General features: G+C 74.2%; 39 protein-coding genes, 3 tRNA genes and 1 pseudogene. 15 read left to right on the top strand and 28 right to left on the bottom strand.

Annotated elements, in window-relative coordinates; translation table 11 throughout:
- Positions 1-899 precede the first annotated feature (899 nt).
- From miaA to G446_RS16785, 10 genes are all read right to left on the bottom strand, one after another.
- Positions 900-2,033 (bottom strand): tRNA (adenosine(37)-N6)-dimethylallyltransferase MiaA, encoded by a 1,134-nt coding sequence (gene miaA / locus G446_RS0108270; protein WP_084779097.1) that lies wholly within the window; start codon positions 2,031-2,033, stop codon positions 900-902.
- 38 nt (positions 2,034-2,071) lie between these two features.
- The gene (locus G446_RS16800; protein WP_084779096.1) at positions 2,072-2,737 is read right to left on the bottom strand and encodes a YbjN domain-containing protein; all 666 of its coding nucleotides are present in this window, start codon (positions 2,735-2,737) and stop codon (positions 2,072-2,074) included.
- A gap of 4 nt (positions 2,738-2,741) precedes the next feature.
- Positions 2,742-3,212: a YbjN domain-containing protein gene (locus tag G446_RS0108260; RefSeq protein ID WP_026409804.1), complete on the bottom strand. Its 471-nt coding sequence runs from the start codon at positions 3,210-3,212 to the stop codon at positions 2,742-2,744.
- A 98-nt stretch (positions 3,213-3,310) separates the two neighbouring features.
- The gene (locus G446_RS16795; RefSeq protein WP_084779095.1) at positions 3,311-3,961 is read right to left on the bottom strand and encodes an FMN-binding protein; all 651 of its coding nucleotides are present in this window, start codon (positions 3,959-3,961) and stop codon (positions 3,311-3,313) included.
- The gene (locus G446_RS16790; RefSeq protein WP_051285784.1) at positions 3,958-4,710 is read right to left on the bottom strand and encodes an ABC transporter ATP-binding protein; all 753 of its coding nucleotides are present in this window, start codon (positions 4,708-4,710) and stop codon (positions 3,958-3,960) included. Before G446_RS16790 ends, G446_RS16795 begins: the two co-directional genes overlap by 4 nt.
- A 1-nt stretch (position 4,711) precedes the next feature.
- Positions 4,712-6,175 carry an ABC transporter permease gene (locus tag G446_RS21325; protein WP_034469772.1) on the bottom strand — a complete coding sequence of 488 codons (1,464 nt, stop codon included), beginning with the start codon at positions 6,173-6,175 and terminating at the stop codon, positions 4,712-4,714.
- 8 nt (positions 6,176-6,183) lie between these two features.
- Complete coding sequence (locus G446_RS0108240; protein ID WP_026409802.1) at positions 6,184-7,473, bottom strand: ABC transporter permease; 1,290 nt, start codon at positions 7,471-7,473, stop codon at positions 6,184-6,186.
- 1 nt (position 7,474) lies between these two features.
- A complete protein-coding gene (locus G446_RS0108235; protein WP_026409801.1) occupies positions 7,475-8,746 on the bottom strand; it encodes a DUF2318 domain-containing protein in 1,272 nt (423 codons plus the stop codon).
- 111 nt (positions 8,747-8,857) lie between these two features.
- A complete protein-coding gene (locus tag G446_RS0108230) occupies positions 8,858-9,529 on the bottom strand; it encodes an iron transporter (RefSeq protein ID WP_026409800.1) in 672 nt (223 codons plus the stop codon).
- 40 nt (positions 9,530-9,569) lie between these two features.
- The gene (locus G446_RS16785; protein WP_051285781.1) at positions 9,570-11,474 is read right to left on the bottom strand and encodes an FTR1 family iron permease; all 1,905 of its coding nucleotides are present in this window, start codon (positions 11,472-11,474) and stop codon (positions 9,570-9,572) included.
- Between the two features lie 149 nt (positions 11,475-11,623).
- Here G446_RS16785 and G446_RS16780 point away from each other — a divergent pair, with 149 nt between their 5' ends.
- From G446_RS16780 to G446_RS19935, 8 genes are all read left to right on the top strand, one after another.
- Complete coding sequence (locus G446_RS16780) at positions 11,624-12,643, top strand: FAD:protein FMN transferase (RefSeq protein WP_483756932.1); 1,020 nt, start codon at positions 11,624-11,626, stop codon at positions 12,641-12,643.
- 416 nt (positions 12,644-13,059) lie between these two features.
- The gene (locus tag G446_RS0108215) at positions 13,060-14,010 is read left to right on the top strand and encodes a hypothetical protein (protein WP_156916581.1); all 951 of its coding nucleotides are present in this window, start codon (positions 13,060-13,062) and stop codon (positions 14,008-14,010) included.
- Complete coding sequence (locus tag G446_RS0108210) at positions 14,007-14,396, top strand: GntR family transcriptional regulator (RefSeq protein ID WP_026409798.1); 390 nt, start codon at positions 14,007-14,009, stop codon at positions 14,394-14,396. Before G446_RS0108215 ends, G446_RS0108210 begins: the two co-directional genes overlap by 4 nt.
- Before the next feature lie 260 nt (positions 14,397-14,656).
- Positions 14,657-15,637: a DUF4129 domain-containing protein gene (locus tag G446_RS18750; RefSeq protein ID WP_026409797.1), complete on the top strand. Its 981-nt coding sequence runs from the start codon at positions 14,657-14,659 to the stop codon at positions 15,635-15,637.
- Positions 15,634-16,137, top strand: coding sequence for a hypothetical protein (locus G446_RS16770; protein ID WP_156916580.1), 504 nt, complete (start codon positions 15,634-15,636; stop codon positions 16,135-16,137). Before G446_RS18750 ends, G446_RS16770 begins: the two co-directional genes overlap by 4 nt.
- 2 nt (positions 16,138-16,139) lie before the next feature.
- A complete protein-coding gene (locus tag G446_RS0108195) occupies positions 16,140-17,120 on the top strand; it encodes an AAA family ATPase (RefSeq protein ID WP_026409796.1) in 981 nt (326 codons plus the stop codon).
- The gene (locus G446_RS0108190; protein WP_026409795.1) at positions 17,117-18,397 is read left to right on the top strand and encodes a DUF58 domain-containing protein; all 1,281 of its coding nucleotides are present in this window, start codon (positions 17,117-17,119) and stop codon (positions 18,395-18,397) included. The genes G446_RS0108195 and G446_RS0108190 overlap by 4 nt, the downstream gene beginning before the upstream one ends.
- Before the next feature lie 59 nt (positions 18,398-18,456).
- Positions 18,457-19,104 (top strand): hypothetical protein, encoded by a 648-nt coding sequence (locus tag G446_RS19935; RefSeq protein WP_026409794.1) that lies wholly within the window; start codon positions 18,457-18,459, stop codon positions 19,102-19,104.
- 752 nt (positions 19,105-19,856) lie between these two features.
- On the opposite strand, the gene miaB is transcribed toward G446_RS19935, so the two are convergent.
- Both miaB and G446_RS0108175 read right to left on the bottom strand, forming a co-directional pair.
- Positions 19,857-21,590, bottom strand: a complete 1,734-nt coding sequence (gene miaB / locus G446_RS0108180; protein WP_084779093.1) for a tRNA (N6-isopentenyl adenosine(37)-C2)-methylthiotransferase MiaB — start codon at positions 21,588-21,590, stop codon at positions 19,857-19,859.
- Between the two features lie 139 nt (positions 21,591-21,729).
- Complete coding sequence (locus tag G446_RS0108175; RefSeq protein ID WP_156916579.1) at positions 21,730-22,773, bottom strand: hypothetical protein; 1,044 nt, start codon at positions 22,771-22,773, stop codon at positions 21,730-21,732.
- Positions 22,774-23,183: 410 nt separating this feature from the next.
- On the opposite strand from G446_RS0108175, the gene gcvP reads away from it, so the two are divergent.
- The 3 genes from gcvP (at position 23,184) to gcvH (ending at position 27,968) form a co-directional block, all read left to right on the top strand.
- Positions 23,184-26,141 carry an aminomethyl-transferring glycine dehydrogenase gene (gene gcvP / locus G446_RS16765; protein ID WP_051285778.1) on the top strand — a complete coding sequence of 986 codons (2,958 nt, stop codon included), beginning with the start codon at positions 23,184-23,186 and terminating at the stop codon, positions 26,139-26,141.
- Position 26,142: 1 nt separating this feature from the next.
- Positions 26,143-27,459 carry a glycine cleavage system aminomethyltransferase GcvT gene (locus G446_RS0108165; protein WP_084779092.1) on the top strand — a complete coding sequence of 439 codons (1,317 nt, stop codon included), beginning with the start codon at positions 26,143-26,145 and terminating at the stop codon, positions 27,457-27,459.
- A 119-nt stretch (positions 27,460-27,578) separates the two neighbouring features.
- Positions 27,579-27,968, top strand: a complete 390-nt coding sequence (gcvH, locus tag G446_RS0108160; protein WP_026409790.1) for a glycine cleavage system protein GcvH — start codon at positions 27,579-27,581, stop codon at positions 27,966-27,968.
- A gap of 58 nt (positions 27,969-28,026) precedes the next feature.
- On the opposite strand, the gene G446_RS0108155 is transcribed toward gcvH, so the two are convergent.
- Both G446_RS0108155 and G446_RS0108150 read right to left on the bottom strand, forming a co-directional pair.
- Complete coding sequence (locus tag G446_RS0108155; protein ID WP_026409789.1) at positions 28,027-29,550, bottom strand: NAD(P)/FAD-dependent oxidoreductase; 1,524 nt, start codon at positions 29,548-29,550, stop codon at positions 28,027-28,029.
- A 76-nt stretch (positions 29,551-29,626) separates the two neighbouring features.
- Positions 29,627-30,766, bottom strand: coding sequence for an ROK family protein (locus tag G446_RS0108150; RefSeq protein ID WP_026409788.1), 1,140 nt, complete (start codon positions 30,764-30,766; stop codon positions 29,627-29,629).
- Between the two features lie 181 nt (positions 30,767-30,947).
- On the opposite strand from G446_RS0108150, the gene G446_RS0108145 reads away from it, so the two are divergent.
- Positions 30,948-33,137: an alpha-galactosidase gene (locus G446_RS0108145; protein ID WP_026409787.1), complete on the top strand. Its 2,190-nt coding sequence runs from the start codon at positions 30,948-30,950 to the stop codon at positions 33,135-33,137.
- A gap of 1,087 nt (positions 33,138-34,224) precedes the next feature.
- On the opposite strand, the gene G446_RS0108140 is transcribed toward G446_RS0108145, so the two are convergent.
- On the bottom strand, positions 34,225-34,485 hold the full coding sequence (locus tag G446_RS0108140) for a TMEM175 family protein (RefSeq protein WP_026409786.1): 261 nt from the start codon (positions 34,483-34,485) through the stop codon (positions 34,225-34,227).
- A 243-nt stretch (positions 34,486-34,728) separates the two neighbouring features.
- Between G446_RS0108140 and G446_RS0108135 the strand changes: the two genes are divergently transcribed.
- Positions 34,729-36,603 carry a phosphoenolpyruvate carboxykinase (GTP) gene (locus G446_RS0108135; protein WP_026409785.1) on the top strand — a complete coding sequence of 625 codons (1,875 nt, stop codon included), beginning with the start codon at positions 34,729-34,731 and terminating at the stop codon, positions 36,601-36,603.
- A gap of 79 nt (positions 36,604-36,682) precedes the next feature.
- Here the strand turns inward: G446_RS0108135 and G446_RS0108130 are convergent, their stop codons facing one another.
- From G446_RS0108130 to pgsA, 6 genes are all read right to left on the bottom strand, one after another.
- A complete protein-coding gene (locus tag G446_RS0108130) occupies positions 36,683-37,177 on the bottom strand; it encodes a regulatory protein RecX (RefSeq protein WP_026409784.1) in 495 nt (164 codons plus the stop codon).
- The gene (gene recA / locus G446_RS0108125) at positions 37,177-38,445 is read right to left on the bottom strand and encodes a recombinase RecA (RefSeq protein ID WP_026409783.1); all 1,269 of its coding nucleotides are present in this window, start codon (positions 38,443-38,445) and stop codon (positions 37,177-37,179) included. Before recA ends, G446_RS0108130 begins: the two co-directional genes overlap by 1 nt.
- A 317-nt stretch (positions 38,446-38,762) precedes the next feature.
- Positions 38,763-38,996 carry a DUF3046 domain-containing protein gene (locus tag G446_RS0108120; RefSeq protein WP_026409782.1) on the bottom strand — a complete coding sequence of 78 codons (234 nt, stop codon included), beginning with the start codon at positions 38,994-38,996 and terminating at the stop codon, positions 38,763-38,765.
- Between the two features lie 80 nt (positions 38,997-39,076).
- Positions 39,077-39,493 (bottom strand): helix-turn-helix domain-containing protein, encoded by a 417-nt coding sequence (locus G446_RS0108115; RefSeq protein ID WP_026409781.1) that lies wholly within the window; start codon positions 39,491-39,493, stop codon positions 39,077-39,079.
- Positions 39,494-39,656: 163 nt separating this feature from the next.
- Positions 39,657-40,169 carry a CinA family protein gene (locus tag G446_RS0108110; protein ID WP_026409780.1) on the bottom strand — a complete coding sequence of 171 codons (513 nt, stop codon included), beginning with the start codon at positions 40,167-40,169 and terminating at the stop codon, positions 39,657-39,659.
- Positions 40,166-40,798, bottom strand: a complete 633-nt coding sequence (pgsA, locus tag G446_RS16760) for a CDP-diacylglycerol--glycerol-3-phosphate 3-phosphatidyltransferase (RefSeq protein WP_034469763.1) — start codon at positions 40,796-40,798, stop codon at positions 40,166-40,168. The genes G446_RS0108110 and pgsA overlap by 4 nt, the downstream gene beginning before the upstream one ends.
- A gap of 120 nt (positions 40,799-40,918) precedes the next feature.
- On the opposite strand from pgsA, the gene G446_RS0108100 reads away from it, so the two are divergent.
- A complete protein-coding gene (locus G446_RS0108100; protein WP_026409779.1) occupies positions 40,919-42,232 on the top strand; it encodes a CapA family protein in 1,314 nt (437 codons plus the stop codon).
- A 128-nt stretch (positions 42,233-42,360) separates the two neighbouring features.
- Here G446_RS0108100 and G446_RS0108095 read toward each other — a convergent pair whose 3' ends face one another.
- The 6 genes from G446_RS0108095 to G446_RS0108070 form a co-directional block, all read right to left on the bottom strand.
- Positions 42,361-45,093: an FtsK/SpoIIIE family DNA translocase gene (locus G446_RS0108095; RefSeq protein ID WP_026409778.1), complete on the bottom strand. Its 2,733-nt coding sequence runs from the start codon at positions 45,091-45,093 to the stop codon at positions 42,361-42,363.
- A gap of 84 nt (positions 45,094-45,177) precedes the next feature.
- The gene (locus G446_RS0108090; RefSeq protein ID WP_245574638.1) at positions 45,178-46,125 is read right to left on the bottom strand and encodes a PfkB family carbohydrate kinase; all 948 of its coding nucleotides are present in this window, start codon (positions 46,123-46,125) and stop codon (positions 45,178-45,180) included.
- The gene (locus G446_RS0108085; RefSeq protein WP_034469759.1) at positions 46,122-47,756 is read right to left on the bottom strand and encodes a ribonuclease J; all 1,635 of its coding nucleotides are present in this window, start codon (positions 47,754-47,756) and stop codon (positions 46,122-46,124) included. The genes G446_RS0108090 and G446_RS0108085 overlap by 4 nt, the downstream gene beginning before the upstream one ends.
- 111 nt (positions 47,757-47,867) lie before the next feature.
- Positions 47,868-47,940, bottom strand: a tRNA-Glu gene (locus tag G446_RS0108080).
- Between the two features lie 43 nt (positions 47,941-47,983).
- A tRNA-Glu gene (locus tag G446_RS0108075) sits at positions 47,984-48,056 on the bottom strand.
- Between the two features lie 74 nt (positions 48,057-48,130).
- Positions 48,131-48,202 (bottom strand) — tRNA-Gln (locus G446_RS0108070).
- A gap of 190 nt (positions 48,203-48,392) precedes the next feature.
- Between G446_RS0108070 and G446_RS19930 the strand changes: the two genes are divergently transcribed.
- On the top strand, positions 48,393-49,184 hold the full coding sequence (locus G446_RS19930; RefSeq protein ID WP_026409775.1) for a hypothetical protein: 792 nt from the start codon (positions 48,393-48,395) through the stop codon (positions 49,182-49,184).
- A gap of 1,299 nt (positions 49,185-50,483) precedes the next feature.
- Here G446_RS19930 and G446_RS19275 read toward each other — a convergent pair.
- Positions 50,484-51,644: pseudogene (locus G446_RS19275) on the bottom strand (IS110 family RNA-guided transposase); the annotation flags it as partial.
- Positions 51,645-51,879 lie beyond the last annotated feature (235 nt).

Genomic DNA, 51,879 nt, shown 5'->3' with positions numbered 1-51,879 from the left:
TTAACTTTCGGGTGCGCGGCGGCTCCCGCGCGTCCGGGAAATGGCGTCATTGCGCCACTTCGGAACGGGAGGGGCGCAGGACGGGGAGTGAAAGATATGCGCCAGCCACCTTTTTGAGTCGCCGGACCGCCCGCCGCGGGTCCGTCCGCGCCCGCGGCGGGACGAATGGGGCGGGTGGGGTGAACGAGGCGGCACGCAGCAGCATTCGCGGCCGTGCCCGCGCCCGCGGCGGAGGAACCTCGCGGAAATCGGTCCACGCCAAGGGGCTCGCCCGCGGCGGGGCGGATGAAGACCATGACGGGTGCATTGATAACCAGGTTCGACGGCCAGGTGGACCCGTGGGAACGCCGCTCGGCCCGCGAAAACTCACCCCGACGCACGAGCACGTCACTTAACCCGCGAGAACGTCTGCCAGAGGTACGTTCTCGCGGGTTAAGTGACGTGCTCGACGGTTACCCGGCGATCTCGCGGACCGTGGCGCCGGCCCTGGGAGCCACGCGAGGTTGAGATGCGGCCAGCCCCCGCCGCTGGCGCGCCCGGCGCCGGGTGTGCCATGGTGGTTCCGCCTCCACGGCACCACCCCGGATCAACGCAGTCACAGTTCTGCCGGGAGTGCGTACCGAGAGGGGGTGAGACTGGGCATGTCGTCGAAGAACCGGAGGCGCCGCCGTCGCAGGGCGGGGACGCGCAAGGGGATGACGGGCGCGCAGAGGGCCCAGATCTGGCGGACGCTACTGCAGACGCTTCCGCCGTTGATCTGGGCCCTTGCAGCTCTGATCAACGTCCTGTTGGGGCGCTGACTCAACATCCCAGTTTCCTGGGGAGCCGTCCGGGTACGCCGGGCGGCTCCCCGTCATTATGGCACCCGCGGACCGTCAACGTCCACAGTGCGGCGGGACTCATCGGGGATGCCCGTCAACGGGGCCCGGCGCCAGGGCCCGCTCCCCCGCGCGCACCAGCTCCAGGGCCCGACGCGTCACGCGCTCGCGCTCGCCGGGCGCCCAGTCGCCCCCGGGCTCCAGCGCGACGTCGATCCAGTGGACGCGCGGATCGCGCCGGAACCACTTGATCTGGCGGGAGGCGAGTTTGCGGGTGGCCGCGGCGGTCGCCTCCACGGCCTCCTCGCGGCTCATGGTCCCGTCCAGGACGGCCAGGGCCTGGGCGTAGCCGATGGCCCGCGGCGCCGTCGTCCCCTCGGCCAGGCCCTCGTCCACCAGGGCCCGCACCTCCTCGATCAGACCCGCGTCGAAGATCGCCCGGGCGCGCGCATCGATGCGGGCGTTGAGGGCGGCGCGCTCGGGGCGCAGCGCCAGGTGCACGGTGGGCACCAGGTCCTCGTAGCGGGGCAGGGTCGCGGAGAACGGCCTGCCGGTCACGGCCAGGACCTCCAGGGCCCGCACGACCCGGCGGGTGTTGGCCGCCTCGATGCGCTCCGCGGCGGCTGGGTCGGCCCGGCGCAGCTCCTCCCACAGGGCCCGGCCCCCGACGGCGGCGGCCCGGGCCTCCAGGGCCGAGCGGATCTGCGGGTCCGTGCCCGGGAAGTCCAGGTCGTCGGTCAGGGCCCGCACGTACAGCCCGGAGCCGCCGACGATGAGGACGCGGGCCCCCCGGGCCTCGGCGGCGCGGGCGTCGGCGCGGGCGCGGACCTGGTAGGCGGCGACGCTGGCCTCCTCGCGCACGGTCAGGACGTCGATCTGGTGGTGGGGCACGCCGCGGCGCTGGGAGAGGGGCAGTTTGGCGGTGCCGATGTCCATGCCGCGGTAGAGCTGGGAGGCGTCGGCATTGACCACCTCGGCTCCCCGGTCCTCGCCCGCAGCCCGGGGCCCGTCAACGGCGGGGGCCCCGCCCGCGCCCCGGTCCCCGTCAATGGCAGGAGCCCCGTCGACGGCGAGGGCCTCGATAAGATCGAGGGCGAGCTCGGACTTGCCGCTGGCCGTCGGGCCGACGACGGCCACGCGCACCAGCGCGGACCGCGCGGCACCGGCATCGGGGCCCGAGCCGACACCGGGGCCGGCACCGGCGTCGCCGTCCATGCCGATGCCAACGGCGCGGGCGCTCACGGCGGCGCCCCTCACATCTCCGGCAGGAGGGGGCCGACCCGGCTCAGAGCCTGCGTGCACGAGGACAGCGCCGTGTCCAGGTGGAGCCTGAGCTGGGTGTCGGTCACCCCGGAGCTCAGGTCAGTCAGGTAGGTGGCGCGGACCACCGGGCCGAGGGGGCTCTCCACCAGGGCGACCGTGGGGAAGAACTTGTCCCGGTTCCAGTCGTTGACGGAGGCGGCGATCTCGTCGCGCTGGGAGGAGCGGATCGGCTCCTCCCAGTCGCCGGAGATCAGCAGCCAGCCCTTGTGGCCCTCCGGCTCCTCGATGACGAAGGGGAAGGTGTCCCAGGTGCCCAGCAGGCAGGGGTGGCCCTGCTCCTCGTGCCACCGCACGCCGTAGCCCATGGGGCCGGTCAGCATGGTCTCCACGCGCTTGAGGGTCAGCGCCGCGGTCAGCTCGTCCGACCCGTCCGGCTTGTCCAGCTTGTGCGAAGCGGCCGGGACGCGCACGGAGACGATGGCGACCACCTCCTCGCCGTCGTCCCGCGCCCCGGCGCCCGTCCCGTCCCGCGCCCCGGTGCGGCGGGGCGCGGCGGGGCGCGGCGGGTCCGGGTCGGGGCGCTCGCCCCGGTGCCTGCCGAACAGGCGCGCGATGAGGTCGGAGAGCAGGCGGCGCGGGAATGATGCGGGACTCATGGGTTCAGGGCTCCAGGTTGCCGCGCAGGGGGTCGGGGAAGAGCTCCTCGGCCTCGCGCATGAAGGCGACGATGAGGCGGCAGCCGGTGAAGACGAAGTCCTCGAGCTGGGCGTCGGTCATGCCCGCCTCCAGGGGGTAGGTGACCTCGCCGTGCAGGCGCACGATGCCGCCGTCGGCGACGGTGAGGTAGGTCTTGGGGCCGATCCGGGTGGCGTTCCACTCCTCGACCAGGCGCCGCAGGGGGGCCAGGTGGTCGGTGTCGGCGATGCGGTGCCACACGCCGCGCAGCTGGATGGCGCGGGTGTCCTGGAAGATGACGTGGACGGTGACGTAGCGCCAGGGGATGCCCAGGTCCCCCTCGTCGTCGAGGAAGAACCGCAGCCCGAGCCCGCGCACGCAGGCCACGACGCGCTCGACGTCGACCGGCGCGGGGGCGGCCGGGACGGGCGTGTCAGAGGTGACGGATGCGGGCATGACCCCACCATATCGAGCCTGCGCCCCGCAGGCCCGGCCGTCACGCGACGGGAGGAACCTCGGTGACGAATGGGACACCGGGGGCGCCGGACGGGTCCTCAAGACCCGGACGCGGCGGCCCGGGCCGCCTGGGAGGCGATGTCGTCGATGGCGTCGTTGAAGGCGTCGGAGGTCTTCGACGCCCCCGCCAGGGCGGTGACGTGGGCGTCCTCCACGCTGCGCCCGACGACGGCGCCGGAGATCTCGTTGACGAAGCCCTGCATGTAGTCGTGCGACTGGGTCAGCAGCGGGTGCCCGGTCACGGAGACATCGGTGATGACGCCGCCTTGCAGGGTCGCGGTGACGTCGATGGAGTCCTCCTCGATGACGCCGTCGACGACGCCGTAGCTCTCCGAGGCCGCGTACTGGCCGTCGGCGTAGGGGCCCCCCGTCACCGTCGGCGCGGGGGCGGGGGCCGTCGTGGCCGGGGCGGTGGTCCCCCCGGCGGGGGCGGGGTTGGCGGTCTGGGCGCGGCCCGCGTACTCGTCGTTGGAGGGGGTGACCTCCTTCCCGGCGGCGCAGCCGGTCAGGACGCCGGTCGAGCAGGCCGCCGCGAGGACGACGCCGCCCACCGCCAGGGCGCGGCGCGCCCGCGGGCCCGCCGTCGGCGCACCGCCCCTCGCCGGGGAGCCCTCCCCCGCCGCCGGGTCGGGGGCGCGACCCCCGACCGGGGCGCCCGCCGCGCCGCGCGCCCGGCTGCTCTCCGTCATGCGTCCTCCTCCTTCTGCCCGAAGTCGAGCATATCGGCGCTGCGGCGCCCCTCGGTGCCGTCGTTGAGCTTCTCCCCCACCAGGCGCCCGTGGTTGAGCAGGATCTGGCGCTGCCCGCAGGAGGCCACGTGCGCGTCGTGGGTGACGACGATGAGCGTGGTCCCGGCCTCGTGGAGGCGGGCGAAGATGTCCAGGACGAGCTGCTCGTTGGCCTCGTCGAGGTTGCCGGTGGGCTCGTCCGCCAGGACGATCTCGGGGTGGTTGATCAGGGCGCGGGCGATGCACACGCGCTGCTGCTCGCCGCCCGACAGCTGGGAGGGCAGGTGGTGGGCGCGCTCGCCCAGGCCGACGTCGCCCAGGGCCTCCAGGGCCTCCTTCTCATCGGTCATGGAGTGGTAGTACTGGGCGACCATGACGTTCTCGACGGCGGTCAGGTGCGGAATGAGGTGGAACTGCTGGAAGACCAGGCCGATGACGTTCTTGCGGATCTCGGTGAGCTGGGCGGCGTTGAGCCTGCCGAGCTCGCGCCCGTCGAGCAGGACCGAGCCCCTGGTCGCCGTGTCCATGCAGCCGATGATGTTCATGAGCGTGGTCTTGCCCGACCCGGAGGAGCCGACCAGGGACAGCCACTGGCCGCGGGGCACCTCCAGGCTGACGTCGTCGACGGCGTGGAGCTCGCCATAGATCTTCGAGACGTGGCGCAGCTGGAGCAGGACGTCGGGGGCGGCCGACGACGAGGACGATGGCATGTCATTCCTCTCTCAGGACGAGGGCGGGGTCGATACGGGTGGCGCCCTGCACCGGGCCGGCCGAGGCGATCACCGCGACCAGGGCGGACAGGAGCACCGAGAGCAGCGCCAGCCACCACGAGAACCCGATGGGCTGCTCGAAGACCCCGATCCCCACCGCCCGCGCCAGCGCGTACCCGATGGCGGTGCCGATGAGCCCGCCGATGAGGCCGAGGCAGGCGGCCTCGGTGTAGAACTCCACGGCGATGGACCTGGAGGAGGCACCCAGGGCCTTGCGCAGGCCGATCTCGTTGCGCCGCTCGGAGACGATGACCGTCATGGTGGTGGACACGCCGACCAGGGTCAGGCCCAGCACGACGACGGCCACCACCCAGAACAGGGTGTCGAGCATGGTGATGATGCGGGTGTCGCCGCTGGTGATCTTCGAGACCGGCTCGGCCCGCACCCCCTGCCCGGCGGCGTCGGCGGCCCGGTTGACGGCGTCGGCGACGTCCGCGGCGGTGACGGAGGTGGTGTCGACGGAGAATTCGACGACGTCGTAGCCGGCGTCGGCATTGCCGGTGAGGGTCTCGAGCTGACCCAGGGGGACGTAGAGGATGTCGTCCTCGGACCCACCCGTGTCCACGATCCCCGAGACCCGCCAGCTCGCCTGGCCGGCGGCCTGGGCGGTGTCGCCGCTGGAGGAGACGGTGGAGGACAGGGACAGGTCGTCGCTGCCCAGGTACTCGGCGTTGACGGTGGAGCCGACCTTGAAGCCGGTGCTCTCGGCGACGTCCAGGCCGATGAGGACCTCCCCGTCGCCGGGCCAGCGCCCCTCGATCTCCCAGTGGCCGTTGAGGGCGCGCACCGCGTCGACGTCGATCCCCCCCACGAGGTAGGGGGACTTGTTGATGCGGACCGTCTCGTAGCGGTAGGCGGCGGAGCGGGTGGCGGACGAGCCGGTCGCGGCGGCGACGGCGTCGGCGGCGTCCGCGGCGGCCTGCGGGCTCACCCGGGCGGTCGCCGGCGCGGCGGCGTCAGCGCCGGGGGACGGCGACGCAGCGGCGGAGGGATGCGGTGCGGCGGTGGCGGCCGCGGCGGTGGGAGTCGCCGTCGCGCTCGCGGCGGCGGAGCCGCCCGAGGGGGTCGCCGCGGCGCTCCCGCTGGGAGTGGCGACGCCGGAGGGATGCGGTGCGGCGCTCGCGGCGGAGGGAGTCGCCGCGGGGCCCGCCGTGGCCGCCCCGGAGTCCCCCTGGAGGGGGACGAGGATGAGATTGGCCCCGAACTGGCGCATCTGGGCGTTCATCTGGGCCGGGATGGCCAGGCACACGGCGGCCAGGCAGAACAGGGTGGCGGCCCCCACGGCGGAGGAGCCGATGGCGGCCAGGGCCCGGGAGCGCCGTCGGGCCAGGGCCCGGCCGAGCATGATGACGAACATGCGCCGGTTGGTGATGCGGCGGCGCGGAGCGGCGGGAGTGGTGGTCATGGCGGTCCTCACCTCCTGTGCAGGGCCGTGGCCGGCTGGATCTTGAGGATGGAGCGCATGGAGGAGGCCGTGGCCACGAGCAGGACCAGGGATATGAGCGCGACCACGAGCACGTAGACCATGGGGCGCATGGTGATCGACGAGCCGAAGACGATCCGCCCTATGAGCTGGGCCAGCCCCGAGCCGACGAGCGCCCCCACGGCGGTGCCCGCCAGGCCCAGGACCGCGGTCTCGGCCAGTATGAGGCGGTTGACGGAGGCGGAGGAGGCGCCGATGGCCTTGAGCAGGGCGAACTCGCCGGTGCGCTCGACCAGGGAGGCGGTGGTCAGGGAGGCGACGGCGAGCACGGCGGCCACCAGCGACAGGGCGGTCATGAGGATCATGAGGGTCTGGGTCTTCTCCAGGACATTGCCCTCGACGGCGGCCACCTGGCGGACCTGCTTGGCGACGGCGCCGGGGATGGCCTCCTCGATCTGGTAGGCGATGGAGGAGGCGTAGGCGGTGCAGTACCAGGTCTCCCAGTCGGCGGAGGACAGGATGGCCGGGTTCTGGGCCGCCTTGCGGGACAGGTCGTTCTCCGGGGTGGTCAGGGCCTTGACCTCGACCTGGTCGACCTGGCCGATGTGGCCGGTGAGCTCCTGGACGACGGCCAGGGGTGCGTAGAGGGTGTCGTCGTCGCTGTCGCCCGAGGTGTAGACCCCGGTGACGGTCAGGGGGCGGCTGCCCGTCGGCGTGGTCAGGGTGACCGTGTCCCCCTCGCTCAGGCCCAGGCGGCCGGCCAGGTTGGAGCCGACGACGGCCTGATCGGCGTCGTCGGCGGGCCAGGAGCCCTCCATGGTCCACCACGAGCGCATGGTGGTGACGCCGGCCGTCGTCGTCTCGCCGGTGGGCAGGGACAGGTCCTTGTTGAACCAGGTGCCCGTGACGCTCAGGTCGTCCACCTCGCCCCCGGAGGAGGAGACCTTGACGGAGCCCTTGAGGGTGGCGGCGAAGTCGACGATGTTGTAGGCCCAGAAGATCGTCTTGATCTTGGGGATCGCGGACTCGTCGAGGTGGGCGGTGGGCGCCGCGTCCCGGTCGGTCTCGTACAGGTTGGACACGACGGCGTCCGCCTTGGGCTGGACGACGATATTGGAGCCGTAGGTCGTCAGCTCGGCGTTGAGCTTGTCGCCCACGTCGAGCACGATTCCGAGCATGGCCACGCAGATGGAGGCGCACAGGGCGACCGTCAGCGCGATGAGGGAGCGCCGTCGCAGCTGACGGGTGAAGGAGCGGTACAGGAGCCTGAGGAGGAACATGTCAGGCGAAGACCTTCGCACTGGACTCCAGCGCGTCCCGGGCGACGGTAAGGGTGCCGCCGGAGACGGTGAAGTCGATGGGGATCGGGTTGCACCCGCCCTTGAAGCCGATGGTCGCCGGGTTGATGGCCACGTCGCAGCGCTTGCAGATGACCTTGCCGTCGGACTCGTAGTAGCCGGAGGGCCCGCAGGACTCGCAGGCGTCCAGGCCCACCCCGTAGGCGCCGCCGTTCTTGAGGATGACGATGAAGCGCACCTGGGTTCCGCCGGAGGCGTCGTAGGCGAAGCGGTGGAGGTGGCCGTCGGCCAGGAGGGACGTGGGGATGAGCGCCCCGGCGTCGGTGAGGTCGTAGGGCTCGGGGGCGGACAGGGTGGGGACCTCGTTGACCTTCATGACGGCGATGGTGCGCGTGACGGCGAGCACCGCGAAGCCCGCAGCGCCGGCCAGGACCCAGCGGCGGGTGCGCCGCCGCGACGAGCGCAGGGCGCGGGTGCGGGCGGGGTTGTCCTGGGCGGGGGCGCGGCCCAGGGCCCGCACCAGCGCCAGGGCCATGGGCACGAGCCAGACGGCGGCGGCGGTCAGGAGGATGACGCCCTGGGCGTTGTTCCGGCCCCAGGTCATGGTGCGGAAGGTGGAGCCGTGGAACTGCATCCGGTGGGTGGCGTGCAGGACGTTCATGAGCTCCAGGACGTGGACGGCGGTGAAGACCAGGGTGAAGACGAGCAAGCTGACGCGGGTGAGGATCCTGGGCGACCTGCGGGCGCTGCGGTAGTAGATGAAGGCGAGGATGGCCACGCCGACCCATCCGCCCAGGAACCCCAGGACGCGCAGCAGCATCTCGGAGGAGAAAGTGGACTCGCCGGGCTCGATGAAGGCGGTGAGCTGGAGGATGATCTCGGGGATGGCGCGGAAGAAGGCCATGGCGATGGCGGCGCAGCCGATGACCTGGGTGAGGCCGCGCATGACGCCCCGCTCGCCGAGCGACGGGCGCACGGTCAGGATCGCGAGGACGGCCAGGAGCAGGGCGTCGACGATCACGCAGGTGATGAGGGTGGGGATGGTCACGGCGCTGCGCGAGGAGATGACGGCCAGGGTCCGCAGGGTCGCGAAGACGACGGCGCCGACGGCGCCGGTCAGGGCGGAGGCCAGGCGCCAGCGGCTGGCGCGGGGCCAGCCCTCGACGAGGGCGGGGGTGAGGATGACGGCCAGGGCCGCGTACAGGAGGAAGGGCAGGGTCGCCCCACCGACGACGGAGACGTAGCGCGCGAGCATGTGGTCCTTACTTGTCCTTCCTTGAGCGCTGGAATCTGCCGCGGCGGCGCATCGGTCGCGCGCCGCCGCGGCAGATCTTACGGGGCCGGCCTCAGCGGGTCTGCGGGCGGCTCACCACTCCTGGGGCGTGTAGTCCCAGTCCCACTGCAGCTCGATGGGCTGGGTCCAGAACCGGCCCTTGACGCCCGTCTCGGGGTCGACGTGGAGGACCCAGCCGTTCTCCTCGGGGCTGTGGATGGTGATGGTGACGGTGTACTGCCCGGCCTGGTCCAGCTTGATGTTGGCGCCGTAGTGCGGTCCGTCGGAGGCGTTCATCTGCATGAAGGTGCCCGTGACGGGGGTGCCGGAGCCGTCCTTGAGGGCGATCTTGTAGTCGACGGTCAGACCGGGGACGAAGTCGCCCGCGCCGTAGCCCAGGGTGTTGTCCTTGAGTCCGGAGACGTCGACCTCCATGTGGAAGGAGGACTCGGAGGCCTTGAGGCCGGCGGCGCCGGCGGGCTCCATATCGACGGGCTGGAAGTAGACGAGGGCGACATTGATCTGCCCCTCGGCCTCCTTGTCACTGCCGATGGGGTACTCCTCGAAGCCGGCGTTGCCGCCGGAGTCGTTGGTGGCCTCGACCGAGGCGGACTCACTGGCCGTGTCGGTGGCGGCGGCAGCGGTGGCGGCACCGCCCTTGCCGCCACTGGCGTTGGAGTCGTTCTTGGACCCGCAGCCGGCCAGGCCGAGGGTGCCGACCAGGGCCAGGGCCGCGACGGCGGAGACGAGTTTGACAGAGCGCATGGGCTTCCTTTTCAGTTGAGCGGTCCTCGAAGCGAGGCGGTCATTCGGTGGTGGACTTGGGGGCGGACTCGGCGTCGTCGGCGGACTCGGCGTCGGACCCGGCGACGGCGTCGGCGGACTCGGTCGCGGCGGCGTCGTCGGACGCGTCGGATTCAATCGCAGAGGAGTCGTCGGAGGACTTGACGTCGTCGGACCCGGCGTCGGCCGCGGCGGCGACTGCGGCCCTGCGGCGCCGGTGCAGCACGGAGGCGACGGACAGGACGATGACGACGAGGAGCATGAAGGCCTGGAAGCCCAGGGTCTGCTTGTAGGGGTAGATGCCCAGGTAGTCGTAGGTGGGCCAGCCGGGCACGTAGGTGCCGGGGATGAGGTCGCCCTCGTACAGGGCGTGGGCGCCGCCGCCGGCGAAGATGACCACGAGCACGGCCATGAGGAAGCTGGTGACGGCGAAGAAGGGGCGCAGCGGGATCTTGACGCTGGTGAAGCGGATGAGCAGGAAGATGGCCACGAGCAGCACGACGCCGACCGCGAAGCCCTGCCAGATGGAGGCCTTTCCGCCGGGGTCCATGGTGAACAGGGCCTCGTAGAACATGACGGTCTCCGCGCCCTCGCGGAACACGGCCAGGAAGGACAGGGAGGCCAGGGCCCAGAAGCCGCCGTCGGAGATGGAGGCCTCGGTGCGGTCCTTGATGTAGCGGTTCCAGGACTCCACGGAGGACTTCGACAGCATCCAGTTGGAGGTGAACAGGAGCATCCCCATGGCGACGAGGGCGACGACGCCCTCGAGGATCTCCTGGTGGGCGGAGGCGGAGTTGTACAGGAAGGCGAAGAGCACGGCGACGATGCCGGAGCCGACCAGTCCCAGGACGATGCCGGCGTAGATGTGCTTGACGCGGTCCTTCATGCCGGCCTTGATGAGGTAGGCGATGATCGCGGCGACCACGAGGATCGCCTCGAGCCCCTCGCGCAGGAGGATGATGAGGGCCTGCCCGAAGGATCCGGTGAAGAAGGCCTTGATCGGGCTGATGCTCTGGGCGGCGCCGCCGTCGAGCGTCGCGGCGTCCTCCTGGATGTAGGAGATGAGGGTGTCGGCGGCGGAGCGGACCTCGGAGGCGGAGGCGCCGGAGACCATGGCCTTGCGGACCACCTTGAACTGGTTCTCCACCACGGAGACGCGGTCCCCGGAGATCGCGGACATGACGGTCTTCTCGAAGCCGAGCTTCTCGTAGTACCCGTAGTAGGCCTTGTTGACGTCGTCGGCCCCGCCGTCGCCGTCGCCGTTGGCGGCCTTGTCGACCCCGGAGTTGATGAGGGCCGTCATCTCCGCGGCGACCTCGGTCCAGGTCCGCTCGCCGCGGCCCTCGTTGACCTGCGTCCTGCTGGCCTGGAGCGAGGCGCGCTCGGTGGCGATGGTCGAGGATCGCTGGGCGGCGTAGTCGCGCGGGCCGGGCAGGTCAGACAGGGCGTCGAGCCTGCCCGCGTCCGCCAGGAGGGCCGACGACAGCGAGGCGGCGTCGGCCGTGATGGTCTCGTCGTTGCCGGCCGTGTAGGAGGCCTTGCGCAGGGCCTCGAAGGCCTGCTGCTCGGTGGTGGCGACGTTCTGGCCGAGGCGGTCGATGGTGACCAGCTGCATATTGGAGGCCACGTAGCCGGAGTTGTAGGCCCGCTGGAAGGCGGAGGCCGCGCCGGTGGTGTTGCCGCCGGTGTAGGTGGTCACCGCCTCGTTGAGCTCGGTGCCGATGTTCTGGGCCACCTGGGTCCACGTGTCGAAGTCCGTGTCGGCGTCGTCGGCCGAGGCGTTCGGGTGCGGTCCGCTCGGACCGAGGATCCCGATGAGCAGGAGCAGCGCGGTCAGGGCCCCGAGGGCGGTGCGGCCGACCCGTCGGGGCGGCGGGCCTGCGGTGAGCGACCGGTCGGGTGGGGCTGCGGTGGGCGATGAGGGCATGCGGCCATTGATCCTTCGCACGACACGGATGAAGATCGCAGTCAGTAGGTAAGGCTGACCTGCGATGAACAGCCTAGGCTGACGTGTTCCTATGAGTCAAAGGTCTGATAATGACGTCCCGTCTCAATCGCCCCGCCCGCCGGTCGCCGTTGGCAGGCCTGCCGCCGCCGGCAGCCGGCCCATCGCCGGTCGACCGGTCGTCGCCGGCCCACTCCTCGTCACCGGTCGACCGGTCGCCGCTGGCCCACCGGTGGGCCTTCACGGCCACCGGCTGCCGATGGGCCGTGTCCACCCGGCGCCCACTCCCGGAGGGCCTGCGCCGCCTGATCGGCGAACGCATCAACGCCTTCGAGGGGGTCTGGTCGCGATTCCGCCCCGACTCCCTGGTCAGCCGCGCCGCCGCCGGCGCCCTGCCGTCCGACGACGACGGCGCCGTCGTCCTGGACCTGCCGGACGGATCGGGGCGGCTCCTCGACCTCTACGACGCCCTGCACCGGGCCACCGGGGGCAGACTCGACCCGCTCGTCGGGGCGGACCTGGTCGAACTGGGCTACGACCCGCGCTACTCCTTCGTCGTGCGCGCCAGCGCCGTCCGGCGCCTGGGGGCGGCGGGCGGGCGCGGCACCTGGGCCGAACTGGCGACCCACGAGGGCGACCGGCTGCGCCTGGACCGGGCGGCCCTCATCGACGTCGGCGCCGCCGGCAAGGGGCTCCTGGCGGACCGGATGGGCGCCTGGCTGGAGGAGGAGGGCGTCGAGGAGTACCTCGTCGACGCCTCCGGCGACCTGCTCGTGCGCTGCGCCGAGCCGCTGCGCCTGGGGCTGGAGGAGCCCGGCTCGACCGAGGAGGACCCGCGGGTCGTGGGCGTCGTCGAGCTCGCGCGCGGCGCCCTGTGCGCCTCGGGCACCGCCCGGCGCGCCTGGGGGGAGGGCCTGCACCACCTGCTCGACGCCGTCACCGGGCTGCCGGTGGACGGGGCGCGGGCCGTGATCGCGTCCTGGGCGGTGGCCGGGGACTGCATGAGCGCCGACGCCCTGGCCACGGCCCTGTTCCTCGCCGAGCCGCAGGCGCTGGCGAAAGCCGGTTTCGCCTACGAATTCGCGCTGCTGCGCGCCGACGGGTCGGCCGCCGTCTCCCGCGGCCTGCCGGGCGGGTTCTTCACGGCCTGAAGAGCGGGGCCCGCGCCCGTGCCCGGCACAACGCAGGCCGCGGGGTTCTGCTACGCCCCTTTCCGTCTGCCGCGAGCGCAGGTGAATCCGCCGCGGGCGGCGGCGCGAGCACGACGGCCCATCCGTCCCGCCGCGAGCGCGGGTGGGCCGGTGGCGGGCGGTCCGACGACTCAAAAGGTGGCCGGCGCATATCTTTCACCCCCCGCCCCGCGGCCCTCCCGTCCTGAAGTGGTGCAATGACGCCATTTCCCGTGCGCGCACCAGCGCCGGCGCATCCGAAAGATATGCGCCGGCCACCTTTTTCCGGCCCGCCCCCGCAACCACCCTTCCATCTTGTACCAACTGCTTGACACAAAAGACCGCGGATGGCATGTTTGTACCATGTCGTCGGTACAAGAGAGGCTCTCATGACCCCCGTGCCCGCACTCGCGCTCATCCTCGCCTTCGCCGCACTCATCCTCGCCCTGCCCCTCGGCGCCGTCCGCCTGTCCTCCCGCCCCGGCCCCGACCTCGCGTCGGTGCCCGAGGCCCTGCGCGGCCCTCTGCGCAACGCGGACCGCCACTCCCGGTGGCTCCGCTCAACGGCGGTCCTCGTCGCCTTCGCCTCCGCCGCGATCACCCACCTCATGGGGATCCCGGCGACACCCGGGGTCTTCGGGCTGGTGGGGCTGGCCGTGCTCGTGCTCGGCGAGAGGCGCAGCCCCGTCATCACCACGACGACGCGCACGGCGGCGCTGACGCCGCGCAGGATCCGCGACTACCTGCCGCGACGGGCGGCGGCGCTCATCCCCCTGGGACTCGTGACCGTCCTCGGCCTCTTCGCCCTGGGCATCCCGACGGCCTCGCCCGTCGCCCACATCGAGTCGCAGGGGCCCGTCGCCGTCCACCTTCCGGCGAGCTCCTACCTCGAGGGCGTCTCGACCACCCCCGACGGCGAGATCATCCGATCGGTCTTCTACCCGTGGCCCGGCAGCTTCTACGTCATCCCCGTCCTCGTCCCGCTCGCTGTGCAGCTCGCCCTGACCGCCGCGGGCCTGTGGTCGGTGGCCGCCCGCGAGCAGGTGAGCACCTCATCGGGCGAGCATCTCGACGTCGTGCTGCGCCGCCGGTCCGCCGAGGGGATCGTCGGGTTCCTCCTCGTCTCCCTGGCCCTGCCCATGCCCCGGTTCGGCACCTCCATGATCGAGGCCGCGACCTGGGAGGTGGCGCAGTGGGACTACCTGCGCGGAGCGCTCGGGGGCCTGGCCGTGCTCGTCGCCCTCACGTGCATGGCCACGGGCGTCATCCTGCTCATCCGACGCCCCTCCGTGCTCTCATCGCCCCGCCCGCCCGCCGTCGATACGACGCCGTCCGAGGGGCCCGCGTGAACGGTTTCGTCAGCCTCGACACCGCCTCCCCCGTCCCGCCCTTCGAGCAGATCCGCTCCCGGGTCGCCGAACTCATCGTCTCCGGGGCCCTGGCCGGCGGCCAGAGGCTCCCCGCGGTCAGACAGCTGGCCGGCGACCTGCGCGTCGCCCCCGGCACCGTGGCCCGCGCCTACAAGGAGCTGGAGACCGCCGGCCTCCTGGTCACCCGGCGCGGGGCGGGCACCCGGGTGGCGCCGAGGTGGCCGACGTCGGCGTCCGAACGGCCGGACCTCCTGGCGCACGTGGTGGGCGGGGCGGTGGGGCGGGCGCGCGCCCTGGGGTTCTCCGACGCCGAGATCGCCGACTGCGTCGAGCGGGAACTCGGGCGGCCTACTCGGTGCGGCTGACGGCCGGGGCGGCCCAGTCGGACGCTTCCGCCCGGCACGCGCGGCGGCGCACCGCCGCGCCTCTTCGTCCTCCGCTGCGCCTGTTTCAACCGTGCAGCAGAGGGCGAGGGACGCGGCCGACTCCTCCGGGGCCCGTCCCACCGCCATGCGGACCGCCCTCCGGCGCCGGGGAGAATCCGACTATGGTGCGGGCAGGGCCGACGACACGAGACGACCGACGGGCGCGCCGCGAGGCGCGCCGCACGACGAGGAGGTTGAGCATGCGTCCGCTCCGCAGCCCCGGCGTCCGCGCGCTCGTCGTCGTCGCGTTCGCGATCGGGCTCGGCCTCGTCGCGTGGGCCTCCCTGGGCACGACCGACCTGCTGGACGCCTGGTACCCGTCCTCGGAGAGCGGGTACTGGTCCGACCCGACGACCGACCCGCTGGGCCCCGGGCGCCCGCCTCCGCCGGCCGCCCGGGGCGCGACCAGGAACGCAGCCCGGGGCAACACGGCCCGGGGCAGTGCGACCCGGGGCGCGACCGGCAACGCGACCCGGGGCAGTGCGACCGATGACGCCGGGGGCGCCCGGGGCGCAGCCGGGAGCGCCGGAGGCGCGGCCGAGGATGCCCGGGGCGCCGAGAACGCGGCCCCGGGCGCAGCCGGCAACACGGCCGGGGGCGCCGAGGGCGCCCGGGGCGCGACCGATGACACGGCCGAGGACACCGGGGCCGCGACCCGGGCCGCAGCCGAAGACACAACCGAGGACGCCGAGGAGACCCAGGCCGCCGACCTCGCGAGGGTGTGGTGGGTTCTCGGAGGCATCGCCCTGACGCTGCTCCTGGCCGTCGTCGTGCTCGCGATCCGCGTGAACCGCCGGCGGCGGCGCGCGGCGCCCCCCGAGTCCGCCCGGGAGGCCCCCGACCGGGCGCTGCTCACCGATCGACGGGCGGCCCGTCAGGCGCGGATGCTGCGTGAGGGCTCGCCGCGCGAGGCCATTATCGCCACGTGGCTCGATCTGGAGCGGCTCGTCGCGGCGGCGGGAGTCCCCCGGCGCCCCAGCGAGACCTCCTCCGAGCTGGTCGTGCGGGTGCTCGACGACCGGGAGGTGCCGGCCGCGGCCCTGACGGACCTCGCCGCGCTGTTCCGCGAGGCCCGCTTCTCGACGCATGAGCTGACCGAGGCGCTGCGCGAGCGCGCCGCGGGCGACCTCGACGCCGTCCACGCCGCGCTCGGGGCGCGGGGGCGGGGGGCTGAGTCGTGAGACCGATGTCCCGTCAGGGCGCCTTCGCCCTCACCGCCGTCATCTGGGTGGTGGTGCTCCTGGTGTGGCTCATCGAGCCGCGCATCCACATCGCCGTCCCGATGTCCGCGACCGTGCTCTTCCTCGAGTACGCGGCGCTGAGCCACCGGGGGGTGTGCGGCGCCGCCTTCCGCGACGGGCCGCGGCCCGGCCCCTCGTCCCTCCCCCTCGACCGGCGTCTGCGCGATCTGTCGCGCATGCTCGGCGCCTGCATCGATCCTGGCTACGGCTCCGACTTCGATCTCCGCGCATGGGAATGGGAGGGGCGCGCGCGCCCCCACCTCGCCGGGCTCATCGTGGACCGGCTGCGGGGCCGGCGCGGTGTCGACGCGTCCGCCCGGCCCGATGAGGCCAGGAGGATCCTGGGCGAGGAGCTGTGGGGCGTCGTCGCCGCCACCGCGCCGGCCCCGCGCAGCGCGGAAGAACTCAGCACCCTGATCGAGAGGATCCACGAGTTGTGAGCATGAACACCACCGTCCGCACCCCCGACCCCGGTATCGCGCGGGCGACGGCCCTGTCACGGGAGGTCCTGGCCTCCGTGGAGCGGGCGGTCGTGGGCAAGCGCGAGGAGCTCGAACTCGTGCTCGCCGCCGTCCTGGCCGGCGGCCACGTCCTCCTGGAGGACTTCCCCGGGCTGGGCAAGACCCTGGCCGCCCGCTCCTTCGCGCAGGCGCTCGGCCTCGAATTCACCCGGGCCCAGTTCACGCCGGACCTGCTCCCCGGCGACCTGACCGGCTCCTTCCTCTTCGACCCGCGCCGCCAGGAGTTCAGCTTCCGCGAGGGGCCGCTGTTCACCAACCTGCTGCTGGCCGACGAGGTCAACCGGACCCCGCCCAAGACCCAGGCCGCGCTCCTGGAGGCGATGCAGGAGGGGCAGATCACCGTCGAGGGCACGACCTTCCCCCTGGCCCGCCCCTTCCACGTCATCGCCACGGCGAACCCCGTCGAGCACGAGGGCACCTACCAGCTGCCCGAGGCCCAACTCGACCGCTTCCTCGCGCGGCTGTCCTTCGGCTACCCCGACGCCGAGGAGGAGTGGTCCGTCCTGGACCGGCGCATCGCCCGCCGTCGGGAGGAGCAGACGGTGCCCCGGGCCGCCGACGCCGCCGACCTGCTCGCCGCGCAGGAGGCCGTCGAGACGGTGCGCGTCGATCCGTCCGTCGGCCGCTACTGCGTGGCCCTGGCGGCGGCGACCCGCGGTCACCGGGCGGTGCGCCTGGGGGCCTCCCCCCGGGGCTCGCTCGCCCTCGTCCTGCTCGCCCGGGCGCTGGCCGTCATCCGGGGCCGCGACTACATCGCCCCCGAGGACGTCAAGGCGGTCGCCGCCCCCGCACTGGCGCATCGCATCTCCATCAGGCCCGAACTGTGGATGACCTCCGTCACCGGCGCCGACGTCGTACGCGAGGTCCTGTCGGGCACTCCCGTTCCGGGGGCGCGCCCATGAGCCCCGTCGAGCGGACGTCAGTGGCCGCGCCCGCGGGCCCGTGGCGCATCACCCCCCTTCACGTCCGAGCCGTCATCGGGGGCCTCCTCCTGGCGTTCCTCGCGGTCATCCTGCACCGCCCGGATCTGGTCGTCCTGGCGACTCCGCTGCTCGCCGTCGCCCTGTGGGGCCTCCTCACCCGGCCGGCGGGCCGCCCGAGCAACCGGATCATCAGCTCCGACACCGACCTCGTCGAGGACCGGCCCGTGCGGATCCGCGTGCGCACGGCGGGCGCCGACGGCGCCGAGACCATCGGTCACGAGTTGGGCGCCGGCCCCGGTCTGCTCATGCGCCCCGACGGGTGGGCCGACGTCATCGGGGGCGCCGAGTACGACGCCGTCCTCTCCGTCCGGCCGATCCGCTGGGGCTCCACGTACATCGGGATGAGCGAGACCCGCCTGCGCAGCCCGTGGGGCGCCTTCGACAGCGCCTGGAGGCAGGCGGCCCCGATCCGCCTGCACGTGGCCCCCACCCCGGGGGTCTTCGCCGCCGATGCGCCCGTCCCCGACCCGTCGCTGCTCCTGGGCCTGCACGGCGGCCGCCACCGCGGCGACGGCTCCGAGTTCGACGACATCCGCGAGTACCGCCCCGGCGACCGGCCGCGCCGCATCCACTGGCGCACCTCGGCCCGCACGGGACGCCTGCACGTGCGCACCACCTACGCGGACAACGACACGGAGGTGATCCTCCTGGTGGACGCCTTCGGAAACCTGCCCGGCAGCCCGGACGGGAGCCTGACGCGCACCGTCCGGGCCGCGGCCTCCATCGCCGCCTGGTGCACCCGCAATGGCGACCGCGTGGGGCTGCGGGTGCTCGGCGCCGCCGTGCGGCCGGTCGTCTCCGGCACGGGCCGGGCGCAGCTGCTGCGCATCCTGGGCGCGCTCGCGCGCATCACCCCCGCGAACGACCGCTTCCCCGACGCGGCGCGACTGCACCTGGCGCCGGGCAGCCTGCTCGTCGTGCTGACCCCGCTGACCGAGGCCCGTGTCATCGACGCCGCGATGGAGTGCGCCGCGGCCGGCCTCGACGTCCTGGTCATAGACACCGCCCCCGAGACCGTTCTCGCGGGCGACCTCAACATCCTCGAGCGCCTCGCCTGGCGGGCCCTGGAGCTCGAGCGGTCGCGGACGACGTCGGCCCTGGCGCGCAGCGGCGTCTCCGTCTCGCCGTGGCGCGGCCCCGGCACCCTCGACGCCGTCCTCACCGCCATGTCCGCGCGCCGGGCCCGCGTCCCATGACCGCGCCCCGCCGCCCGGGGACCGGCTCCGAAGCGCACCCGGACGCGTACAGCCCCGGCGTGCCCGGCTCCCAGGTCGCCGTCCGGATCTTGGGCGCCACGGCGGTCGTCCTGGCCGTGGCGCTGGGCGGCGCCCCGCCCGAGCTGCTCCTCCTCGTCTTCGGCGCCGCGATCTTCGCCGCGATCCGCCCGGAACCCGCCGGGGCCGCATTGAGCCTGGTCGCCGTGATCCTCGCCTGCCTGGGCGCCGGGCCCGAGACCGGTTCATGGGCCGCACTGGCCCCGGCCCTCGGGCTGCTCGTCGAGCACACCTGCCTCGTCGTGGTCGCCGGCGCACCGCCCCGGGCCCGTCTGCCCGCGCGCATGCTCGTGCGGGCGGGGCTCCGGGCCCTGGCCGTCGGCACCGTCACCACGGCGGTGTGGGCCGTGGTGGGCCTGGCGCCCCACGGGATCCGCACCCCGCCGCTCGTGGTCGCGGCGGCCCTGGGCCTCCTCTTCGTCGCGGCCTGCGTCCTGTGCGCGCCGGTCCCGCCGTCGCCCGACCCGGCCCCGTCGCCCGACCTGTCACCGGTCCCGCCGTCGCCCGACCTGTCGCCGAACCCGACCCCGTCACCGGCCCCGGCCAGCGGCCGGGAGCGCCCCCGGCCGCCGGGCCCGGGCGCCGCACCGCCCCCGGAGCAGTCGGGCAGCGGAACGTCGAGGTCGTAGGCCAGTACGACCGCCCGCGCTGGCAGCCGCTCCTGCTCGTCGTCGAGCCACCCGATCCTGCGCCCCAGAGCCGCGACCGGAACGGTGATGACGTTATCGATCGAAATGGCGCCCGCGTGCTCGAGCCCCTGCGCGGGCCCGACGGGGACCTGGCTCGACAGGCCCTTGACGGTTGACGCGATGGGCACGACGGTCACCTTCGTCATGGCCGCCCGGGCCGCGTCCCGTGCGGCCGCCCGGCTCCGCATCTCGCGCTCGAGCGCCTGGCCGACGAGTGCGGCTCCCGCGTACGCGGGCGGGCCAGCGAGACGAAAAGGTGGCCGGCGCATATCTTTCACCCCCGGGCCCGCGCACCTCTCGTCCTGAAATGGCGCAATGACGCCATTCCCCATGAGCGCAGGAGCCCCCTCGCACCCGAAAGATATGCGCCGGCCACCTTTTTCCGCACCGCCGATGCCCTCCGGGGCGGCGACGATTCCCCAGAGCCCTTCTCCGAAGACCCCGACCGCGCGAAGAGGGGCACGACCGCGCGGAGGAACTCCGCGAGCACGTCACTTGACCCGCGAGAACGTCTGCTAGAGGTACGTTCTCACGGGTTAAGTGACGTGCTCGCGGGTCAAGTGACGTGCTCGGCGGTTACCCGACGATCTCGCGGGCCGAACGCGCCCCGCGCACCCGGGCCTCGGGTGTCCGGCGTGGCCCCGCGGGGCAGGAGGGCGGAACGCGCCCCCGGCGCCCGGACCTCAGACGACTCAGAGGGCGCGCGGACGCAGGCGCGGCATGCCCAGGCTCACGGGCGCCGCGTCGGGCTCGGGCGCGCAGCGGGCCTGCGCCCGGCGCCGCTCCCAGGCGTCCCCGGCGCGGGTGCGGCGCACCTCGAACAGGGCCGGCCCGTCGTCGTACCAGATCCGGTCCCCGGCCCGGCGCGCCTCGTTGGCCGCCAGCGCCTCCGGGCTCGGCGCCGCCCCGCAGCGGGCGGAGTCGGCGATGAGGTTGTGCGGTGCGCCGTGGGTGACGCGCACCCTCACCACGTCCCCGGGGCGCGGGGCGCCCGCGGCGTGGTCGTCGGCGGTGAGCCCGACCGGCAGGGCGGCGTGGACGAGCCGGTTGTCCGCCGCTCTCCCGGAGACGCGGGCGGTGGCGGCGTCGCGGCGCCCCTCCCCCTCGGCGACGAGCACCTCGACGACGCGCCCCTCCTGGCGCACGTTCTCCTCGTGGGAGATGCGCCGCACCAGCTCGTCGAGCCGCCGGTAGCGGTCCTTGACGACCTCGGGCGGGACCTGGTCGTCGCGGTCCGCGGCCGGCGTGCCGGGCCGGGGCGAGTACTCGAAGGTGTAGGCCGAGGCGAAGCGGGCCCGCTCGACCACGTCGAGGGTGGCGGCGAAGTCCTCCTCGGTCTCCCCGGGGAAGCCGACGATGATGTCGGTGGTGATGGCCGCCTCGGGCAGGCGATCGCGCACCTCGTCCAGGATCCGCAGGAACCTGCCGCTGCGGTAGGAGCGGCGCATGGCCCGCAGGACGCGGTCGGAGCCGGACTGGAGGGGCATGTGCAGGCTGGGCATGACCGCCGGCGTGGCGGCCATGGCGTCGATGACGTCGGAGGTGAAGGCCGCCGGGTGGGGGCTGGTGAAGCGCACCCGTTCGATGCCCTCCACGGCTCCGGCCGCCCGCAGCAGCTTGGCGAAGGCGCCGCGGTCGCCGAAGCCCACGCCGTAGGAGTTGACGTTCTGGCCCAGCAGGGTCACCTCGATGGCGCCGTCGGCGGCGACGGCGGCGATCTCGGCCAGGACCTCGCCGGGGCGCCGGTCGCGCTGCTTGCCGCGCAGGGAGGGCACGATGCAGAAGGTGCAGGTGTTGTTGCAGCCCACGGCGATGGACACCCAGGCGGCGTAGGCGGACTCGCGGCGAGTGGGCAGGGTGGAGGGGAAGACCCTGAGGGACTCCTCGATCTCGACGGCGGCCTCGGCGTTGTGGCGGGAGCGCGCCAGCAGGGCGGGCAGGACGTCGATGTTGTGGGTGCCGAAGACGACGTCGACCCACGGGGCCCGATCGATGATGCCCCGCCCCATCTGCTGGGCCAGGCAGCCGGCCACGGCGATCTGCATGCCGGGGCGCTCGCGCTTGACGGCGGCGAGCCGGCCGAGGTTGCCGAACAGGCGGGTGACCGCGTTCTCGCGCACGGAGCAGGTGTTGATGATGACGACGTCGGCGCCGCCGTCGCCGGCCCCGGCGTCCCGGGCGGCGGCCTCGGGCACATCCTCGACGCGCCGGTAGCCGGAGGCCTCGAGCAGACCGGCCATGTGCTCGGAGTCGTGGACGTTCATCTGGCAGCCCAGGGTGCGCACGTGGTAGGTGCGCGGCGTCGGGCCGGTGCTGTGCACGCTGGATGCACCGGGTGCACCGGGGGCGTCGAGAACGCCGGGCGCATCGGGGGCGCCGGGGGCGCGGGCGTCCAGCCGGGAGACGGTCGCTTCACGGGTAGTCATCGCCGTGCAGTGTAGAGGAGCGCGCCGGGCCCGGGCCGTTCCCGGCAATGGGCCCGGTCACGGGCCTCCCCCGGCCGGGGGCGCGCAGTCGGGGCCGAGCCGGAACGGTCTGCCGGGCTCCGCCGCCCCCGGGCCTCCCCTAGCCGAGGGCGCGCAGGAGTTCCTGGGACAGCGGGACGGACACCTCGATGTCGTCGTCGATCGCGGGCGCGGGGTCCGGCACGCTCAGGACGCCGTCGTCGCAGTCGAACAGGGCGCCCGGGCCGCCGGTGCGGGCATCGCCCTCGAAGACGATGCGCCGGGCCCAGCTCCCCGACCGCGCCTGCTCCAGAACGCCGCGGACGTCGTCGATCCGCAGGGGGCCGCTGCGCCACCCCGAGCCGTTCCTGACCACGAGACCCGCGCCGGGGGCGAGGTCGCGCACCTTCAGGCTCCCCCACCCGGCGTCCAGGGCCCGGGCGCTCAGGTCATCGATCGGCATGCCGGACAGGTCCCCGCCGGCGCGCATCTCAATGGTGACGCAGATGTAGCTCAGGGAGGCCTGCGAGAGGAGCACGCCCTCGGGCAGAGACTGGGGCGCCGCGAGCGCCCAGTCGGCGCGCCGGCCCCTGCCGCCCGGCACGGCCCCGGGGACGGGGACGCCCGCGAGGTAGACGGACAGGGCGTCGTCGACGATGGCGGCCTCCTCCGCCTCGTCGGCAAGCAAGGGGACGGCGATGGCCGCGCACGCCCGGAGGCGGTCCGGGTCGGTGGCGCCCGTGAGCGCGGCGCTGAGCAGTCGCTTGTCCTCCTCACCGCGCCCCGGGTACCTCCAGCGCAGGTCGACGTCGACGGACAGGCCGTCCCCGCCGGCGAGCTCGTCGGCGACGTCCGCGTGCAGCCCGGTCAGGAGGGGGATCGCGGTCTGCGGATCGGCCGGGTCCCGCAGGCTCGCTTCGAGTCCGACCGTCGAGGCGACGCCGCCGGCGTCCTTGACCCTGACGTCGGCGTCGAGGTTCTGGGAGTCCGCGTAGGCCTCGACGGCGCTGCGCAGGGGCTCGATGCCGGGGGCCGGGGAGGGCGGGGGCGGCGTGGCGCATCGGCACGGCGCGGGGCCCGTGGTCGTTCTGGTCGTTCGCGGGGCGGGGCTCGCGGGCGGGGCCGCGGACGGCGACGGCCGGGCGAGGAGCCTCCTCAGGATCACGACGGCGGCTCCGGCGCCCACGACCGCGCCGCCCGCCAGGACGGCGCGCCGGCGCAGGTGCGACGGCCCCGCCGGCTTCGACGAACCCGGCCCGGCCGCCCCAGGCGCCCCCGGCGGCCCCGGTGCTCCCGGCGCCCCCGGTGACCCTGGCACTCCCGGCGCTCCCGGGCCGCCGGCGCCCGTCCCGGCCGCGGCCCGTCCCGGGTCGGGCATTGGTCGGGGACCGGCGTCGGCGCTCATGGCGGCAATGCTCCACGGGTCGGCGGCCCGCCGGCCAGGGGGAGCGCTGCCCGGTCGGGGTCGCGAGCACCCGGACGCGGGCGGGACCGCCCGGACGCGGACGGGCGTCCACGAGCGCCCGGCCCTGGCTTAAAATGTGGGCCGGTTCGTGTCCCCGACCGGAGATCATGATGGCTCACCGCAGTGCCGCCCCGCACGCTCCCTTCGTCCACCGTCACATCGGCGCCGTCGGCCGAGATCGGCGGACCATCCTCGCCGCCCTGGGCGTGCGCGACCTGGAGGAGCTGGCCGGCGCCGTCGTGCCGCCCGGCCTGCCCCTCCTGCCCGCCCCCGCCCACGCCGAGCCCGGCCGGGAGACCGGCGGCCTGTCCGAGTCGGCGGCCGTGGAGGCTCTGCGGGGGCTGGCCGCCCTCAACGACCCGCACACCGAGATGATCGGGTGCGGCTACCACCCCGCCCTCACGCCGGCGGTCATCGCCCGCGACGTCCTGGGCGACCCCGCCTGGACGACCGCCTACACCCCCTACCAGGCGGAGATCAGCCAGGGGCGGCTCGAGGCCCAGCTGCTCTTCCAGACCCTGATCAGCGACCTGACCGGCCTGCCCGTGGCCTGCGCCTGTCTGCTCGACGAGGCCACCGCCGTCGCTGAGGCCGCCGCGCTCATGGTGCGCGCCGCCCGGCGCGACTCGCCCCGGCGCGTCGTCCTGGACGCCGGGCTGCACCCCCAGTGCCTGGAGGTGGCCGCCGCCCGCTGCCGGGCCCTGGGGATCGAGGTCCTGCGGGCCGGCCCGGACGACGTCGTGCGCGGCAAGGCGGGCGAGGGGACGCTGCTGGGCGCGGTCCTGGCGCACACGACCTCCCGCGGCGCCGTCCAGGACCTGGCGGCGGCCGTCGCGGCCGTCCGCGAGCGCGGCGGGCTCGTCGCCGTCGACGCCGACCCGCTGGCCCTGACTCTGCTCGCCGAGCCGGGCGCGATCGGCGCGGACATCGCCGTGGGCAGCGCCCAGCGCCTGGGGGTCCCCCTGTTCTTCGGCGGGCCGCACCCCGGTTTCATGGCGGTGACGGCCCGGCTCCAGCGGCAGATCCCGGGCCGGCTGGTGGGGGTGTCGCGCGACGCCGAGGGCCGCGAGGCCTACCGCCTGGCCCTGCAGACCCGCGAGCAGCACATCCGCCGGGAGCGGGCCACCTCCAATATCTGCACGGCGCAGGCGCTGCTGGCCGTGGTCGCCGCCTTCTACGCCGTCCACCACGGCCCGGAGGGGCTGACCGCTATCGCCGAGCACGTTCACGCCCGGGCCGCCGAGATCGCCGCGGGCGTCGTCGGCGCGGGGCTGGAGCTGGAGCACCGGGAGTTCTTCGACTCCCTCAGCGTGGTCGTGCCCGGCGGGGCGGAGCGGGCCGTGGCCCGGGCCGAGGAGCGCGGCTACAACCTGCGCCTGCTGGACGCCGACCACGTGGGCGTGGCGACCAATGAGACGACGACGCGTGCGGACGTGGACGCCGTCGTCGAGGCCCTGGCCGGCCGGGCCGCCCGCCCGCGGGAGTCGTCCGGGCCCGCGCGGTCCGCGACCGCGGCCTTCCCCCTGCCCGCGGCGCTGGCCCGCACGAGCACCTTCCTGACCCACCCGGTCTTCCACGCCCACCGCAGCGAGGCCTCCCTGGTGCGCTACCTGCGGCGCCTGGCGGACCGCGACCTGGCCCTGGACCGCACCATGATCCCCCTGGGCTCGTGCACCCTCAAGCTCAATGCCGCCGCCGAGTCGGCCCTGTGGCTCGAGCCCGCCCTGGCCGGGATCCACCCCTGCGCCCCGGCCTCCCAGACGGTGGGCTGGCGGCGCCTGCTGGCCGAGCTGTCCGGCCGCCTGGCCGAGCTGACCGGCTACGACCGCGTGAGTCTGCAGCCGGCCTCGGGCGCCCAGGGGGAGCTGGCGGGTCTGCTGGCCATCACCGGCTACCTGCGCGAGCAGGGCCAGGCCCGGCGCGACCTGTGCCTGGTGCCGGCGTCCGCCCACGGCACCAACGCCGCCTCCGCCGCCGGGGCGGGCCTGACCGTCAGGACCGTCGCCACCGCCCCGGACGGCTCCGTCAACGTCGAGGACCTGCGCGCCGTGCTCGCCGAGCACGGGGACCGGGTGGCGGCGATCATGCTCACCTACCCCTCGACGCACGGCGTGTTCGAGCCGCGGGTCCGCGAGGTGGCGCGGCTGGTCCACGCCGCCGGCGGCCAGGTCTACATCGACGGCGCCAACCTCAACGCCCTGGCCGGCCTGCTGCGCCCCGGCGACCTGGGCGGGGACGTGTCCCACCTCAACCTGCACAAGACCTTCGCCGTGCCCCACGGGGGCGGCGGCCCCGGCGCCGGTCCCGTGGCCGTCAAGGCGCACCTGGCCCCCCACCTGCCCGCGGGCCCGGCGGGCTCGGCGGCCCCCAAGGAGGGCGACCCCGACGTCGGCTTCGCCGGCGCGCCGGTCATGGGGGCGCGCTTCGGCTCGGCCGGCATCATGCCCCTGGCGTGGACCTACCTGGCGCTGCTCGACGACGCCGACCTGCGCGAGGTGAGCCTGTCCGCGATCGCGAGCGCGAACTACCTCTCGCGGCGCCTGGCCGACTCCTTCCCCACCCTGTACACGGGCCCGGGCGGCTTCGTGGCCCACGAGTGCATCCTCGACCTGCGCGCGATCACCTCCCGCACGGGAATCACCGCCGAGGACGTGGCCAAGCGGCTCATCGACTACGGCTTCCACGCCCCGACCCTGTCCTTCCCGGTGCCCGGCACCCTCATGGTCGAGCCCACCGAGTCCGAGCCCCTGGCCGAGCTGGACCGCTTCGTCGCCGCCATGCGGGCCATTCGCGCCGAGATCGGGCGGATCGAGGTCGGGGAGGTCGCCGCGGAGGACTCGGCGCTGCGCCGCGCCCCGCACACCCTGGCCCAGGTCGCCGGCGAGGAGTGGGACCGCCCCTACACGCGCGCGGACGCCGCCTTCCCGCTGGAGGGGATGGAGCGGGACAAGTACTTCGCCCCCGTGTCGCGCGTCGACAACGCCTGGGGCGACCGCCACCCCGTGTTCGTCCTCCCCTCGCCCGGGGTCTCGGACGAGGGGAGGGCCGGCCAGAGCAAGGAGAGATGAGATGAGTCAGACGAACCGGGCGGCCCCGGGCCGGACCGGCGCCGGAGGGGCCGACGGGACCGCCCCGGGCGCCCCCGTGCTGCGCTGCACCCCGCTGCATTCGGTGCATGCGGCGCTGGGCGCCTCCTTCACCGATTTCGGCGGGTGGCGCATGCCGCTGCGCTACGCCTCCGACCTGGCCGAGCACCACGCCGTGCGGCGCAGCGCCGGCGTCTTCGACCTGTCCCACATGGGCGAGGTCAAGGTGACCGGGCCGGGCGCGGCCGCGGCCCTGGACCACGCGCTGGTGGGGGCGATCTCGAAGGTGGCGCTGGGCCGGGCCCGCTACACCATGATCGTGGGCGCCGACGGCGGCGTCATCGACGACCTCATCGTCTACCGCGTGGGCGAGGAGGAGTACCTGGTGGTGCCCAACGCGGGCAACCGCGAGCGCGTGGCGGGCCTGTTGGCGCGGCGCTGCGCGGGCTTCGGGGCGCGGGTGGAGGACCTGTCGCTGTCGATCGCCCTCATCGCCGTCCAGGGCCCGCGGGCCGCGGAGGTGCTCACCGGCGTCGTCGAGTCCGGGGCGGCCATGCCCGCCGCGCTGCGCCCGCGGGAGGGGGCGGAGTCCGGGGCGGAGTGCGGGGCGGACGTGGTGTGCGGTCCGACGCTCCTGCGGCGCCTGCGCTACTACGCGGCGGTGCGGGCGACGGCGGCCGGGCACGCGATCGTGCTGGCGCGCACCGGCTACACCGGGGAGGACGGCTTCGAGCTGTTCTGCGGGGCGGAGGACGCCGAGGACCTGTGGTCGGTCATCATGGGGGCGGCGGCCGGGCTGGGCCCCGGTCGGGCGCCGGACGGCACCGCGATCCCGGCGCTGAGCCCCTGCGGGCTGGCGGCCCGCGACTCGCTGCGCCTGGAGGCGGGCATGCCCCTGTACGGGCACGAGCTGAGCGAGTCGCTCACGCCCTTCGACGCCTCGCTGGGGAGCGTCGTCGGGCTGGACAAGCCCGAGTTCGTGGGGCGCGAGGCCCTGGTGGAGCGGGCGGGGCGCCGCGGCGCGGAGGGCACCACGGTGCTCGTCGCCCTGGCCGGTCAGGGCCGGCGGGCGGCGCGCGCGGGCTCGGCGGTGTTCGACGCCGCCGGCCGGCGGGTGGGCGCGGTGACCTCGGGTCTGCTCTCGCCGACCCTGGGCCACCCGATCGCCCTGGCCCTGGTCTCGCCGGCCTCCCCGCAGGCCCCGGACTGGCCGGTGGGCGCGCAGTTGAGCGCTGACGTGCGCGGCAGGATGCTGCCCATGAGCGTCGTGGCCTCCCCCTTCTACAGGCGCGGGCGCTGAGCCCCGCCTGCGCGGGCGCGGAGTCGGCGCCGGCACTTCGGCGCCGGCGCCGCGGGCCCCGCCTCCGGGCCGCCGGCGCCCGTCACCGTCTTCTTCCGCAACTTGAGAAAGGATCCCCCATGGCACAACCCGTGCGCTCCGATCTGCGCTACTCCGCCGACCACGAGTGGCTCTCCGCCCAGACCCCGGCCCGCGTGGGCGTCAGCGCGGTGGCCGCCGACGCGCTGGGCGAGGTCGTCTTCGTCGAGCTGCCGGAGGCGGGCGCCGCCGTCGAGGCCGGTGAGCCGTGCGGCGAGCTGGAGTCGACCAAGTCGGTGTCCGACCTGGTCTCCCCCGTCACCGGCACGGTGGTGGCGGTCAACGGGGCCGTCGTCGACGAGCCGGGCACGATCAACGCCGACCCCTACGGGGAGGGCTGGCTGTTCGCCGTGGAGGTCGAGCGGGAGGGGGAGTTGCTCTCGGCGCAGGAGTACGCGGAGCGCTTCGACGCCGAGGTCGTCCCCGCCTGAGACGGCCCGCCCCGCCGGGACCGGTCCGGCGGGGCGGGCCGGGCCGGCGGGCTTCTTCTCAGGCCTGCTGCCGGTCGGATCGGCGGCGCTCGGCCAGGAGGGCGTCGTGGCGCGCCGCCTCGGCGAAGGCCGCCCCGGGCCGGGCCGCCGACCCGAAGGAGGCCAGGTCGCGCCGGAAGACGACGGCGGCGAACCAGTCCATCATGATGCGCACCTTCCGGTTGATGGTGGGCATGGCGTAGACGTGGTAGCCGCGGTGGGCGGTCCAGGCGGCCATGCCGCGCAGGTTGTGCCCCATGATGCGGGCGACGCCCTTGCCGATGCCCAGCGTGGCCACCGTTCCAAGGCTCTCGTGCGCGTAGTGGGTCAGCTCCGCCCGGCCGTGCGGGCCGGCGGCGAGGACGGCGACGAGGTTGTCCGCCAGGACCCCGGCCTGGCGCACCGCGTGCTGGGCGGTGGGCGCGCAGGTGGCCGCGGGGTCCTCACTGGTCAGGTCCGGCACGGCGGCGCAGTCCCCCGCCGCCCAGGCGCCGTCGACGACGACGCCGTCGCGGGCGACCTGGAGCGTGGGCAGGGTGGTGACCCTCCCGCGCCCCTCGATGGGCAGGTCGGATTCGGCCAGGACCGGGGAGGCCTTGACGCCAGCGGTCCACACGATGGTGTCGGCGTCGAACTCGGTGCCGTCGGAGAGCACGACGTGCCCGTCGACGCAGGAGTTGAGGAAGGTGGACAGGCGCACGTCGATGCCGCGCTCGCGCAGCTGCTCCAGGCCGTAGCCGGACAGCTCCTCGGTCAGCTCGGGCAGGATCCGGCGCGAGCCCTCCACCAGGACGAAGTGGACGTCCTCCTGGTCGATGCTGGGGATCTTGGCGACGTCGGCGCGGACCATGTCCTCCAGCTCCGCGATCGCCTCGACGCCGGCGAAGCCCCCGCCGACGAAGACGAAGGTCAGCAGCCGGCGGCGCCACTGGGGGTCCCAGGTGCAGGCGGCGTCGTCGATGCGCGAGAGCACCCGGTTGCGCAGCGCCAGGGCCTCCTCGACCTGCTTGAAGCCCATGGCCTGCTCGGCCAGGCCCGGGATGGGCAGGGTGCGGGCCTCCGCGCCCAGGGCCAGGACGAGGTGGTCGTAGCTCAGGTCGTAGGGCTCGGGGACCTCCTTGGTGGACTCGGGCACCGGCGGGGTGATGGTGATGGTGCGCGAGGCGTGGTCGATGCCGGTGACCGATCCGGTCAGGATGGTCACGCCGTCGAGGTTGCGCCGGTGGGAGGCCACGACGTGGCGGGGCTGGATGGAGCCGGCGGCGACCTCCGGCAGGAAGGACTGGTAGGTCATGTAGGGGCGGGGGTCGACGACGGCGATCTCGACCTGGTCGGGGCTCAGGCGCGCGCGCAGCCGGCGGGCGGTGCAGAAGCCGACGTAACCGCCGCCTGCGATGATGACGCGGACGGGGCGCCGTCCCCCGGAGGCGGTGGGGATCTCCGGCACGTCGCGCCGCGCGGGGCGCGAGGCCAGGGCGGCGAGCGCGGCGCCGGCCGCGAGCAGGCCTGTGGTCGACAGGGCGAGGGTGGTGCGGCGGCTCATGCGCACAATCTAACTAAGGAGACCCTTAGCCCCAAGTCCTCTCGAGAACTCCGCCTCGAATGTGATCTTCACCGCATCAGTCGGTCGCCAGGGCCGTCCACCGCTCCAGGGCCAGCGCCGCCGCGCCGCGCGCCCACTCGTCGAACTCGAAGGGGCGCAGCAGGACCGGCACCGGGGAGGCGGCCCAGTGCCGCAGTCCGGCCACCTCCTCCTCGAAGGTCCGCCGGTGGGCCTCGACGACGGCGACGCCCTCCCCGGAGACGACGACGAGCTCGGGGTCGAGGAAGGCGATGAGGGAGCCCACGATCCGTCCCATCGCGAGGGCGGCGCGGCGCAGGACGGCCTCGACCGCCGTGTCGCCGCGCAGGGCGGGGCTCAGGACCTCCTCCAGGCTCGGGGCCTCCGCCAGGTCCAGGCCGGCGGCGACGGCCCGGGTGATGCCGTCCGTGGAGGCCAGGGCGCGGGCGCAGCCGGGGTGCCCGGCCTCGCAGCGCGGCCCCGAGGGGTCGACCGGGAGGTGCCCCACGCCGCCGGCGGCTCCGCGCGCCCCGGAGACGACCTCGCCGTCCACCACCATGCCGCAGCCGATGCCCGCCCCGAGGGTGACCAGGGCGAAGGGGTTCTTGCCCCGGCCCGCGCCGAACCAGGCCTCGGCGTAGGCCAGGGCGCGCACGTCGTTGGCCACCGCGCAGGGCAGGCCGGTGGCGGCGGTGACCATATCGGCCAGGGGGACGTCGCGCCAGCCCAGGAAGGTCCCCACCACCACCGTGCGGCGCCCCAGGACGGCCCCCCCGAGGGAGACGCCGATCGCGTCCGGCCGCCGGCCGCCGCTGTCGGCCAGGCGGGATGTGACCGAGGCGATGAGGGCGGTCGCGGACTCGGCGTCGGCGCGCGTCAGCGGCTGCGAGTCGCGGGCCAGGACGGCGCCCGCGGGGTCGATCAGGACGGCGTGGAGGCGGTCGGCGGTGAGCTTGACGCCGACGACGGCGGCGCTCTCCCCGACCACGGCGAGCAGCCTGGTGGGCCGTCCCGGCCCGGGCTGCCCGGTCGGGGGCAGCTCCCGCACGAGGCCCGCCTCGATGAGGGGGCGCACGGTGCGCGTCGTCGTCGCCGGCGACAGCCCCAGGAGCTCGCCGAGCCCGCCCCGGCTCAGGGGGCCCGCGGAGATCAGGGCGAGCAGCGCCCGGGCGCCCAGGCCCCGTCCCCCACCACTCATGGCGTGCACCCGCTCTCAACCGTCCGGCTCGCGTCCTGTTGCGGTTCGGGGCCGCGGGACGGCGCCCGCGGCGTCCCGCCCGGGCAGCACTGTAGGGCAAAGACTTGCGCAATTCGCCGGCATGAATTATTTTCAACCTACAAGGAAGTGGGCCGCCCGGCCCGTTCCCGGAAGGACGACGATGACCCTCCACCTGCACTGCGCCGACACCTCCCTGGTGCTCGACCTGCCCGACGACCGCTTCCCGGTGGTGCGCCACTGGGGCCCGGACCTGGGCGAGGTCGACGGCGACGACCTGGTCGACGCCGCCCGCGCCGGCGCGACCTCCCTGGGCACCAACACCGCCTGGATCACCAACGACCTGCCGATCCTGCCCCTGGCCCACCTGGGCTGGAGCGCGCGCCCCGCCGTGGCGCTCTCGCGCACCGACGGCACGGCCTTCTCCCCCCACCCCGCCGTCTTCACCCACGAGGAGAGCTCCGAGGACACTCCCGCCGGCACCGCCCACGTGGTCCGCTCCGCCGGTGCCGACCCGGTCCACGATCTCACCCTGGGCACCGAGGTGCGCCTGGAGCCGGCCGGCCTGGTGCGCGTGCGCGCCTGGGTGCGCGACGACCGCCCCGAGGGCGGCGACGGGGCCGGTGGCCGGGGGGCCGACCTGGTCGTCGGCGAGCTCACCCCCGTGCTGCCCGTGCCCGACGGCGCCGACGAGCTGCTCGACACCACCGGCCACCACGTCCTCGAGCGCCGGCTCGTGCGCACCCCCTTCACCCCCGGCGCCCGCCTGCGCGAGTCGTGGGAGGGGCGCCCCGGGCACGACGCCGTCACCTGGCTGGCGGCCGGCCCCGCCGGCTTCGGCTGGCGCAGCGGGCGCGTCCACGGCGTCCACCTGGCCTGGTCGGGCAACACCCGCCACCTGGCCCTGAGCACGGCGTCGGGCCGCAAGCTCCTGGGCGCCGGCGAGCTGCTCCTGCCCGGCGAGGTGGCCCTGGGCCCGGGCCGGACCTACACCTCCCCGTGGGTCGTCTTCTCCTGGGGCCAGGGCCTGGACGCCCTGGCCCACCGCAGCCACGCCTGGCTGCGCTCGCGCCCGGCCCACCCCTCCCGGCCCCGCCCGGTGCTGCTCAACACCTGGGAGGCCGTCTACTTCGACCACGACCTGGACAAGCTCAAGGCCCTGGCCGACGCCGCCGCCCAGGTCGGCATCGAGCGCTACGTGCTCGACGACGGCTGGTTCGGCTCCCGGCGCGACGACACCTCCGGCCTGGGCGACTGGCACGTCTCCCCCGAGGCCTGGCCCGGCGGCCTGGAGCCCCTCGTGGAGCACGTCCACTCCCTGGGCATGGAGTTCGGCCTGTGGTTCGAACCGGAGATGATCAACGCCGACTCCGACCTGGCCCGCGCCCACCCGGAGTGGATCCTGTCCGACGGCGCCGGCGGGGCCCCCGAGCACCGCCACCAGCGGGTGCTGGACCTGGCCGCCCCCGGCGCCCGGGAGTACCTGCTGGACGCCGTCTCCTCCCTCGTGGAGCGCCTGGGCATCGCCTACCTGAAGTGGGACCACAACTCCCCCCTGCTGGCCACCGGCCACGAGGTCGCCGACCCCGTGGCGGGCCGTCCCGGCGCCGCCGCCGTGCACGACCAGACCCTGGCCCTCTACCGCCTCCTGGACGACCTGCGCGAGCGCTTCCCCGACCTGGAGATCGAGTCCTGCGCCGGGGGCGGCGGGCGCATCGACCTGGGCATCATGGAGCGCGCCCAGCGGGTGTGGGCCTCGGACTGCATCGACGCCCACGACCGGCAGGACATCCAGCGCGGCACCACCCTGCTGCTGCCCCCCGAGCTCGTGGGCACCCACGTGGGCTCCGGGCGCGCTCACACCACCCTGCGCGACCTCGACCTCGACTTCCGCGCCGGCACCGCCCTGTGGGGCCACATGGGCGTGGAGTGGGACCTGACCGAGGCTGACGAGTCCGCCCGCGAGCGCCTGGCCTCCATCATCGCCCTGCACAAGGGTCTGCGCGGCCTGCTGCACTCGGGCCTGACGGTCCACGCGGACCTGCCCGACGACGACGCGCTGCGCATCGAGGGCGTCGTCGCCCCCGACGGCTCCGACGCCCTGTTCGAGATCGCCTCCCTGGGCCAGCTCCTGACCTGGCCCGCATCGCCGCGCCCGCTGCCCGGCCTGGACCCCGCGCGCCGCTACCGCGTGCGCCTGGCGGCCCCGGCCTACCCCGGCCTGGGGCTGCGGGCCGGCTGGATGGACGGGGGCGTCACCCTGCCCGGCTCCTACCTGAGCGCCACGGGCCTGGCCCTGCCGGTGCTCCACCCCGACCACCTGGTGCTGGTGCGCGCCACCGCCGTGGACTGACGGCCCGCCGCCCGCCGCCGGGCGGCCCTTCACCCGGCACGTGCAGGACGGGTCCACGTTCTTCACGGTGTTCCCTCGTCCCCGCGCGGCCCCCGCCGAGTCCGGGTCTTGTACGCACCCCCGTCCCTCGGGGAATCGCGCGCCCAGGAGGGCTCCGGCGGCCCGGGCCTGCGCGTCCCCGCCTCCAGGGAGGCCCCGACCCCTGGGGGGTCGATTCGGTGATGTCACCTGGGCTCGCATTGCGCCAGGTGGGCTCGCACGGATCGGGCTGAGGCGGATTCCGTCGCGCTGGACTCGCACGGCGCGAGGTGGGGCGGACCGTGTCGCGCTGAGCTCGCATTACGCAAGCCGGGCCCGGCTCGCACCAGCCCGCGCCGGCCCGAAAGTCGACGGGGTACTGGTCGTGGAAGCGGGGGTGGGCGTGATGACGTAAATCGGGCGCGCGTCGTCAGGGCCGAAGTCTCATCGCCGCACCCGTGCAGGAATATCTCGGACAGCGCCGCCGCCCCGACGTCCACGAGCCTCATCGCCGCACCCGTGCAGGAATATCGCCCCGGCGTCGGTGAACTCGTCCGCGTCGGTCTTGCGGGCGGATGTCGGCGGGCCGGGTGCGCACCGGCCGCGGACGCCGGTGAGGGCATCCCGAGCGGGTCCCGGTCGGGAGCCCGGATCCCGTCGCGCCCCTCGTCCGCACCGCCCCACCGGGTGCGCCGCCCGGGCCGTGAGAGCGTGTCTTGACCCGCGAGATCGCCGGGTAGACGCCGAGATCGTCACTCGACCCGCGAGCACGTCTGCTAGAGGTACGTGCTCGCGGGTTACCCGGCGATCTCGCGAGTCAAGTGACGATCTCGCGGCCCCGGCCGGGGCGGGTCAGGCCGGGGCGGGAACCGGGACCGGGCCCGCGACGACGTACACGGCGCCCGGGCCGACTCCCGGGCTGGCGCAGACCCGGAACTGGCGTGCGTAATTCTAGATCAGCTCAACGAAATCCCGGGGCGGACCCGAGTCCGGCTTGCGTAATGCGAGCTCAGCGCGACACGGTCCGCCCCACCTCGCGCCGTGCGAGTCCAGCGCGACGGAATCCGCCTCAGCCCGATCCGTGCGAGCCCACCTGGCGCAATGCGAGCCCAGGTGACATCACCGAATCGACCCCCCGTGGGCGGAAACGCGGGCGGGGCAGGGCGGCCAGGACGGCGGCGTCGTACTCGTGGCGCCCGGCCACGTCGGGGGCCTTGAGGTCCAGCACCAGGATCGTCATGGCAATGGCGAGGACCGCGTCGGAGAAGGCGGCGGTCCGGTCCGGGCCGGAGGCCGACCGCAGGTCGCGCAGACCGGAGCGGGATTCCATAGCCGCAAGGTCATCCCCGCCCCGGCGCGAGGACGGACGCCGGCGCCGTCGCCCGCCATCCCGCTCGCCCCGGCGGGCGGTCGGCCCCTCGGACGGCCAGCATCCGCACCATATTCCCAGCGCTTCCACATGTAATTCCCAGAGTTTCGCATATGCGAACTTTCTTCTATGCTCGCCGCAGGGGCCTTCCGGACCCGGGCGGCGCCGTCGCCCACGGGGCCCCGCCCGACGATTGGAGCCGCCATGACGTACTCCTCCGCGATCCTCGCGAGGGCCGGTCTGACCAACCCCCATGTCCACGAATTCGTCGCCGAGTGGGCCCGCATCCTCACCCCCGACCGCATCGAGGTCGTCGACGCCGACGCCGACGAGCGCCTGCTCGCCGAGGCCCTGGAGGCCGGGGAGATCGTCGAGGCGGGCCGCGACCGCTACCTGGCCCACTCCCACCCCGGGGACACCGCCCGCTCCGAGGAGCGCACGGTCGTGGCCACCCACGACCCCGCCCACCGGGGCGTGTACAACAACTGGCGCGACGCCGACGAGGTGCGCGCCCAGCAGATCGAGCGCATGAGCGGCGCCATGGCGGGCCGGACCATGTACGTCGTGCCCTACCTCATGGCCCCTCCCGGCTCGCCGCTGGCCCGCTGGGCCGTCGGCGTCCAGCTCTCCGACAACCGCGTCGTCGTCCTGCAGATGCTGCGCATGGCCCGCGTGGGGGCGGGCCACCTCAACGGCCTGGACGACCCCGGCTTCTTCGTGCGCGCCGTCCACGCCACCGGGGACCTCGACGCCATGGGGCAGGGCACCGCCGACGACAGGCGGCTGTTCGCCACCATCGCCGACGAGCGCACGATCCTGCACTTCGGCTCGGCCTACGGCGGCAACGCCCTGCTGGGCAAGATCGCCCACGGCCTGCGCCAGGCCTCCTACGACGGCTGGGCCTCGGGCCGGTTCATGGGCGAGCAGTTCATGCTCATCGGCATCCGCGACCGGGTCACCGGCCGCACCTACCACGTCTGCGGCGGCATGCCCTCGGCCTCGGGCAAGACGAACCTGGCCATGATGCGCCCGCCGGCCGCCCTGGGCGAGCGCTACGAGGTCGAGTTCTACGGCGACGACATCGTGTGGCTGCGCGTGGACGAGGCCGACGGGCGCGTCTACGGCATGAACCCCGAGTACGGGACCTTCGGGGTGGCCAAGGACACCAACTGGGAGTCCAACCCCAACGCCATGAGGGCGGTCGCCGAGGGCACCGGCACCCTGTTCGTCAACGTCGCCCGCCACGAGGAGACCGGGGAGCTGTGGTGGGAGGGCAAGACCCCCGACTACCCGGACGACGTCACCGGCTGGCGCGACTGGCGGGACGAGCTCATCTCCGACCGTCCCGCCGACCATCGGCGCTCGGGGGCCGACGCCGACCTGTGGAGCCAGAAGAACTCGCGCTTCACCGCCCGCCTGTCCGTGGTGCCCAATATCGCCCGGGACTACGAGCGGAGCGAGGGCGTGCCCATCGACGCCATCATCTTCGGCGGGCGCTGCCGCGACCGCGAGCCCCTCATCCGCGCCATCACGGACCTGGCCGAGGGCGTCTACGACGGCCTGACGCTGGGCGCCGAGGCGACCTTCGCCGCGGAGGGCACCGAGGGGCGCCTGCGCTACGACCCCATGTCCATGCGGCCCTTCATGTCCTTCCCCGAGGGCGCCTACGCCCGCCACTGGCTCGACGTGCTGGGCTCCGCCGAGCACCGGCCGATCTTCGCCCACGTCAACTGGTTCCAGCGCGACCCCGACGACGGCCGCTTCCTGTGGCCCGGCTACGGGGAGAACCTGCGGGCCCTGCTGTGGCTCATCGACGTCAAGGAGGGCCGCGCCCAGGGATCGCCCACCCCGGTGGGCCTGGTCCCGCGCGTCGAGGAGCTCGACCTGGACGGCTTCGAGGGCGAGCGCGCCGACCTGGAGCGCCTGCTGACGATCGACGTCGAGCGCTGGCGCCGGGAGATGGCCCTGCGCGAGGAGCACCTCGCCCAGTTCGACGGCCTGCCCGAGGAGATCTGGGCCGCGCACCGGCGCGTGCGCGCCGCCCTGGCCGCCGACGACGACGACGGCGGGGAGGTCTGAGACCCTCCCGGCGCCGTCAGGGCGGCCGGGGCCCTCCCCCGGCCGCCCGCCGCGGCCGCGCCCCTCGGGGCCCCGGCCCTCAGGACTCCTCGGCGATGGCGGCGTCGACGGCGTCGGCGGCCGCCTGGGCCGGGTAGCCCTTGCGGCCCAGCAGCGCCAGGGCGCGGCGGCGGCGGACCGCGGGCTCCAGGCCCCGGGTGGAGGCGAGCTTCCTGCGGGCCAGGGCCAGGGCCGCGGCGGCCTCGGCCTCGTCGTCGACCTGGGCCAGCGCCGCCCCGATCGCCTCCCGACCCACGCCCTTGCGCTCCAGCTCCTCGGCGATGGCGCGCCGGGCGGCGCCCTTCTCGGCGAAGCGGGTGCGCGCCAGCGCGGCGGCGTAGGCGCGATCGTCGACGACGCCGGCGGCCTCGAGGCGGTCGAGGGCCTCCTGGGCGGCGCGCGGGTCGACGCCCCGGCGCTCCAGCGTGCGGGCCAGGACGGCGCGCGGCGCGGCGCAGCGGTCGAGGCGGCGCAGGGCGATGTCCCGGGCCTCCTCGACCCGCCGGGTGTGCTCGTCGGGCGTGAGCCAGGGCATCAGAAGTCGCCGGCGTCCTCGCCGAAGGCGGCGTCGATGTCCAGGGCGCCGGTCTTCTCGCCCTCCTTGCCCTTGCCCTTGCCCGCGTCCTCCGCCGGGCCCGGCTTGGCCGAGCCGCCCTTGGAGGCGGACTTGGCCGGGCCGGACTTGGAGGACCTGGCGGGGGCGGGCTTGGCGGGCGCCTTGGCCTCCGCCTGGGCGGCGGCCTCCAGAGCGGCCTCGGCCTCGGCGGCGGCGGCCTCCTCCCGGGCCCGGCGCCCGGCCTCGCCGATGCCCAGGGCGGCCAGGATCTTGGTCTCGATCTCGTTGGCGAGCTCGGGGTTGTCCTTGAGGAAGGTGCGGGCGTTCTCCTTGCCCTGGCCGAGCTGGTCGGACCCGTAGGTGTACCAGGACCCCGACTTGCGGACGATCCCGTTCTCCACGCCCAGGTCCAGCAGGCCCCCCTCGCGGGAGATGCCCTGGCCGTAGAGGATGTCGAACTCGGCCTGCTTGAAGGGCGGGGCCATCTTGTTCTTGACGACCTTGACCTTGGTGCGGTTGCCCACCGGCTGGTCCCCGTCCTTGAGGGTCTGGGCGCGGCGCACGTCGATGCGCACGCTGGCGTAGAACTTCAGGGCCTTGCCGCCGGTGGTGGTCTCCGGGTTGCCGAAGAAGACGCCGATCTTCTCGCGCAGCTGGTTGATGAAGATGGCGGTGGTGCCCGTCGAGGACAGCGCCCCGGTGATCTTGCGCAGCGCCTGGCTCATGAGGCGGGCCTGGAGGCCGACGTGGGAGTCGCCCATCTCCCCCTCGATCTCCGCCTTGGGGACCAGGGCCGCCACGGAGTCGATGACGATGATGTCCAGGCCGCCGGAGCGGATGAGCATGTCCGCGATCTCCAGGGCCTGCTCGCCGGTGTCCGGCTGGGAGACCAGGAGGTTGTCGGTGTCCACGCCCAGGGCCTTGGCGTAGACGGGGTCGAGGGCGTGCTCGGCGTCGATGAAGGCGGCGTTGCCGCCGGCCCTCTGGGCGCTGGCGACGGCGTGCAGGGCCACGGTGGTCTTGCCGGAGGACTCCGGCCCGAAGATCTCGACGATGCGCCCGCGCGGCAGGCCCCCGATGCCCAGGGCGATGTCCAGGGCGACCGACCCGGTGGGGATGACGGCCACGGGCGGGCGGATGTCATCGCCCAGGCGCATGACCGAGCCCTTGCCGAAGGCCTTGTCGATCTGGGTCAGGGCGGTGGCCAGGGCCTTGGAGCGGTCCTGGGTCTGGGTGGCTGCAGACATTGGTCTACCTCCGGTCTCGGGCGGCTCGTCGCCGCGGCGGCTGGGCTGGTCCTGGTTGGCGGGGTCCCCTCTCCGGGGCCCGCCGACGACGGTATGCCGGACCACTGACATGTTTCACCGGCGGCGGCCGAGCCCTGTGGAGGGTCGGGCCGGCGGGGTCGTCTGGGGACGACGATAGTCGTACACCTGTTCGATGGGCAAGCGGGCGCGACGGCGTGTCGCCATCGCGCCCGCGGGCGCTCCCAGCGCCGCCGGCGCCGTCGGGGCCCCGGCGCCCCCTCCCGGCGCCGTCGGCATTCTCATCGCCCTCAGCGCCCTCAGCGCCGCGGGGACCGCCGGCGCGGATCGGCGCGGTAGGCCCAGCGGTCGGCCTCGGTGGCGTTCATCTCATCGCACAGGGCGTCCCACACCCGGCGGGGAGCCTCCCCGCGGGCCAGCGCCTCGGCGCAGGTGGCCCCCAGGCCGGGCAGGACGAGGTCCTGGGCGAGGGAGCGGCCGTGGGCCGATCCGTAGACGGTCTCGACGGCGCGCCAGAACTCGGAGTGCTTCACCGATCCACTGTCCCACGCGCGCCCCCGCCCCCGGAACCGCATGAGGCGGCTCCGGGGGCGGGGCGGGGCGAGAGGGCCTTTCAGCGCATGGCGCCCTGCTGCTGACGGATGAGCTCATCTGGAACCGTGTCCGGGATGGTCACGCCCTCGGCCAGGGCGATGCGATCGGACACCTCGCGCAGCACCACCGACAGCGGCGCGTTGAGGGCCTGGCAGATGGAGGCGAGGAGCTCGGAGGAGGCCTCCTTCTGCCCGCGCTCGACCTCGGAGAGGTAGCCCAGGGAGACGCGGGCCTGCGAGGACACCTCGCGCAGGGTGCGCCCCTGGTGCTGGCGGACGGAGCGCAGGACCTCGCCGATCTCGCGGCGCAGGAGGACGTTCTCGTGCTTCGTGGTGTCCACAGCTGAACCGTACGTTGCCGCGGAGGACTTGCGCGCCGGCATCCTGCTGGCCGAACGCGCAGGACGGGTGGTGCGGGGGTGAGTCGCGTTGTTCATCGTGTGGCACAACCAATCGCTGCTGAGTTTCATTCCCGCCCCACGGGGTTTCCTGGGGACGGGCCCCCGCGGTGACGTTGGGGTGATCCTGGCCCGCGATTCTGAGAGAAACCTTGGAATCGATTCGTGAGCGCGCTGTGATCCCGCTCGTGGGCGGCGGCCCTCAGCGGTCCGCGGAGGCGTCGAGCAGGCCGACGGCCAGCGCCAGCACCGCCGTCGTCGCCCCCTCGCGCACGACGGAGCGGTCCCCCTCCAGGCTCAGGCGGCGGCGCACCGTCCCCCAGGGCGAGGCGACGGCCACGTGCACGGTCCCGGCCGGGTGCCCGTCGGCGGGCCCGGGGCCGGCCACCCCGGTCGTGGCCAGGCCGAGGTCGGCGCCCATGAGGCGGGCCACGCCCCGCGCCATCTGCTCGGCGACCTCCCCGTCGACCGGGCCGGTGCGCGCGAGCCGTTCGGCGTCCACGCCGAGCAGCTCGGCCTTGATGCGGGTGGCGTAGGCGACCACCCCGCCGACGACGACCGCCGAGGCCCCGGGCACGCCCACCAGCGCCGAGACGACCCCTCCCCCGGTCAGGGACTCGGCGACGGCGATGGTCAGGCCCCGCTCCTGCGCCGCGCTCAGCAGGCAGCGGGCCGCCTCGACCAGGGTCGAGGACTCCGGCGCGGCCCCGCTCACGGACGCCCCCCGGGGTCGGCGCGCGACAGGCGCAGGGCCTTGAGGACGTAGTCCGCGCCCGTGACGAGCGTGACGACGAGGGCCGAGCCGACCAGGGCGTAGGCGGCCAGGTCGAGCGCCGTCGCCGGGGCGGGGGGGACGAACGCGGCCCAGGGCACGAGCAGCCCGAAGATCCCGGTGACCTGGAGGGCGGTCTTGAGCTTGCCCCCCCTCGAGGCGGCCATGACGGCCCGGCGCAGCATGACGAAGCGCATGAGGGTGATGCCCAGCTCGCGCACGATGATGAGCACGGTGACCCACCACCACAGGCGCCCGGCCACCGACAGCAGGACGAAGGCGGACAGGGTCAGGGCCTTGTCGGCGATGGGGTCGGCGATCTTGCCGAAGCTGGTGACGAGGTTGCGCGAGCGGGCGAGCTGGCCGTCGAGCCGGTCGGTGGCCGCGGCGAGCGCGAAGACGAGCGCGGCGGCCAGGCGCACGGCGTCGCCGGACCGGAGCATGAGCCAGATGAAGACGGGGACGAGCACCAGGCGCACCACGGTGAGGGCGTTGGCGATATTGAGCAGTGGGGCCTCATGGCGCCCCGCGACCGCGGCCGGGGGGCCGGGCGACGTCGTCCTACTATTCATCGCCCCCAGCCTAGATGATCTCCCACCGCCCGAGCGGACACCGACCCGCCCGGCCCGCCCGCCGGGGGACGGGCGGCGGAACCCTGGCGGCGGACGTGATCATGCCCCTAACCTGGGGGCGTGCCAACGTCGACATCCCCCGCCGCCCGCAACGCCTCCGCCGCCCGCTCCCCGAGGAGACCGGTGCTCCTCGTCGCCCTCCTCGTGATATGCCTCGCCCTGGCCGTCACGGCTTTCCTGCTGCTCGATCGCGGCGCCGCGACCGGCGCGGCCCCCTCCGCGAGCCCCGACGCGGCGGGCGCCGCCACCGGCGCCGCCCCGTCGCCGACGCCCTCCGCCGCGCCGGCCGAGGCCCGCTTCACCATCGGCTACGCCGGCGACGTCCTGACCCACATGCCCGTCATGGACGACACCGCCGGCGGCGGCGGCGACATCGAGCCGCTCATCGCCGCCGCCCGGCCCTGGTCCGAGGGCGTCGACCTGGCCCTGTGCGGCATGGAGGTGCCCGTGGCCCCCGACGGCGTGCCCTCGGGATACCCGGTGTTCGGCTCCACCACCGCCGTGGTCGACGCCCTGTCCCGCTCCGGCTGGGACGGCTGCGCCACCGCCTCCAACCACTCCTGGGACCAGGGCTTCGACGGGGTCGTCGCCACGGCGGACGCGCTGCGGGCCGACTCCATGGGCTACTCGGGCACCAACCGGACCCAGGCCGAGGCGGCCGCCCCCTACCAGCTCTACGAGCTGACCCGGGGCGGCATGACCGTCACGGTCGCCCAGCTGTCGACCACCTACGGCCTCAACGGATTCAGCGCCGACCCCGACTGGGCCGTCAACCTCAACGACGTCGCCTGGGTCGAGGCCCAGGCCCGCGCCGCGCGCGAGGCGGGCGCCGACGTCGTCGTCCTGCACACCCAGCTCGGCGAGGAGTACTCCACCGAGCCGGTGCCCGAGCAGACCGAGTTCGCCCGGGCGGTCGCGCAGACCGGCCAGGTCGACGTCCTCTTCGGCGCCCACCCGCACGTGCCCGAGACCAACGAGCTGCTGCCCGGCGGGCCGGGCGGACGGGGCATGTGGGTGTCCTACTCGGCCGGCAATTTCATCTCCAACCAGTCCGAGGAGCTGGGCACCGTCCTGGTGAGCGTCGGCCTGTTCGTGTGGGTCGACGTCGTCGTGACGCAGGACGCGGACGGGACCCGCAGCGCGGGCGTCGAGGCCCTGCACTGGCACCCCTTCACGGTGGACCTCGGCGGCGGCCACCGGCTGGTCGACCTCGCCGCGGCGCAGCAGGGGCGGGCGCCCGAGGGCGCGACCCTGTCCGCCGAGGAGATCGACCGCCGCTGGCGGGCCGTGACCGACGTCGTCAACGCCCAGACCCTCGCCGACGACCCGCCCGCGCCGAGCGGGGACGCCCCCGTCGCCCGGCCCCGGGGCTGACCTCGCGCCCCGCCTCAGGGAGGCGACGGATCCGAGCGGCGGGTTGCGGCAGGGGCCGCGCCTCCCGCCCAAGGGGGCGCCGGAGTCCGGCCCCGCGTCCCGCCGTTGCCCGGGCCGCCGGCCCGGGCTCACCAGGAGGCGCCGCGGCCGGTCAGGCTCCAGGCGTCCTCGTCGGGGTCCCCGTCGTCGGACGGCCCCCGCCAGGATCCCGGGTCGTAGTCCCCGGCGGCCAGCTCGGGCGTGACCGCGCTGGAGGGCGAGACCGCGGTGGCGGCGGTGACGGGCTCGGCCACCGCGGCGGGGGTGGCCACGGCGGGCGCCCCGTCGTCGCCGGGGGCCGCGCCCCCGCCCTTGATCCAGGCCAGCGTCTCCTCAAGCTGCTCGGGGGCGACCAGGACGTCGCGGGCCTTGGAGCCCTCGGAGGGGCCCACGACCTGGCGGGTCTCGAGCAGGTCCATGAGCCGGCCCGCCTTGGCGAAGCCGACCCGCAGCTTGCGCTGGAGCATGGAGGTCGAGCCGAACTGGCTGGAGATGATGAGCTCGGCGGCCTGCAGGAGCAGGTCCATGTCGTCGCCGATCTCCTCGTCGATCTGCTTCTTGACCTCGGGGACGACCACGTCCTCGCGGTACTCGGGGGTCAGCTGGGCCTTGACGTGGTCGACCACGGCGCGGATCTCGGACTCGGTGACCCACGAGCCCTGGATGCGCACCGGGGTGGAGGCGCCCGGCCCCAGGTAGAGGGCGTCGCCCTGGCCGGTGAGGGTCTCGGCGCCGTTCTGGTCGAGGATGACGCGCGAGTCCAGCTGGGAGGCGGTGGCGAAGGCCAGGCGGGAGGGCACGTTGGACTTGATCAGGCCCGTGACCACCTGCGCCACGGGGCGCTGGGTGGCCAGCACCAGGTGGATGCCGGCGGCGCGGGCCAGCTGGGTGATGCGCTGGATGGAGGCCTCCACGTCCTTGGGGGCCGTCATCATGAGGTCGGCCAGCTCGTCGACGACGACGAGCAGGTAGGGGTAGGGGCTGAGGACCCGCTGGGAGCCGGGCAGCGGCCGGACCTCGCCGGCGCGCACCGCCTTGTTGAAGTCGTCGATGTGCTTGAAGCCGAAGGAGGCCAGGTCGTCGTAGCGGGCGTCCATCTCGCGCACCACCCACTCCAGGGCCTCGGCGGCCTTCTTCGGCGAAGTGATGATGGGGGTGATGAGGTGGGGGATGCCCTCGTAGACGGTCAGCTCCACGCGCTTGGGATCCACCAGCACCATGCGCACCTCCTGCGGCGTGGCCCGCATCATGATGGAGGTGATCATGGAGTTGACGAAGGAGGACTTGCCCGAGCCGGTCTGCCCGGCCACGAGCAGGTGCGGGGTCTTGGCGAGGTTGGTCACCACGTAGTCGCCCTCGACGTTCTTGCCCAGGCCCACCACCAGCGGGTGGGTCTGCTTCTTGGCGGCCCCCGAGCGCAGGACGTCGCCGAGCTTGACCATCTCGCGGTCGGAGTTGGGGATCTCCACGCCGATGGCGCTCTTGCCCGGGATGGGGGTCAGCAGCCGGATCTCGTCGCTGCCCACCGCGTAGGCGATGTTCTTGGCCTGGCCGGTCACGCGCGAGACGTTGACGCCCCGGCCCAGGTGGACCTCGTAGCGGGTGACCTGGGGGCCGCGGGTGTAGCCGGTGACGGTGGCGTCGACGTTGAACTCGGCGAAGACGTCCTGGAGCCTGACGACGATGGCGTCGTTGGCCTCGGTGCGGGTGGCGTGCCCGGGGCCGGGCTGGAGGAGGTCGTCGCCGGGCAGGACGTAGGAGGTGCCGTCGGGCAGCTCCACGGGCCCCGCGGTCAGCCCGGCGGCGCCCGGCTCGGCGGGCGAGGGGGCCGCCTCCCCGCGATCTCCGGCCGGCTCCGCCGGGGGGGCGGGCGCGGCGCGGCGGGCCGCGCCCGGGGGCCGCTCGTCGGGCGGGGCGGCGCCGTCGGCGGCGGGCTCGGGCAGGACGAAGGTGGGCCGCGAGTCCTCGGCGTGCTCGTCGAACGGGGCGGCGCCGTCGGCGGCCGCGTCGAAGCGGCGTGTGGGGGCGACGGGCGAGGTGGAGCGCTTGCGCCGCCCGTTGCCGCGCGGGCGGGGCTTGCGGTCGGTCTCCAGGGAGGAGCGGAAGGGCTCGTCGCCGTCGTAGGAGTCCAGGGCGCCGCCCGCCCCCTCCTTCGGCGACCGGGCGCCGCGCAGGCGGTCGAGCAGGCGCAGGGCGAGGGAGTCGGCCTCCCCGTCCCCGTCGGCGTCGGCGTCCCCGTCCCGCCCGGAGGCGAGGCGCTCGCGCACGTCGGCCACGGTCAGCCCGGACAGGACCAGGAGGGAGAAGACGATGAGGAGGATGAACAGGATGACGGCGCCCACGGAGGAGAACAGGACCGCCAGGGGGTAGCCGACGATCCAGCCGAGCAGCCCCCCGGCGCCCTCGATGGCGTCGACGCCCCTGCCCGGGGAGGGGTTGCCCGCCGCGACCTGGATGATTCCGGTCACGCCCGCCAGGACGCCCAGGGCGCCCACCGCTATGCGCACGTGCACCCCGGCGAAGCGGTGCACGCGCAGCATGGCCACGCCCAGGGCGCCCAGCAGCAGCGGGACGACCAGGCCCAGGACGCCGACGGGGCCGGCCGCTATGTGGTGGAGCAGCCCCCCGGCCACGCCGGACACGCCGAACCACTCGCGCAGCCCCGTGACCACGGCGAGGGCGAGGATGAGGAAGGCCCAGCCGGTGCGCCGGTAGCGGCTCTGGGGGGAGGCGTCCTGGGACTCGGGCGCGGGCGACCCGCCGGCGCGCGAGCGCCGGCCGTTGCCGCGGGGCGAGTCGGAGGGGGTGGTGCGAGAGGCCATGATGGATCCGACGCTAGCCTTCGCCCGCCCCGCAGGGGAAATGCCACGCCGCCTCCCGCCGGCGCGCCCCGGGCCGCGGCGCGCTCACGGCCCGGCGACCAGGGCGTCGATCTCGTCGCGGCGCGGCGCCCGGGCCGGTCCGAGCCGCGAGACGGCCTCGGCGGCGGCGGCGTTGGCGCGCCGGGCCGCGGCGACGACGTCGAGCCCGTCCATGAGGCCGGCCACGAGCACCCCGGTGTGGGTGTCCCCGGCCCCCGTGGTGTCGACGACGTCGCGGGCGAAGCCGGGGACCTCGATGTGCTCGCCCTCCACGGTCCACAGCTCGCAGCCGTGGACCCCGGTGCGCCGCACGATCAGGGCCCGGGGCGCAGCGCGGCGCAGCGCCCCCGGGCTGCCCAGGCGCTCGATGAGCCGGGTCATCTCCAGGTGGTTGCCGGTCAGCAGGGTGCTGCGCGCCAGCACCGCCCGCAGCAGGTCGTCGCCCATCTCGGCCTGGACGGGTCCCAGGTCGACGATGAGCCCCACGTCCTGGGGCAGGCGCAGCAGCCACGCGCTCAGGACGGCCGAGGAGCTGGGGTGGACCAGGTCGTAGCCGGTGGCGTAGACCCAGTCGCCCCCGACGAGCTCGAGGTGCTCGAGGTCCTCGATCTGGGGCTCGGCCTCCACGCCCTCGGTGGTGATGAAGGAGCGGCGCCCGGAGGGCTCGATGAGGGTGGTGCAGGTGCCGATGTCCCCCACGAGCTCCTCGACGACGAGTTCGACGCCGTCGAGCATCATGGCCTGGCGCACCTGGGAGGAGTTGGGGCCGGTGCCCAGCGTGGCCGCCAGGGCCGCCGGCAGCCCCTGGCGGGCGACGGCGGACACGACGGTGTAGCCGCCGCCGACGGCGGGGCCGGAGGAGACGGCGGTGACGGCTCCCCCCGAGACGGGGACGTGGTCGACGTGCAGGGGCAGGTCGATGAGGACCGAGCCGGTGGAGATGAAGCAGGCGGGGCGGCGGCGCATGGCGGTCGTCGGCGTCGGGCCGCTCATGCCTCGATGACGACGGGCACGATCATGGGCCGGCGCCGCAGCCGCCGGCCCACGAAGCGCCCGAGCGCGCGGCGCATGACCTGCTGGAGGGAGTGGGCGTCGGCGTGGCCCTTGTCCAGGGCGGCCTGGAGGACGTCGGTGACCTCCGGGAGGACCTCGTCGAAGACGGAGTCGTCCTCGGCCACCCCGCGGGCCTGGATGTCCGGGCCGGCCAGGATGGTGCCGGTCTTGGTCTCGACGACGGCGTAAACGGACACGAAGCCCTCCTCCGCCAGGATGCGCCGGTCCTTGAGCTCGGTCTCGTCGATCTCGCCGACGGAGGAGCCGTCGACGTAGACGTAGCCGCAGGGGACCTGCCCGGAGATGCGCGCGCGCCCGCGCAGCAGGTCCACGGTCACGCCGTCCTCGCACAGGACCACGTTCTCCGGCGCCACCCCGGTCTTGACCGCCAGGGCCCCGTTGGCCACCAGGTGGCGGATCTCGCCGTGGATGGGCATGACGTTGCGCGGGGAGACGATGTTGTACACGTGCAGCAGCTCCTCGCTCGAGGCGTGCCCGGACACGTGCACCCGGGCGTTGCCCTGGTGGACCACGCGGGCGCCCAGCCGCATGAGCTGGTTGATGACCCGGTAGACGGAGTTCTCGTTGCCGGGGATGAGCGAGGAGGCGAAGATGACCGTGTCCCCGGGCTCGACGGTGATGGTGCGGTGCTCCCCGTGGGCCATGCGGGACAGGGCCGCCATGGGCTCGCCCTGGGATCCGGTGACCATGAGGACGCGCTCGTGCGGGGGCAGGGCGGTGATGTCGCGGGCGTCGACCAGGACGCCGTCGGGGACCTTCAGGTGGCCCTTCTGCGCGGCGATGCCCATGTTGCGCACCATGGAGCGCCCCACCAGGGCCACGCGCCGCCCGTGATCGGCGGCGGCGTCGAGCACCTGCTGGACGCGGTGGACGTGGCTGGCGAAGGAGGCGACGATGATCTGCTGGTCGGACTCGGCGAAGACGCCGTCGAGCACGGCGCCGATCTGGTACTCGTGGCCGATCATGCCGGGGACCTCGGCGTTGGTGGAGTCGACGCAGAACAGGTCGACGCCCTCGTCGGCGAAGCGGGCGAAGGACCGCAGGTCCGTGATGCGCCCGTCGATGGGCAGGGAGTCCATCTTGAAATCGCCGGTGGCCAGGACGCTGCCGGCCGCGGTGCGCACGAAGACGGCCATGGCGTCGGGGATGGAGTGGTTGACGGCCACGAACTCCAGGTCGAAGGGGCCGTAGGTCACGCGCTCGTGCTCGTGGACGACGTCGAGCACCGGGCGGATGCGGTGCTCCCTGAGCTTGGCGTCGACGAAGGCGAGGGTGAGGTCGGAGCCCACCAGGGGGATGTTCTCGCGCAGGCGCAGCAGGTAGGGGACCCCGCCGATGTGGTCCTCGTGCCCGTGGGTGAGGACCAGGGCGACGACGTCGTCCATGCGGTCCTCGATGGAGGAGAAGTCGGGGAGGATGAGGTCGACGCCGGGCTGGTCCTCCTCGGGGAACAGAACGCCGCAGTCGATGATGAGGAGCTTGCCGTCCACCTCGTAGACGGTCATATTGCGCCCGACCTCGCCCAGTCCCCCGAGCGGGGTGATGCGCATCGCACCGTCGGGGATGGGGCCGGGTGGCTGGAGTGCGGGGAAGTTCTTCACGCGCGCAGTGTATAGGCACAAAGGAGCGTAAACCGGTCGCGCGGGCGACCGGGCCGTGAGTACCCCGTACCGGATTTGAACCGGTGCTGCCGCCGTGAGAGGGCGGTGTCCTGGGCCGCTAGACGAACGGGGCGGCGGGCGCGTGCACCCGGGCCGCGCCACGCGGGCGCGGCCGGTACCCCGTACCGGATTTGAACCGGTGCTGCCGCCGTGAGAGGGCGGTGTCCTGGGCCGCTAGACGAACGGGGCCTCGTGATTCACTTGTGGCGGGCGGGTAATCCCGGACCGGATAACACCGGCCCGAATATCCCTTCGCCCTACCGCTGGGGTACCAGGACTCGAACCTAGAATGGATGAACCAGAATCACCTGTGTTGCCAATTACACCATACCCCACTGGTCGGCGCGTCACCGGGCGCAACCGTCCGGAGCAGCGGAAGGTAATCTACACGGCGGCGCCCCCGCCCCACAAATCCCGGACGCGTGAGTGCGGACACAAGTACCCGTGCCGGAGGGGCGCGGCACCCCGTAGACTGCCCCCAGCCGCCCGATGACGGGCGACCCGCTCCCGACCCCGGAGGCCGTCATGCACAGATTCCTCCCGCGCCGCGCCGTGCGCGCCCTCGCCGCCGGCCTGTGCCTCGCCGTCTGCCTCGCCCTGGGCGCGTGCATCATCGATCGCGGCTCCACCCAGTCCGAGGGCTCCGACGACTCGGAGCAGACCTGGTCCTCCGCCCCGTCGCCGTCCGCGCCCCGCGGCCCCATCGTGAGCCGGCGCACCGACCAGCCGTCGCCCGGGGCGACGTCGGCGGCGCCCTCCGCCGCCCCGACCACGAGCGCCCCCACCGCCGCCCCGACCCCCTGGACCGCGCCGAGCCTGAAGTTCTACAACGAGAACTGGGACTACTGGTACCAGGACGACTCGGTGACCAACCAGAGCGCCATCACCTCCCGGGGCAATCTCGAGGGCTACCGCACCTACTCCGGCCAGTGCATCGGCTTCATCGTCCGCGACATCAGCGAGACGACCCACCTGTCCTCCCGCTCGGACGACGAGAAGAGCTCGAGCCTGGCGGGGGCCGGCGATGTGAACGTGAGCTCCTTCACCGAAACCTCCCGCGAGAAGGTCTCCCTGGTCCGCGACGACGGCGGCACGATGGAGGGCTACAACATCACCTACACCGGGACCTACACCTGGGCCGACGGCGCCACCGCCGTGACCGGCTACCGCTTCGCGCGCGCCGTGGGCGCCGCCGGGCTCAACTTCGCCGCCCTGCTCATGTGCGTCGACGGCGATCAGATGAGTCCGGACCAGTGGCACGAGGTCCTCTCCGGCATCCGCATCGAGGGGCTGAGCGCCGGCGCCATGGGGCAGTGAGCCCTCCTCACCGGAGACGGCGGCGGTGGCCCGGAGGCCGGGGATCGGCGCGGCGGTGCCGGCGGGTTCGGGCCCGGTCGTCCGCGGCCCCGTCCGCGTCTGGCTTTCGGGCCGCTGCGCGTGGCCGTCACCGGCCGGAGAGTCTCCCCGGCCCCGGCCCCGCCCGCGCCTTCCTCCCGCCCCCCGCCCCTGGGGGAGTCGATTCGGTGATGTCACCTGGGCTCGCATCGTGCCAGACGGGCTCGCAAGAATCGAGCACAGGCGGATTCCGTCGCGCTGAGCTCGCACGGCGCGAGGCGGGGTGGACCATGTCGCGCTGAGCTCGCATTGCGCAAGCCCACCCCGGCCCGGGACCCGGAATCCCGTCGAACGGACCTGGAATTACGCAAACCGGCTCCGACCGCCCCGGGCTCGGACCCCGCTGACCGACCCCGCACCGGCCCGGGACCGGCGGGCACCCCGGGCCGTGGAGACGGAGTTTGGCCGTGATGACGTGAATCGGGCGCGCGTTGTCAGGGACGGAGTCTCGTCGACGCGCCCGTGCGGGTCCTCGTCCCGACGTCGGTGCGCTCTTCACCGTTCGCGTCGGTTTTGCGGGCGGGGATCGGCAGACCGGGTGCGCCCCGGCCCGCGGGCGCCGGCCGGGTCCGCGAGATCGTCGGGCGGGCGCCGAGATCGTAGCCCTGGTAGACGATCTCGCGGGTCAAGACACGTTTTCGAGGGTCGTCCGAAGATCTCGTGGACCCGGCCGGGACGGGCGGGACCGGGGCGCCAGTGGTCGATGGCGGCGATGCGGGTGGTGGAACCCGGCCGGGACGGGACGGGGCGGGGTCGGGGCCCGTGACGATCCCGGGGCGGCGCCGGCGAGGACGACGACGGACCCACGGCCCGGGGTGCCCGCCGGTCCCGGGCCGGTGCGGGGTCGGTCAGCGGGGTCCGAGCCCGGGGCGGTCGGAGCCGGTTTGCGTAATTCCAGGTCCGTTCGACGGGATTCCGGGTCCCGGGCCGGGGTGGGCTTGCGCAATGCGAGCTCAGCGCGACATGGTCCACCCCGCCTCGCGCCGTGCGAGCTCAGCGCGACGGAATCCGCCTGTGCTCGATTCTTGCGAGCCCGTCTGGCACGATGCGAGCCCAGGTGACATCACCGAATCGACTCCCCCAGGGGCGGGGGGCGGGAGGAAGGCGCGGGCGGGGCCGGGGCCGGGGTCGCGGGACTGGTCCGGGGCGGCGCCGACGACTCTCCCCGGGGGGGGTGCCCCTATGTGGTGTGTCAAGCGGCTGCGGGTGGTTTCGTGGCTGGTTGCGGGTCATGGCGTGCAGGGTGGGGATGCGGCGGTGGGCCAGGGCGAGCAGGGCCTGGCCCAAGGCGCTTGCCCTGGTCCCGTTTGCGCTGGTAGTAGGTACGGGAGACGGGATCTGTCAGGGAGGCGAAGGCGGACAGGAACATGGCGTGTTCGAGTCTCTTGTTGCCGGTGCGGCAGACGCGCTCGCCGCGGATCGATGAGCCTGAGCGGCGTGTGACCGGGGCCGGGCCGGATGTGGGAGGCCGGCTGGGCGCCGGTGCCTGGAGGTCTTGCCCAGGGTCTCGGCCAGGAAGACGGCTGCGGCCGGGACCCCGACACCCGGCACGGGTGGTCAGGACCTCGCGCATGAGGGTGGGCCCGCACCAGGGTCTCGACCCGGGCGGCGACGTCGGCCCGCTGGGAGTGCAGGGCGATGAGCTGGCGGGCCAGGTGGGGCAGCACCGTGCCGGCGGCCTCGGTGCCGGTGACGGTGACGGTCTGCCGGCCCGGGGCCGATACGATCTTGCCGGCCCAGGCGGCGTGGCGCCGGGCGCCGTGCTTCTTGAGCTTGGCGTCGATGCGGGCCCTGCCGGCCTTCCTCAACGCGGTGGGGGTGGGCCATGCGGCGATGACCTCCAGGACGGCGTCGTGCTTCAGCCGAGGTCCCAGGATGTTCTCCAGGGCGGGGTGGATCTGGGTGTACAGGCCCCGGATCCGGTTGGCGGTCTGGTTGACCTGTCTGGCCGGGTCCAGGTCGAAACCGGTCAGCATGCTCAGCGCCGCGGCGTCCTCGTCCGAGGTGCTGATGGCTCTCAGGGTGTGGGGCATGGTGCGGGCGGCGCCGGCGATCACGGCCGCGTCCTTCGCGTCGGTCTTGGCGCTGCCCGGTGTCAGGTCGGCGATGCGGCGCATCGGTCAGCCCGGGCAGGTAGCCCACGGTGATGCCCATGTCCCGGGCCACCGCCACGGCCAGGGCCCCGATGGTGGCGGGCTGGTCCACCACCACCAGAAGGTGACCGTGGGCGGCCAGTTTCTCGTACAGGGCGCGCAGACGCGCCTCGTCGCCTGGCAGGGCCTTGTCGAAGACCTTCTTGCCGCCCTTGGTCAGGGCCGTGGCCCAGTGGTGAGTCTTGCCGACGTCGATGCCGACGAAGACCTCGATGTCCTCGATATCCATCTTTCTGCCGCCTCCCGCTTAAGTGGGTGAGGACCAGCCGGTGGACGATCGGTCCCGCACCCACGTTACGGAAGACCTCACACGCAGTGGGTCGTTCCCCTTATCAGCGGTCACCGGCGCCCGGCCGCCGCGGGTGACAACACCCCCCGGATCATCTACGTACAGGGGCAAGACATCATGCCCGCAGCGGCTGGCCCAGCCCCGGACCACCCGGGACCACCAACAAGGTAACGGG

Source organism: Actinomyces dentalis DSM 19115, from assembly GCF_000429225.1.
Classification (GTDB): Bacteria; Actinomycetota; Actinomycetes; order Actinomycetales; family Actinomycetaceae; genus Actinomyces; species Actinomyces dentalis.
This window is presented reverse-complemented; position numbering and strand designations above follow the sequence as displayed.

Coding starts and splice junctions, on each gene's coding strand:
- G446_RS0108095 (WP_026409778.1), bottom strand. CDS start 45,093: ATGGCCTCTCGCACCACCCCCTCCGACTCGCCCCGCGGCAACGGCCGG.
- G446_RS0108135 (WP_026409785.1), top strand. CDS start 34,729: ATGACGTACTCCTCCGCGATCCTCGCGAGGGCCGGTCTGACCAACCCC.
- G446_RS0108130 (WP_026409784.1), bottom strand. CDS start 37,177: ATGCCCTGGCTCACGCCCGACGAGCACACCCGGCGGGTCGAGGAGGCC.
- miaB (WP_084779093.1), bottom strand. CDS start 21,590: ATGACTACCCGTGAAGCGACCGTCTCCCGGCTGGACGCCCGCGCCCCC.
- G446_RS0108145 (WP_026409787.1), top strand. CDS start 30,948: ATGACCCTCCACCTGCACTGCGCCGACACCTCCCTGGTGCTCGACCTG.
- recA (WP_026409783.1), bottom strand. CDS start 38,445: ATGTCTGCAGCCACCCAGACCCAGGACCGCTCCAAGGCCCTGGCCACC.
- G446_RS16785 (WP_051285781.1), bottom strand. CDS start 11,474: ATGCCCTCATCGCCCACCGCAGCCCCACCCGACCGGTCGCTCACCGCA.
- pgsA (WP_034469763.1), bottom strand. CDS start 40,798: ATGAATAGTAGGACGACGTCGCCCGGCCCCCCGGCCGCGGTCGCGGGG.
- miaA (WP_084779097.1), bottom strand. CDS start 2,033: ATGGACGGCGACGCCGGTGCCGGCCCCGGTGTCGGCTCGGGCCCCGAT.
- G446_RS18750 (WP_026409797.1), top strand. CDS start 14,657: ATGCGTCCGCTCCGCAGCCCCGGCGTCCGCGCGCTCGTCGTCGTCGCG.
- gcvP (WP_051285778.1), top strand. CDS start 23,184: ATGGCTCACCGCAGTGCCGCCCCGCACGCTCCCTTCGTCCACCGTCAC.
- G446_RS0108235 (WP_026409801.1), bottom strand. CDS start 8,746: ATGCTCGCGCGCTACGTCTCCGTCGTCGGTGGGGCGACCCTGCCCTTC.
- G446_RS19930 (WP_026409775.1), top strand. CDS start 48,393: ATGCACAGATTCCTCCCGCGCCGCGCCGTGCGCGCCCTCGCCGCCGGC.
- G446_RS0108165 (WP_084779092.1), top strand. CDS start 26,143: ATGAGTCAGACGAACCGGGCGGCCCCGGGCCGGACCGGCGCCGGAGGG.
- G446_RS0108140 (WP_026409786.1), bottom strand. CDS start 34,485: ATGGAATCCCGCTCCGGTCTGCGCGACCTGCGGTCGGCCTCCGGCCCG.
- G446_RS0108150 (WP_026409788.1), bottom strand. CDS start 30,766: ATGAGTGGTGGGGGACGGGGCCTGGGCGCCCGGGCGCTGCTCGCCCTG.
- G446_RS0108115 (WP_026409781.1), bottom strand. CDS start 39,493: ATGAACAACGCGACTCACCCCCGCACCACCCGTCCTGCGCGTTCGGCC.
- G446_RS0108240 (WP_026409802.1), bottom strand. CDS start 7,473: ATGTTCCTCCTCAGGCTCCTGTACCGCTCCTTCACCCGTCAGCTGCGA.
- G446_RS0108195 (WP_026409796.1), top strand. CDS start 16,140: ATGAACACCACCGTCCGCACCCCCGACCCCGGTATCGCGCGGGCGACG.
- G446_RS16795 (WP_084779095.1), bottom strand. CDS start 3,961: ATGACGGAGAGCAGCCGGGCGCGCGGCGCGGCGGGCGCCCCGGTCGGG.
- G446_RS0108260 (WP_026409804.1), bottom strand. CDS start 3,212: ATGCCCGCATCCGTCACCTCTGACACGCCCGTCCCGGCCGCCCCCGCG.
- G446_RS0108155 (WP_026409789.1), bottom strand. CDS start 29,550: ATGAGCCGCCGCACCACCCTCGCCCTGTCGACCACAGGCCTGCTCGCG.
- G446_RS16800 (WP_084779096.1), bottom strand. CDS start 2,737: ATGAGTCCCGCATCATTCCCGCGCCGCCTGCTCTCCGACCTCATCGCG.
- G446_RS0108230 (WP_026409800.1), bottom strand. CDS start 9,529: ATGCGCTCTGTCAAACTCGTCTCCGCCGTCGCGGCCCTGGCCCTGGTC.
- G446_RS0108090 (WP_245574638.1), bottom strand. CDS start 46,125: ATGAGCGGCCCGACGCCGACGACCGCCATGCGCCGCCGCCCCGCCTGC.
- G446_RS0108085 (WP_034469759.1), bottom strand. CDS start 47,756: ATGCGCATCACCCCGCTCGGGGGACTGGGCGAGGTCGGGCGCAATATG.
- gcvH (WP_026409790.1), top strand. CDS start 27,579: ATGGCACAACCCGTGCGCTCCGATCTGCGCTACTCCGCCGACCACGAG.
- G446_RS0108190 (WP_026409795.1), top strand. CDS start 17,117: ATGAGCCCCGTCGAGCGGACGTCAGTGGCCGCGCCCGCGGGCCCGTGG.
- G446_RS21325 (WP_034469772.1), bottom strand. CDS start 6,175: ATGACCACCACTCCCGCCGCTCCGCGCCGCCGCATCACCAACCGGCGC.
- G446_RS16790 (WP_051285784.1), bottom strand. CDS start 4,710: ATGCCATCGTCCTCGTCGTCGGCCGCCCCCGACGTCCTGCTCCAGCTG.